General features: G+C 46.8%; 43 protein-coding genes (2 of these 43 running past the window's edge). 12 read left to right on the top strand and 31 right to left on the bottom strand.

The genetic code is table 11. The features are described from left to right. The 13 genes in view from BLR32_RS26930 to BLR32_RS26875 are tightly spaced (at most 52 nt apart) and all read right to left on the bottom strand, a layout consistent with a single transcriptional unit that may run on beyond the window. Positions 1–1,156 carry the 5' end (the start) of a hypothetical protein gene (locus tag BLR32_RS26930; RefSeq protein ID WP_089836484.1) on the bottom strand. 1,601 nt of this gene lie to the left of the window's left edge, so only the first 1,156 of its 2,757 coding nucleotides appear in the window; its start codon is at positions 1,154–1,156; its stop codon lies off the left edge, out of view. Positions 1,157–1,165: 9 nt separating this feature from the next. Further along, complete coding sequence (locus BLR32_RS26925; protein ID WP_089836482.1) at positions 1,166–1,951, bottom strand: hypothetical protein; 786 nt, start codon at positions 1,949–1,951, stop codon at positions 1,166–1,168. Between the two features lie 6 nt (positions 1,952–1,957). Further along, complete coding sequence (locus BLR32_RS26920; RefSeq protein WP_089836480.1) at positions 1,958–5,719, bottom strand: hypothetical protein; 3,762 nt, start codon at positions 5,717–5,719, stop codon at positions 1,958–1,960. Positions 5,720–5,731: 12 nt separating this feature from the next. Next, complete coding sequence (locus tag BLR32_RS26915; protein ID WP_089836478.1) at positions 5,732–6,160, bottom strand: GPW/gp25 family protein; 429 nt, start codon at positions 6,158–6,160, stop codon at positions 5,732–5,734. A gap of 11 nt (positions 6,161–6,171) precedes the next feature. Continuing rightward, entirely contained in the window at positions 6,172–6,474 is a 303-nt protein-coding gene (locus BLR32_RS26910) for a PAAR domain-containing protein (protein ID WP_089836476.1), read from the bottom strand. 12 nt (positions 6,475–6,486) lie between these two features. After that, on the bottom strand, positions 6,487–8,301 hold the full coding sequence (gene vgrG / locus BLR32_RS26905) for a type VI secretion system tip protein VgrG (protein WP_089836474.1): 1,815 nt from the start codon (positions 8,299–8,301) through the stop codon (positions 6,487–6,489). After that, complete coding sequence (locus tag BLR32_RS26900; RefSeq protein ID WP_089836472.1) at positions 8,301–8,969, bottom strand: CIS tube protein; 669 nt, start codon at positions 8,967–8,969, stop codon at positions 8,301–8,303. Before BLR32_RS26900 ends, vgrG begins: the two co-directional genes overlap by 1 nt. 2 nt (positions 8,970–8,971) lie before the next feature. Continuing rightward, positions 8,972–9,142, bottom strand: a complete 171-nt coding sequence (locus BLR32_RS34145) for a DUF5908 family protein (RefSeq protein WP_176842445.1) — start codon at positions 9,140–9,142, stop codon at positions 8,972–8,974. A gap of 3 nt (positions 9,143–9,145) precedes the next feature. Then, the gene (locus BLR32_RS26895) at positions 9,146–9,589 is read right to left on the bottom strand and encodes a phage tail protein (RefSeq protein WP_089836470.1); all 444 of its coding nucleotides are present in this window, start codon (positions 9,587–9,589) and stop codon (positions 9,146–9,148) included. A 5-nt stretch (positions 9,590–9,594) separates the two neighbouring features. Continuing rightward, on the bottom strand, positions 9,595–10,050 hold the full coding sequence (locus BLR32_RS26890; protein WP_089836468.1) for a phage tail protein: 456 nt from the start codon (positions 10,048–10,050) through the stop codon (positions 9,595–9,597). 52 nt (positions 10,051–10,102) lie between these two features. Further along, entirely contained in the window at positions 10,103–11,605 is a 1,503-nt protein-coding gene (locus tag BLR32_RS26885) for a phage tail sheath family protein (RefSeq protein ID WP_089836466.1), read from the bottom strand. 18 nt (positions 11,606–11,623) lie between these two features. Continuing rightward, positions 11,624–12,433, bottom strand: coding sequence for a hypothetical protein (locus BLR32_RS26880; RefSeq protein ID WP_089836465.1), 810 nt, complete (start codon positions 12,431–12,433; stop codon positions 11,624–11,626). Positions 12,434–12,447: 14 nt separating this feature from the next. Next, positions 12,448–13,020: a Pvc16 family protein gene (locus BLR32_RS26875; protein ID WP_089836463.1), complete on the bottom strand. Its 573-nt coding sequence runs from the start codon at positions 13,018–13,020 to the stop codon at positions 12,448–12,450. A gap of 338 nt (positions 13,021–13,358) precedes the next feature. Here BLR32_RS26875 and BLR32_RS26870 point away from each other — a divergent pair, with 338 nt between their 5' ends. Continuing rightward, positions 13,359–15,473: a glycosyl hydrolase family 18 protein gene (locus tag BLR32_RS26870; protein WP_089836461.1), complete on the top strand. Its 2,115-nt coding sequence runs from the start codon at positions 13,359–13,361 to the stop codon at positions 15,471–15,473. A 113-nt stretch (positions 15,474–15,586) separates the two neighbouring features. Here the strand turns inward: BLR32_RS26870 and BLR32_RS26865 are convergent, their stop codons facing one another. Next, positions 15,587–15,886, bottom strand: a complete 300-nt coding sequence (locus tag BLR32_RS26865) for a hypothetical protein (protein WP_089836459.1) — start codon at positions 15,884–15,886, stop codon at positions 15,587–15,589. A 172-nt stretch (positions 15,887–16,058) separates the two neighbouring features. Between BLR32_RS26865 and BLR32_RS26860 the strand changes: the two genes are divergently transcribed. After that, positions 16,059–16,514: a PepSY-like domain-containing protein gene (locus tag BLR32_RS26860; RefSeq protein ID WP_176842444.1), complete on the top strand. Its 456-nt coding sequence runs from the start codon at positions 16,059–16,061 to the stop codon at positions 16,512–16,514. A 297-nt stretch (positions 16,515–16,811) separates the two neighbouring features. Here the strand turns inward: BLR32_RS26860 and BLR32_RS26855 are convergent, their stop codons facing one another. Both BLR32_RS26855 and BLR32_RS26850 read right to left on the bottom strand, forming a co-directional pair. After that, positions 16,812–17,537: a LytR/AlgR family response regulator transcription factor gene (locus BLR32_RS26855; protein ID WP_089836455.1), complete on the bottom strand. Its 726-nt coding sequence runs from the start codon at positions 17,535–17,537 to the stop codon at positions 16,812–16,814. After that, entirely contained in the window at positions 17,534–18,595 is a 1,062-nt protein-coding gene (locus tag BLR32_RS26850) for a sensor histidine kinase (RefSeq protein ID WP_089836661.1), read from the bottom strand. Before BLR32_RS26850 ends, BLR32_RS26855 begins: the two co-directional genes overlap by 4 nt. A 301-nt stretch (positions 18,596–18,896) precedes the next feature. Between BLR32_RS26850 and BLR32_RS26845 the strand changes: the two genes are divergently transcribed. Further along, a complete protein-coding gene (locus tag BLR32_RS26845) occupies positions 18,897–19,895 on the top strand; it encodes a hypothetical protein (RefSeq protein ID WP_089836453.1) in 999 nt (332 codons plus the stop codon). A gap of 24 nt (positions 19,896–19,919) precedes the next feature. Beyond that, positions 19,920–20,150, top strand: a complete 231-nt coding sequence (locus BLR32_RS26840; protein WP_143011605.1) for a hypothetical protein — start codon at positions 19,920–19,922, stop codon at positions 20,148–20,150. Here the strand turns inward: BLR32_RS26840 and BLR32_RS26835 are convergent. Genes BLR32_RS26835 through BLR32_RS26815 form a run of 5 tightly spaced genes read right to left on the bottom strand, consistent with a single transcriptional unit; the run spans position 20,125 to position 29,315 of the window. Continuing rightward, positions 20,125–21,147 carry an arabinan endo-1,5-alpha-L-arabinosidase gene (locus tag BLR32_RS26835; protein WP_245705530.1) on the bottom strand — a complete coding sequence of 341 codons (1,023 nt, stop codon included), beginning with the start codon at positions 21,145–21,147 and terminating at the stop codon, positions 20,125–20,127. The two genes, BLR32_RS26840 and BLR32_RS26835, sit on opposite strands and share 26 nt — an antisense overlap. A gap of 23 nt (positions 21,148–21,170) precedes the next feature. Then, positions 21,171–23,147: an alpha-L-arabinofuranosidase C-terminal domain-containing protein gene (locus BLR32_RS26830; protein ID WP_089836447.1), complete on the bottom strand. Its 1,977-nt coding sequence runs from the start codon at positions 23,145–23,147 to the stop codon at positions 21,171–21,173. A 27-nt stretch (positions 23,148–23,174) separates the two neighbouring features. Next, the gene (locus BLR32_RS26825; protein WP_218124258.1) at positions 23,175–24,680 is read right to left on the bottom strand and encodes an arabinan endo-1,5-alpha-L-arabinosidase; all 1,506 of its coding nucleotides are present in this window, start codon (positions 24,678–24,680) and stop codon (positions 23,175–23,177) included. Then, positions 24,680–26,242 (bottom strand): RagB/SusD family nutrient uptake outer membrane protein, encoded by a 1,563-nt coding sequence (locus tag BLR32_RS26820; protein WP_089836445.1) that lies wholly within the window; start codon positions 26,240–26,242, stop codon positions 24,680–24,682. The genes BLR32_RS26825 and BLR32_RS26820 overlap by 1 nt, the downstream gene beginning before the upstream one ends. Positions 26,243–26,261: 19 nt before the next feature. Next, the gene (locus BLR32_RS26815; RefSeq protein ID WP_089836443.1) at positions 26,262–29,315 is read right to left on the bottom strand and encodes a SusC/RagA family TonB-linked outer membrane protein; all 3,054 of its coding nucleotides are present in this window, start codon (positions 29,313–29,315) and stop codon (positions 26,262–26,264) included. A 242-nt stretch (positions 29,316–29,557) separates the two neighbouring features. On the opposite strand from BLR32_RS26815, the gene BLR32_RS26810 reads away from it, so the two are divergent. Together BLR32_RS26810 and BLR32_RS26805 are read left to right on the top strand one after the other, a co-directional pair. After that, positions 29,558–32,812, top strand: a complete 3,255-nt coding sequence (locus tag BLR32_RS26810; protein ID WP_089836441.1) for a ligand-binding sensor domain-containing protein — start codon at positions 29,558–29,560, stop codon at positions 32,810–32,812. Beyond that, positions 32,809–33,585 carry a response regulator transcription factor gene (locus BLR32_RS26805; RefSeq protein ID WP_089836439.1) on the top strand — a complete coding sequence of 259 codons (777 nt, stop codon included), beginning with the start codon at positions 32,809–32,811 and terminating at the stop codon, positions 33,583–33,585. The genes BLR32_RS26810 and BLR32_RS26805 overlap by 4 nt, the downstream gene beginning before the upstream one ends. Before the next feature lie 77 nt (positions 33,586–33,662). Here the strand turns inward: BLR32_RS26805 and BLR32_RS26800 are convergent, their stop codons facing one another. From BLR32_RS26800 to BLR32_RS26765, 8 genes are all read right to left on the bottom strand, one after another. After that, positions 33,663–35,147 (bottom strand): ComEC/Rec2 family competence protein, encoded by a 1,485-nt coding sequence (locus BLR32_RS26800; RefSeq protein ID WP_143011604.1) that lies wholly within the window; start codon positions 35,145–35,147, stop codon positions 33,663–33,665. Between the two features lie 8 nt (positions 35,148–35,155). Next, positions 35,156–37,195 (bottom strand): gluzincin family metallopeptidase, encoded by a 2,040-nt coding sequence (locus BLR32_RS26795; protein WP_089836435.1) that lies wholly within the window; start codon positions 37,193–37,195, stop codon positions 35,156–35,158. A gap of 746 nt (positions 37,196–37,941) precedes the next feature. Beyond that, a complete protein-coding gene (locus BLR32_RS26790) occupies positions 37,942–39,234 on the bottom strand; it encodes a TolC family protein (protein WP_089836433.1) in 1,293 nt (430 codons plus the stop codon). 44 nt (positions 39,235–39,278) lie between these two features. Next, complete coding sequence (locus BLR32_RS26785) at positions 39,279–42,413, bottom strand: efflux RND transporter permease subunit (protein WP_176842443.1); 3,135 nt, start codon at positions 42,411–42,413, stop codon at positions 39,279–39,281. 37 nt (positions 42,414–42,450) lie between these two features. Further along, complete coding sequence (locus BLR32_RS26780; protein ID WP_089836431.1) at positions 42,451–43,479, bottom strand: efflux RND transporter periplasmic adaptor subunit; 1,029 nt, start codon at positions 43,477–43,479, stop codon at positions 42,451–42,453. 137 nt (positions 43,480–43,616) lie between these two features. Next, positions 43,617–44,528 carry a helix-turn-helix domain-containing protein gene (locus tag BLR32_RS26775; RefSeq protein WP_089836429.1) on the bottom strand — a complete coding sequence of 304 codons (912 nt, stop codon included), beginning with the start codon at positions 44,526–44,528 and terminating at the stop codon, positions 43,617–43,619. Positions 44,529–44,705: 177 nt separating this feature from the next. Continuing rightward, a complete protein-coding gene (locus BLR32_RS26770) occupies positions 44,706–45,629 on the bottom strand; it encodes a helix-turn-helix domain-containing protein (RefSeq protein WP_089836427.1) in 924 nt (307 codons plus the stop codon). 398 nt (positions 45,630–46,027) lie between these two features. Beyond that, positions 46,028–46,846: an SDR family oxidoreductase gene (locus BLR32_RS26765; RefSeq protein ID WP_089836425.1), complete on the bottom strand. Its 819-nt coding sequence runs from the start codon at positions 46,844–46,846 to the stop codon at positions 46,028–46,030. Between the two features lie 186 nt (positions 46,847–47,032). Between BLR32_RS26765 and BLR32_RS26760 the strand changes: the two genes are divergently transcribed. Together BLR32_RS26760 and BLR32_RS26755 are read left to right on the top strand one after the other, a co-directional pair. Then, positions 47,033–48,265: an acetyltransferase domain-containing protein gene (locus BLR32_RS26760; RefSeq protein WP_089836423.1), complete on the top strand. Its 1,233-nt coding sequence runs from the start codon at positions 47,033–47,035 to the stop codon at positions 48,263–48,265. Between the two features lie 354 nt (positions 48,266–48,619). Next, on the top strand, positions 48,620–49,504 hold the full coding sequence (locus BLR32_RS26755; RefSeq protein ID WP_089836420.1) for a helix-turn-helix domain-containing protein: 885 nt from the start codon (positions 48,620–48,622) through the stop codon (positions 49,502–49,504). A gap of 2 nt (positions 49,505–49,506) precedes the next feature. Here BLR32_RS26755 and BLR32_RS26750 read toward each other — a convergent pair whose 3' ends face one another. Both BLR32_RS26750 and BLR32_RS26745 read right to left on the bottom strand, forming a co-directional pair. Beyond that, positions 49,507–51,423, bottom strand: a complete 1,917-nt coding sequence (locus tag BLR32_RS26750; protein WP_089836418.1) for a sigma 54-interacting response regulator — start codon at positions 51,421–51,423, stop codon at positions 49,507–49,509. A gap of 14 nt (positions 51,424–51,437) precedes the next feature. Next, the gene (locus BLR32_RS26745) at positions 51,438–53,666 is read right to left on the bottom strand and encodes a tetratricopeptide repeat-containing sensor histidine kinase (RefSeq protein WP_089836416.1); all 2,229 of its coding nucleotides are present in this window, start codon (positions 53,664–53,666) and stop codon (positions 51,438–51,440) included. Positions 53,667–53,841: 175 nt separating this feature from the next. Here BLR32_RS26745 and BLR32_RS26740 point away from each other — a divergent pair, with 175 nt between their 5' ends. The 4 genes from BLR32_RS26740 to BLR32_RS26725 all read left to right on the top strand — a co-directional run. Next, positions 53,842–54,627: an alpha/beta hydrolase gene (locus BLR32_RS26740; protein ID WP_089836414.1), complete on the top strand. Its 786-nt coding sequence runs from the start codon at positions 53,842–53,844 to the stop codon at positions 54,625–54,627. 34 nt (positions 54,628–54,661) lie between these two features. After that, entirely contained in the window at positions 54,662–55,642 is a 981-nt protein-coding gene (locus BLR32_RS26735) for an alpha/beta fold hydrolase (protein ID WP_245705529.1), read from the top strand. A gap of 84 nt (positions 55,643–55,726) precedes the next feature. After that, positions 55,727–57,427, top strand: coding sequence for an RluA family pseudouridine synthase (locus BLR32_RS26730; protein ID WP_089836653.1), 1,701 nt, complete (start codon positions 55,727–55,729; stop codon positions 57,425–57,427). Between the two features lie 191 nt (positions 57,428–57,618). Then, positions 57,619–57,671: the start of an FG-GAP-like repeat-containing protein gene (locus tag BLR32_RS26725; RefSeq protein ID WP_089836413.1), read on the top strand. It continues 4,213 nt past the right edge of the window; the window shows 53 of its 4,266 coding nt (coding positions 1–53); it begins with the start codon at positions 57,619–57,621; its stop codon lies off the right edge, out of view.

The following is a 57,671-nucleotide window of genomic DNA, read 5'->3' as shown; positions in this document are numbered from 1 at the left end:
TTCCCACGCCATAGATGGCAGGGAAAAAATGTTGCAGGGAATAATACTGTTTAGCATCGCGATAAGGCGCTTCCAGTGAATGATCTGCCAGACCTTTCTCCTGTCCTGTATAGTGACGCTTCTTCACTTCTCTGATCTTCTGGTATACATTCCAGAACACAGCATCACGGGAATGCTGTTCAAACTGATCGCTATAAATGCCAATATCGTTGCGGGTATCGGCAATGTCCACATAAGGGTAGTAGCCGGGTTGTACCACTACCGGGCGACTGCTAAAATTCGTTCCATCTGCTGATACATGCAGGTACTTCACCTGCAATACGCCGGTCACCAGTGAAACGGCTTTCACCATCTCCGAAGGATCGATCTGCTGTTTTCTTTCCAGCAGGTCTTCATCCGGCACAAAGCCCCTGGTAAGCTGCGGACCAAGGTAAATGTCTTCAGTAGCATATCCAGCCTCCAGCAGTTCCGCTTCTGACAGGAAACGCACTGATGGATGTACCACCTGCTCGATCGCGTTGCAGATGTATGCCAGTGTCTCCCTCACAGGATAGCGGGGATCCACCATGATAGTGGCCTTGATGGAAATATGCTGCGCCTTCAGTACCGTGATCTCTTCAAAGTTCTCACCCACACTTCTGTACCGCATCAGGCAGTTCCTGACATCTGATATGATCTTTTCGGTGGCCGACTGGCGCACCTCAATCTCGCGTGTCAGCTTATCATTGGGTTGTATAAAGACCCTGTAAGTACCTTTGGAGGCCCCCGGTGTATATTTTGATAAAACAGGTTCTATCCAGATATTCTCCACTTCTTCCAGCTGGTCCAGTATCAGCTTACGATAGTCTGCTACTGTAACCGGCCCGGAGCTGAGTATATCCGCTTTGCTGTAGAACGCATTGTCATTGGCATTGATACGCCCGCTCCTGTCAGCCAGCAACTCATTGACAGGAAAGTCTGTTTTATAGGCCAGATCTGTCAACGCAAAACATAACTGCTCCAGCATGGTAACCCCGGGGTCATGCAGGTTGTAGTCTGTCCAGATATGACCGGACAACTCCTGTACCAGGGTCAGTGCTTCTGCTCTTAGCCTGGAATATTCCAGGGAGGTATCCCGCTCCTTATCCCGGCTGATCTGTAAAGGAATCTTTGCCATAAACAATGCTTAGTGATAATATTCCTCCGGCATGAATGAAGTATCATCCCATAAACGCATGATGCGGTAATAGATGTCTACATCCGGTCCGTAATTACTGTTGGTACGCAATTGCAGGTCATAGTTATGGGCACTGCCTTTCCACCTCAACCGCAGCCGGTTCCAGAAGAAACCATAATGCGCAGTAGTACGGCGTATGCTGCCGCGGGAATTCCCGAATGCAGCCACCGCAATGGCATGGATAATGGCAAAACGGCCTGAATTACGTTTGCCGGTCCTCGCCATGATTTCATATGCGTGACAGTTATCCAGGCCGCTGATGATGGGATGCCACCTGCCATCTGCCGGCACCTTCCCCATCATATAAGTACCCACACGTCCTTCCATGGCGATGAAACCAGCCACCTCCATTTTATAGCAGGGATTGCATTTTTTGCCAACGCCCATATTACCATTCAGGTGGAAATAGAAGTTCTTTTCATCCGTTGGTACCTCCTGGTTGGCAGGAGGCGTAGGCCCCATGCGGAAACCCGGATTCTCCCTTTCATCTTTTTCCATGAGGAAAAAAGGCTCCAGGTCATCATTGGTACGGTAGAAGGAAACGAACCTCTTCGAGGCGCCCAACGCTGCTACCAGCATACCATTCTCCTCGTCTTTCGAGAAACCGTCCTCCTGCTTGTTGATGGTGGAGTCTATCAGATGGGCAAAGTGATGTTCCGTAGGCAGCTTTCCATTCCGGAAATGCTCCTTCAGTTCCTCTCTGCCGTAGATCTTCGTGTTGTTTTTCGTAGCCATAGTCCGTTATTTGGGTTGTATGGTGAGTGAGATAATTTCTCCTTCTGCGTAATGGGAGTCGTCTTCCTCCCGGTAACTGGTCCTTTCATGCTGCCCGATGATCATCTCTTCGCCGGTGATGACATCACTGATGCCTATTGGCTCAGGATCTCGGTACTCCCAGTCGTCCAGCACCCTGATAGAGTGATGTAAGGCCGGTATCAGGATCGCTTCGGATGTGGAAGCCCTCACATAGTCATTGTTGCTGACAGCCGTATCCAGCATACAATGAATAGGATTGCCATCTGCATCTCTTTCTGCAAAGAAATGCACAATAGAAAACCCGGTCACATACGCGATATAAGGCAGCTTCTTGATATAATTCAGGATATCTGCTGTATACAGTATGCCACCCATCTTGACGTCTGTATGGCTGTCGTACAGCCATGGCGTCATATAGTGGCGGATGTCTTCCTGTAGTTTTATCAGGTAATAATTCCTGTCGATACTGCTGGTGCCCTTTACAAAACCCACATCACAGATGATCTTGAGCCTTTCGTACTCAGGATGGTGCATGGTGACCTTTACATAAGGAGGCAGCAGGGCTGTCACAAACTGGTTAATACGATACATGGTCGCAATATCCATCAGTGGTTCTTCACTGTCGTACGTCCCGCCTTCAGGAGGTTTAGGCACGATCACCAGCTGTACATCTGAAGAAGTAATTCCCTTTACGCATTTTACGATCAGTACCTCGGGGAATGCTTCCAGCACCAGCTGTATGAGATCAATACTGGATGTTGGCCGCTTCTTATGACGTAAGCGTTCGCTCACACGCAGGTAATATTCTTCAGTTGTTTCTGCCGGACGGCCACCAAAGGACGGGAACAGCTGCCATACACGCTGAATGCCTCTGACTTCCTGCTGCAATGACTTGATGGACATAGGCGCCAGTGTGGTACCCGCAGCGGTATCTGTCTGATCGCGCACGGCAAGACCGGCGTTTACAAATACCCCTTTTACCATTGGTGTTATCTGCATTTCTTCAGTGGCAGATAATCTTATCCATTGTAGTTGTTTATCCAGCCTGGTATTGCCATAGCAATCCATAGCGGGCGTCCGCATACTGATGATACCACTGCTGATGAATAACTGGGTGGTATCTGTCTGTATCTGATCACTGTTGAACGGCACCCAGCGGTCGTTATAGAGATAGCTCCAGTGTAACTTCGGCGACGATGTCACCGTCGTATACTTATAAAACTTTTCCTCCATCTGGAACAGCAGGGAAATATCCTCCTGAGGCGACATCTGGTCGAAACCCAGGTACAGACTGGCCTTATCGTCAAACGTCGGCAGGAGCGAAAAATCGCCCTGAAAAGCGGAAGGATATGACTGTCTGTGTCCGTAAGGATATAAATGGAATAATTGCAATGCCTGTTCCGTATCGTTGGCCTTCTCCGGTTTCATGATCTCTGCCTGCTCCAACGTATAGTCCACCATGATAGATTTCACCAGTGGCGTGTAGGGGATATTAGGGATAGGCCGTTTCTTACTCCATCTGTTAGCGTTATTGGTTGCCACCTCCGGGAACAGGCGCAGGTAGAGTTTATGGCCAAACGCTTCCTGCGGGGCTGCCAGTTCCAGGCGTACAGCGCCATCGGTATAAAAACCATCTGTTACAAATGGTTCTTTATCCAGTAAAGGTTTATTATGGAAACGGATCTTCTTAATATCAATGTCTTTCAATGTTACAGTGTCGGAAAGGATCAGGCGACCTTCATCGTCACGGTAGGTTTCGAATAAATTCAATAGCTGCTGCTTATTCCTTTCCGGCTGGAATTGACCATCCTCATAAGTACTGATACCTGCTTTGAATGAATCGTTCAGCATACCGGCATCATATGCATCGTAATAGGCATTAAAGCCATTGTCCATATGCGGCAGTTCCAGCCATTCTATTTTGAAGCGGAAATCCTTCGTATAGGTGTTGAATATGTTACTGTCTTTTATATCGAGGAAAGAGCCGACAGCAGGCTGTGCCCCGAATAGCTGAAATGGATTCGCAGGACTGAGCGGTCCTGCGTTATTAAACAACCTTACTGAGCGGTAGCCCTTCACATTGGCGCGAATGGCGATCCTTTCCAGCCATAATAGCGGCAGATATGAGTAAGGATGATGAAAGCTGTTATTGTTCAGCAACAGTTTTACCAGTGGAAGACTGGTCTGGTACTCGCCCTTATGTACCACCGGATTATACAGCGCTGCTGCAGGGGCATTGGCATCGTAGGTCATACTGATCACGATACAATCAGGCCCGCATTCCGGCGGTGCGGCACGGATACTGTGTTTGGCCAGTGTATACCAGCCTTCTGCTGTTGTGTAGGAGATGATCAGGGCCGATGACAAGAGTTCGTTCATCACCAGCTCCTCTTTTTTACCTGTTACTGCAGCAAAGTTCCTGACATAGGCCCGGAGCTTTTCAAAAGAGGAAGCTTCAAAGTATAGTGTAATATCAACGGTACGTCGGCCTTCTGTAAGATAGAACAGCGGGGAAGCTACGATCAGCCCCATATCTGTTTCCTGCATCGTGCGCTGGTCGAGCGGCAGTTCCTGCTGTGCTTCTCCGAGCAAAGGCCAGGGTGCTACAGGTAATGCACCCGGCAAATGATCTGCCGGCGCAGTGACCTTATGAATCGCCGTATATACTTGTTGTTCTATGATGTCTGACTGCTGCGGACTATTAGCCGAGATCTGTTTGTAACTGTTTACATACACCGACTGCAATGCGCGCAATCTTGTCTGACTTCCATTCAGGTCATTTGCGAGTCTGTAAGTAACTGGCGGCGCGCCGTTCTGCTCCACCACCATGGGCGTGCCCTGTCTTATCACAACAGGCATGCTTTGCGGCAGGGTGTCCACGAATATATGCACCTTGTCTGGCACCGCAGGCCGTTGCTGTATTCCCAGCACGTTCCTGTAATAGTAAGACAGGTGCTGGCCGGTAAGACCGTTTATCTTGTCCTGTAAATGACTGTATAATTGCGTGAACGCCATCAGCAATCCAATATGCGGATGATGCTGCATGACGTCTGGTTTCCTTCTCAGGTAAGCCTGTGCGGCGGTTGTAACCTGGTAGTATTTTGAGCGGAGGTTATTATAAATTTCGTTGAGCGACTGATATCCCAGGAAGAGTGGCGCCTCTTCATTTTGTCTGTTGATCAGCCGCGGGAAGAGTATCTGCAACTCTTTTGTAATAGCAGCCGAACGGAAATAACGTACGTTTCTGAAAAGGCCCGCCGCCTCTCTTTCAAACTGCAGCGCATGAAGTACGTCGAGCTCCAGGCTGTCCTGCAACTGCTCTGTATAGATCCAGGTAAGGCCTTGCAGATCGGCCTTATTCAGCTGTTGTAAATGACTGGCCAGTTGTATGGCAATACCGTAAATGAGGTTAAAAAAGTCTGTTAATGGTGGTTGTAATTGTGTATCGTTATCCGCAGCATCGAGTACCTGCGCAATCACTTGCTGCTGTTCCTGCCAGGGGGTAAAGTCCAGGCGTGAAATAGCAATGATCATGATGAGGACATCCGCCTGGATAAAATCTTTCCAGTCGCCCTCAATCTCATGTTGAAAGTTAAAATAGTTGAACTGCGAAGACAGGTTCGACAGGAACAATAACAGGTCCTCCTTGCTGCGTTCATCAATCTTCACATAGGATGGCAACAGCGCTTCCAGTTTACGCTCCGTCTGACTGACGCCATCCCTCATATAATCGAATAATTTATTCATAGCACGTCCACGCTAAGGCAAAAGGTTGGGAGACACGATATTGGTGCCTTCCAGGAAATAGAAGGGGTAAACCATGTTATGCCTTGTGTTGGTTGATATAATCGTATAGTGTATTTGTAAATGAAGGGTACCCTGTACATCGTCACGCAGCAGTACATCGAGATGCTCGAAATTGACTCTCGGCTCGAAATCCAGCAATGCATGTTCAATAAGATCGCTGATCTCTGTGATCATCTCACTGTCTACTTTCTCAAAAACCAGCCTGTGAAGATTGCATCCGAAAGTAGGTTGCATCATTCTCTCTCCGGGTACAGTACCCAGTATGATGCGGATGCTCTCTTCTATGTCAGTAACGGTGTGGCTCATCACCGCACTGCCGCCTGCTTTGTCGAATGCCGGGGGAAATGCCCATCCGGTACCCAGAAAAGAATTAATTGCCATTTATATTGATTTTAACCGCCTATTAATACCGTCGGACATCCAAGCACAATACTGCCACCATGAGCGGTACTGTCGCCCATACGGGCTGCAGGCTTGCCGCCTATCATTACGGTAGCAGAGCCTTTAATGATTGAATCCGGCGGACCTACACATACACACATATCGCCCAGTACTGCTGCCGGCATCTTGCCGATCAGCACTGTCGGCACACCAGGCCCTACAACAGGGCCGCCTACATGTGGTATAGGTGGTATTCCCGGCGTCTGCATAGGACAGGTATGCATATCTGTTAATCTTGCTGCGGGTGCTCCCATTTCGTTGGTGTTTTAATTGATCATTACCATGGCTCCCTTGATCACTGTCTGACCAGAAGCAGATACTTCCGCTGTAGCTGTTCCCTTCGCGGTAAAGCCCATCTGTGCGGTCTGGTTGATGTTCATGCCTTTCAGCTCCATATCCTGCGTAGCCTGCATCGATACTTTACCGGTCGCCTGCAGGTTGATATTGCCTGTTGCTTTCAGCGTGATATCCTTCGGGCTGTTCAGCGTAATACCGCTGTCATCCAGTTTGACGCTGTTGTTGTTCTGATCTTTTATTTCGATGGATTTTCCATCGTCGCTCAGTGTGATCATATTGTTGCCGGGCGTCGTGATCTTGATGATCTTCTTATCATCATCGAAGTTCAGCTGCAGTTTGCTGCGGGTGTACAATGCTTTGATATTGTTCTTCTCGTCAGCCTGCGTGAGCGGTGGCACATTACTTTTGCTGAATAAAGAGCCCAGTACAACAGGAAAACGCGGATCGCTTTCCAGGAATCCTACTACCACTTCATCGCCTACTTCAGGACAAAATACCGAACCGGCAGAAGACGTAGCATAATAGCTGGCCAGTCGTGCCCAGATCCCTTTCTGATCGGCAGCATTTGAAGCAGGCTTTACCTGTATACGGTACTGGGAGGCCGGATCTTCAGAGATCTTCACCACCTTGGCCAGTTGCAGACCATGGATAGCTGGCATCAGGCCATTGGCAGGTGTATAGGAGAACTGCTCCTTTTCAAAAATAGGTTTGTCAGGTGCGCCAAAGCGTACAGTAGTAGTCCACAAGCCTTCCTCCATGGAATGCCGTACCGCTACTATAAAGGCGGTACCATCGAAACGTTGTCCAACGCCTGATAATTCCATCATTTTCCCTGGTTTGGCAAGCGCGCTGCCAATGAAGGAAACAGTGCCTTTCATGGCATTCATACGCAGGCGCAGCAAGGTGCTGTCTGCCCACGACTTCAGGTCTGCCTGTGCCAGCGGAGCACTGGAGATGAGCTTCTGCTGCGTTTGCGACAGCTTTTCTGAGAGTGATTTTGCCGTGAGATTACCGTGTGAATTCAGACCTGGCTCAGTTGCACTTGATGTGATCAGTGCCAGTGTTTGCGGGTCCCAGGCAGCCGCTTCCAGTGTAGGCGGCTGTTTTTCTGCATTCAACTCTGCGTCGAAAGAGATCATGCCATCACCATATCCTACCGCTAGCACTGCTGCTTCAGTGAATTTAGGTTTACCGATGGTGATCGAATCATCATCCAGCACCGTGATATAACCATTATAGGCGGCCCTGGCCAGGACAAAATCCCAGTCAGTAGCAGACTTCTGGAATAACACTTCCAGTTGGGCGCTGGTACTGTCTACCGTAGCAGAAAGACCATAGGTACCCACGATCTTCTGTATGGTATCGCTGTCTGTGGCATCGGAAAACTCCGCCTCTTTCTGGTTCAGCGTCATCTTCACCGCTTCATGTTTACAGGTTACCACCACCTGGAAGAGTTTCGCACCGCTGATGCGCACTGCCTGTTTAACGATCACGCCTTTGAAGACCGATTGTTCGGTATCCTCTCCATAACCAGCTGTGATCGAGATGGTATTACCGGGTACGAGGTCGGCACCTTCACTTGTGGGGAAAGTGCCACCGTCACCACCTTCTCCGATATCCCCGCTGCCTTCTACAAATACGATCTCCGCATAAGAGATCTTATTGATCTCATGCGAAATATTGATGGATACTACACCGAATTTCTCCTGTACGGCATTGCCGTTCGCAGTCACGGTGAACCGGAGCGTAGGATCTGCTATATTAGTAACACTGGGAGCCGACATTACGCTTTCTTTAATGGTGGAAAATACAGTTCATCACCCGGCCTGATCGCATGTATGCTACTCAGTCCGTTGATCCTGGCTACTTCCATGTAATAGGAAGGGTCGCCATAAATGCGGTAAGCCATCATCGGTAACGTATCTCCGGCTTTCACAGTCCGGATATGTGTCATATCGGGCGACTGTGTCTTTGCTTTCTGCTTCTTCGTCTTGAAGTCGAGCGATTTCGCAATCACCAGTTTTAACTCTGCCCTTAAAGTACTCCCATCCGGATTGAACAGTTTGTAATTGGTGGTAATGCTTGTACACACGCCTCTGTACACAAAATCACCCCAGGAGATCTTCAGGAAATTAGGCCTGTGTTTGTCTCCCTGATAGAAAAATATCACGTCGCGCAACTTCTTTATATAACCGTCTACCGTCTGGTTATCTGGTATCGGAATGATACCGGTACCATCTACCAGCAGGTCGAGGTTCAGGTCGGAGTTACCCATTCCTGTAAAGATCATGGTCTGGTCAGCCTTGTTCATTTCCTCCGACGGCTCGTATTCGGCTTTGTAGGTCAGGGAATAAGTACTCGGATTGATCACTGCGCTGATCTTGCTCAGGAGCGTGGCAACGCAGGCTGCATCCGTATAAGCTGCTATCTGTAATTTCTTGATCTCTCCCATAGCTATCTGTCAGCTTCGTTTTTTATCCTGCTCAGGATCTTATCCATACATTCCCTGATAATACTTTCCTTCCACTGCCGCAGTGATTTCTCATCCGGCAGCGCAGTGTTGGATTTGCCCGTATCTGTAGAGACGGTCACTTTGATCACGAGTTCTCTTACTTCCAGTGGCATCGCTTATGAATGAAACTTTTCAAAATACTTGTAGGCCAGCTCCAGGGTCTCTATCGCAATTTCCCCTTCTTTCGCCTTGAGGCCTGACACTTCCATCTTTACGGGATAGGCGCCATAGAACTTCCAGACGTAGAGGGGTTGATGGAGCTCATCCAGCAGCATCACCACAATGGTCGTAGGCTTAAATTTAAAGGTAGACAAGGTAGTTCTTACCCAGTCGGTCACAACAGATCCTGTCAGCAGGCCACGCTTCAATACCAGGTTGCTATATTGAGGAGGGGAAGGCAGTTTGTAAACAAACTGGTTCTCTCCCCCCTCCTTAACTGGTTCTGTGGCTATGTTAACGGAAATGCCGCTCACCTCCTGGAAATTCCCTTCTTCCTTACCAAGGTAATTGATAAAGTTCACCTTGTAATGAAAGCCTGTCATTGGATATCCGGGATCCATACGCCTTATTCGCTGATTGTTAAACCTTCGTGCGCTACTTCCATAGTCTCAACGGCTATTTCGTTAGCGTCCGATTTCATATCCGTTACAGTGATCTTGCTTGGGAAGGCATTCTTCAGCGTCCAGCTCATAGCGATATCCTGTTTTTCGTCCAGGAGGCTCACTACGATGTTGACACGCTTGTAGGTATTCATGGTGATACCTTTGTATTTATCCCACAGTGCTTTATCGCCCTTGAAAATGCCTTTTTTCAGGGTTACGTTGGAGAACTTCTGGATACCGGGCATTTTTACTGTAGAATAAACAGGGCTGCTGCCGCCGCGGTATTCGATAATCTGCGTCTCTGAAGATAATCCGGTTACTTCCTGGAATATCAGTTCAGCGCCGTCCCACATGACCTTGAAGGAAAATTTGACCAAAGGCCATGTGGTCTGGGCTTGGGTAGATCCGTCATCTGGCATAATTGTAAGCTTTTAATGAGTGAGGTAATAAGGTGGATAAGTTTGTTGTCTTTTAAGATTGTTGCATCATCTGCTGGAATGTGATCACGATAAACTCCGCAGGTCTTACGATCGCTACTCTTACAGTGATCAGCATTTTACCGTCCAGGATATCCTGAGGCGTCATGGTGGAGCCAAGGCCCAGCTGTACATCGAATGCCTGTTCAGGAGCCGCTCCTGCCAGTGCGCCCTGTTTCCAGAGGTTGGTCAGGAAGTTGTCGATCATGGATTTCACGGTTACCCAGGTGGTAGCGTCGTTTGGTTCGAATACGTAGGTACGTGCCGCCAGCTTGATGGACTGTTCGATCATGATGAGGGTACGGCGTACGTTTACATAACGCCAGTCCTGGCTGTTACCATCCAGTGTACGGCCACCCCATACCAGTGTTCCGATGCCAGGGAAAGGACGGATCACGTTGATGGATTTACCAGCCATTACATCCACGTTCAGTTGTTTCTGTTCGTCGTGGGAGACGTTCACAGAAGGAGCATTCACCATGCTAACAGATACGTTGGCCGGCGCTTTCCATACACCGCGGCTGCTGTCAACCATTGTGTAGATACCCGCCATCGCGCCGCTTGGAGGCAGTTCATTCAGGTTAGACCTGATCTCTTCCAGGATGCTGTTGTAAACAGGGCTGGAAGCTTTGAGTGACTGGTGGAAGTTCTTCTTTGCGTTAGCGTCAGGAGTGGCGATTGCCTTGTAGGCGGTCACTACCTGCTGTGCCAGTGTTTCAGGCAGAATAGTTGCCAGGTCAACAGCCGGATCGATGTTTTCGAAGTCGATCTCGCTGCTCTGTACGATGGCAGTTTTCAGCCATGGATAGTAGGCAGCGCCATAGTTCAGGGCATTGATACCGATCTTGTCGCGGAAGGCACCCACGATAGCGTCTGTCGTATCAGTAGCACCTTGTTTTGCCAGATCGAAGATCGCGAAGCGGCTCATCGTCTTGGCGCAATGTTCCAGCACTTTTGTGTACATGGTGTTGTAGGCGCCTTCACCGAGAGCGATGATGTCGGGGATCACTACCAGGGTAGGTTCAAACTCTTTCTCCAGGCCGAGCAGGATATCGGGTTTGGTGGCCGAACCGGTAAAGTCTTCCAGGGCGATTTCCAGACCTTCGGTCTTGCCGCCATAGGTACCTACGGATACGATGTAACAATTAGCGCCGCCATTGGCGTAGAACAGGCGGATGCTGTTGTAAAGGTAGAAAGTGTTCTTAGGCATGATCTGCACTACCTTGGGTGCGCCGTTCACGATGAATGTTTCTCCTTTGTAATCTGCTGCCGGATCAGCGATTGTGAACTTTGAGTTGAAACCTACACCGAAGAGCTCTACGAACTCCGCGAAAGAGGTAACACGGGTTGGTTTAGTCAATAGTGATTTACCAAACCGCTCGGCTTTCTCAGTGTAGCCGATAAAGACAGGGACTGCTGTTTCGACGGCAACGGCAGAACTGGGGAAGGCGTTCTTTTCTTCAATATAAACGCCCGGTGTCATGAGTGTTGAAGCCATAGCTGTACGGGTTTGAGATTAGTATAAAAAGATTTCGGAATATGCTTGCGTGCGGTCATATCCAGGTATGCCCGCCGCTGAAATAGTTTGGATGTCAGGCGATGGAAGCGCCGAAATGACGGTCCTGTGCAGGCCGCCGATTCCAACAGTGTCCACCAGTTGAAATGTATGTAAAGGTCTTTGCGCCAGTGCGATCGTTTCTTCCGAAACAAACACACTGGCGCGTGCGCCATCAGGGAGCGTTACCGACTGAGGGCCTGTAAAATGAATGTTGTTGCTGGTATCAACAATTGCAGGTTCTGAGAGCGCAGCAAGATTAGCGCTCATCAGGTAATAACACCAGCGGGTAGTCCTCGCGGCAAAACTGATCTCGTAGCTGTCGGACAAGTCAGGCGTCAGCTGCAATGCGATCCGTCCAAAAGGTTTGACGGATATAGCGCCCTGATGTTTAAATGCCTCCACCTCAGTGGCAGCGATTACATCCTGCTTATGCAACTTTCCGGGTGCATGCCCATCAGCATTACTGAACAACAGTATACTACCGGGAATGTCTGTCTGGGGCAGTCCCGTATAGTTATAAAAGAAAGGGTCCAACAGTTGCAGGTCAAACGTTAACGTTAGCCGTTCACGCAGTAACTGCGCGCGCTGATCCGCATTGCTGTTGTTAAAAAGCAGCACGAACCGGTCCGGCATTCTGCGGAAGAGTATCTCATAACGTCGCATGTCTATTGCGGTATCCTGTGGTATCAGCACACGGATATCCCTTAAACAATTGTCAGCAAAGAACCCGTGGCGGAAATAAATTTCCGTCAGCAAATCAAATCCCATTACTGTAATTCTGTTTACAGAAGTTTATCGTTTGTAGTAATACCTGATACGGAAGGTCTGTATTCCCTGATGATACTGTCGTCAAATGATAGCATACGCATTTTGTATACAACGGAAGGCATATACTTGGCGCCAAGTGTAGCCCATACATTGTTTAAACGCTCCGTGCCCATACTCTCCATCTCAAATACCAGCTTGTCTATCCGCCGGTCAAGCGATGGCGTATCAGCAGGAGTGAATACATTGTGCGACTGAAAAAAAGCCATGACGAAGGATATGAAACGCAATGCTTCCGCATAATTGTTTCCATTAAAGTATGCCGAAAATAACACGTACAGGTTAATGCAAACCGGCGGCATAGTTCTCGCCTGCATCAGCCCTGAATTACTACCGGACACACCTTTCCCCATCGCTTCTTTCTCAATGTTGATCAGCGTTACAAGTACTTTATTCTCTCCCTGTATAGCAATACTACCGTCCTGATTTACGATTCCGGATAGCACTACTTTCTCCTCGTTGACATGCAATTGCCTGCCAAAGTGTTGATTAATCACTTCAGTGATGCATGATAGGGTTTCGTAAATCATATGGCTACTATTTTATCAGGAAGTACTCTGCAGTTATGTTGTCTCAGGAAGTACTCGGTAAAACTGGCTCTGCACAATGCGCTGCAGTGGCCGTTTCTACGATGTTATGTTGTATCTGAATACTTATCCGGCTTTTTTGTCCTCTTTAATTGTGTTGTGTTTATCCTAACGAAAATCAAGGTATTAGGCGACTCTAAAGAACTAAGATTTTCATATTCAGCACAAGATAGTAGTTAAATGAAAACAATAAAATTTTTATTTAAATGAATATTTACCTATTTTTTATTAATTATTATTATTACTCTTGCCTCAAACTTGTTCCGTAAATCTTAGCGTTTATGTATTCCCTAATCAGGACCGTTACCGGTTTCTTTTCTATCCTTATTATCTTTTTGTTTCTCAAAAATGACGTTCACGCCAACAGAGTATATTCATCTCCGTATGATACCGGCAACGTAATAAAGACCATTAACCTACCCACTTTTCAGAAAGATACAACCGGAAAAGTTAAGCTTTTGCAAAAGATCATTGCGGCTTTAAAGTTCACTAAAAATGCAAGGGCAAGGGAACAACAGCGCGTGATCACTATCATCAGGACTGTCATGGCAGACTCTATGGTGGCCACTGCTGCAGATATCAGGAAGCTGAACGCAGAGTTGTCACTACAGCAGAACCAGCACTTCGACTCCCTGCGTGCACTTATCAATAGTATTATTGCCAGTCAGGCAAAAGATACCACCCTGCCACCAGAGGAGGAACCTGTAGCGCCCCCGGCACCGGTACCGGAAACAGATGTAGCCTCTCTCATCAGCAAGATCATTCCCATCTTACAGCAAAAGGAAAAAGAGGAACGGAACAGTGAAGCGCAGCAGAAACAGTTGCAGGCAGTCCGTGCACTATACGGGCGACCTGCCGGTAAGATAGACACCTTACGGTTAAGTGATACACTCGGCACCACTTACACCATCACCCTGGGACATAAGGCAGATGTTATAGGTATTCACCCCTATTGGATGACCGACAAATATCTCCAGTATAATTTCACTGCCCTGAGTGCAATCAGCTTTTATGGGTATACTACTGAAAAAGATATTAAGGCAAGAGACATCCCTCCTGCTCCGTTGAACATGTTCAACCTGGCAGCAACGGCAGGTAAGAACCGGATGTTCACTTATTATGAAAATGATCCTACGCATATCGACGAGCTGCTGAAAGACGAAGATGCCCAGTTCCGTTGTATTGATTCGTTGTTACCTTTATTACAACAGTACCAGGCAGAAGGTATAAATATCTGGTTTAGTCAACTAAGTGCTAAAAGAAGGGATGCCTTCTCCCGCTTTGTGACTTTGCTCTCCAATTATTTCCAGCATAACAATCAGCAGAAATATGATATCTCCGTTACCATACCATCTTACGACGATCAGTCAGCATATGACCTGAGAACGCTTGACCCGCTGACAGATCACTTCCTCATAGACTTCACTAAGGCAAGCGGTACGCGTGCCGGCGGACTATCTCCCATGAAAGGAGATGCCCGCAGAGCAATAGAACCTGTGATGTCACGTTTCCTGAACCTGCAGATTGCACCATCCAAGTTCATGCTCCTCCTATCCTATTACGGCACACAATGGAAAAAAAGTCCTAATGGTGGTAAGGACGTTTTCACCCGCTATGTTCCTTTCAGCGAGATCAAAAGCAAGTATCCTGCAGATAGTTCCATCATCTATGATGAAGACGCTGTAGCTGCCTATGTGGAAGAGAAAGATGCCAATGGTGAGGTAACGTCAGAAATATGGTTTGATGACGAGAATACCCTGGACGTTAAATATGACTATGTACTGAACAATGGTTTGGGCGGTGTGGCTATCTGGCCGCTGGGTGCAGATGATGGTTATGGAGAACTGTGGGATGAACTGGGTTATAAATTCATCAGCATAGATACTACCTTCACGGATACCATCAGACTAATCCCACCTGTGAGCGTGACTGAATCCTGGTGGACGAGGATGGTCAAAAAGATCAGCCATGAAATGCTGACGCTGAAGCTGCTGTTCACCGATCCCTGCCAGTTGGAAGCAGAAAAGGACAGGGATGACAGTTTCTTTGCCTGGGTTACCCTGTTCTTCTTTATCTGTGCCTTGCTGATCGGTTTCTTTTATGCATATAATGTACGTATGGTGGGTACAGAGTGGCGCTGGCGACAAATAGTATTACGTGTACTGATAGTCTGGGTACTGGTTACCGCCTTCTTTGGTATTGTTACACTTTTCCTGAACCGGGATGTACCTTTTGGTATTACCCATGCTTCTGTGGGTGGCGCAGATGCTAAATCAAAATGTGTGACCATCCCTATGCTGGACCTCCTGCTGATCTTTGGCATAGGCTTGCTGCTGGGCATGCTGATCATGCGCATACTGATACGCCCTATGCTGTCAAAGAATGACAAGCCTTAAATCGCATTCCCCCGGGGTTTTCAAGCCCGCGCTACAAACACCGCGGCTCCTAAAGGAGCCGATGGAAGCGGATGAATCCATTATACGGTCGGGGGAATTCCGCAAGAAGTTTATCAGGGGAACATCTCTTTAGTTCTGCTGATGATGTCCTTGATGCGCTTCGCAAAAGTATCACAGCATGGTTTGCTGTAGTTATAGAGCACCAACTCTCCCTCTTCCGATCTGGATTCAATATTCATTTCTACCAGGTGATCAGGATGATGACTGCAGGATTCGTTACTGAACTGATGGGTAAGGTAGGCAGCGATCCTTTCAGCTTTTGAATTATTGTACCTGTTGGGCAGATTGTGAATGTAGTCGGCCATAGTATTGTCCGGAACGAGCGATCTCTTTATTGCACGGAACTGGATCATAACAGTGAATTATTGTGGGGAAACGATATGTTAAAGGTACGGATAAGCCGGCAATCCAGACTGTAGATAAATATTGTGTACGGTAGCAGGTATTTTATTGCTGATATCCCCGATTTTTTCCGGGATGCAGATTCTTTCCGTAAATTTATGGCCTCATTTAAAAAGCAAGTTCATGAAACAGCTTATTTTATTTCTTTTAATGGGAACTGCCGTTAGTGCTTACGCACAGAAAGCTGATCAGCCGGTAAACGTACCTGCCCCGGTCACCAAAAGTTTCCAGCAACAGTATCCCAAGGCTACAGGTGTTAAGTGGAAAATGAAAGACAACCAGTACAAGGCTGAGTTTGAAAAACACGATGTCTGGTACGATGCTACCGGCAAAGTGGTAAAACAGAAGGAAGATATCAAAGACGCAGATCTGCCTGCTGCAGTAAAACAGGCGGTGCAACAGCAGTTTGCCGGCTATAAAATACATGACGCAGACAAGCATACTGAGGGAACAACCGTTACCTACAAGCTGGAGCTGAAGAAAGACACGGAGAAAAGAGATGTGACTTTCGGTGCAGATGGCAAGGTGCTGAAAAATGAGCTGGATAAGGATAAAAAAGACGGTAAGAAGAAGCAATAACCATTCAGCGGATAAATGAAAAAGCAGTCGTTCCGGAATGCCGGGCGACTGCTTTTTTTATTGATACAGCCGCAGACCTCCTGGCGTCCATCTTCTGCAGTATTTACTATTCTCCCGATCCGTTGCTCCCAAAAAAGACAGCCGGGATAAACATCCCGGCCTTGTTAAACCTACAACTTTTAACTGTTATTCCTTAAACTTTACTACACTATACTGCTAAGATCTTTTGTTTTGGTATAACCAGTAGCTAAGATCCGGATGAAACGGACAAAAAGCCGCTTGAAGTGTACAGGCCTTCTACTCCTCCGGACTAAGCGACCCTCCTGAATACATCTTAAAGAAGTCTCTCTTATATACCTCTCCAAGCGGAATTTCAGATTCACCAACATAGACAGTATGATGGTCAAATGATTCTATATAGTTTACATTCACAACATACGACTTACTGACCCGTATGAAAAGATGTTGCGGCATCTTCTGATGAATGGTCTTTAAATTCATGGCCGTGATCAGCTTCTGATTACCTGCATATATCACTACATAGTCTTTCAGTCCTTCAATAAACCTGACATCACTGAAGTTGAGCCGGTGAAACCTCCGATCTGATTTAATGATCAGAAAGTCACTTGTATTCGACTGCACAATATTCTTTTCCGTCTCATCTGAGAGTAGTCTTTTGTATGCTTCAGCTTTGCTGATCGCTTTCTCCAGGCGGGATTTCTCAATAGGCTTTAACAGATAATCTATGGCATCCAGCTCATAGCTTTTGAAGGCATATTGCGAATAAGCCGTAGTGAAAATAGTCAGCACATGCTTCGGCAATTGCGCAGCAAAGTCCAGTCCTGTCACCATCGGCATCTCAATATCCAGGAAAATGAGATCCACCTGATTGGTCTTCAGGAACTCCATGGTAGTAAACGCATTGGAAAATACCCCCACTACTTCCAGCTGGGACACCTCTTTGATCAGTTCCTGCAGTTCTTCCCTGGCCAGTGGTTCATCGTCTACAATAACGCATCTCATATGGGTATAGTTAGTTTGATATTATATTCTTTTTCCGTAGACGAAGTCTCAAGGTTATAGCTGTCGCCATACAACAATTCAAGTCGTCTTTTGATATTAGCCAGTCCGAGTCCACTATTCCTTTTGTCTGAAGGTTTAAATTCAGGATCTTTTGAATTGGTACAACTGAAGTAGAGCTTATCTTCTTTTACCTCTATGCCAACATTGATGTACGATTCCGCTCCGCTGATATCTACACTGTGCTTTACCGCGTTTTCCAGGAAGGTGGTGAACAGGTTGGGCGGTAAAGACACCCAGTTGATTATACGGGGAGGCGTCTCGCTACTGATGTTTATGGATAGATGATCTCTTCTGAGCTTTTCAAGGGCCAGAAAGTTGGATAAGAAATTGATCTCAGATCTCAGTAATGTTCTTTCATTATTGTTCTCATAAAGCTGGTAACGGAGGAACTCAGACAACTTCATGATCACAAGATTAGCTTTCTCCGGATCCTTACGTATCAGGGCTTTTATACCATTAAGCATATTAAAGAGAAAGTGCGGATTGATCTGGTTCCGCAGTTCATTCAGCTCCATCGTCAATGTCAGATTTCTTAACTCGGCCATTCGTTCATTGTCTCTCATCCATCGTTGAAATAGCTTTACCATGGTGGTAACAAGTACTACTGCAATCAATATGATCGTTCCTTCATATATGCCTAATTTATCCTTGCTGTTTTGCATGGTATCCAAATGGGCTGCAACGTCGAACCTTCTCAATACCCTTGACATCACCATACGCCCAGCCACAACCAGTATCAGTAAAAGCGCCAGATAAAGTATATAGCTGCCCTTGAAAAAGAAGCGTGGGACCAGCACGTTCATATTGACATAGCACATGAGTATTAAGAAGACAGACACACATAATAATCTGAAGTACCTGTCTTCCCTTGATCCCTGGATTTCATTGGTAAAGGAGATCATCGTCAGGATGCCCAGCACTACCATAGCATGACGCAATAGTCTGTAGCGGTCGTCAATAATCAGGCGTATGATCGTGTCATCATGCTTATGCTTCATAATACTTATACAGGAATTAAATCCGGTGCAAAGATAAAGCGATTCTACCCCGTGGCGGCGGAAAATATACGAAATCCCTTCTTTCGTATACCAAATATTTCCCCTGAAAACTTTAGTATAAAATGTAAACCATTTGGTATAAAAACGAGAAAGCGGCTTTGTATTATCCCTTCCTTTGTGCTGCATTATTCAATAATCTGATCTGTGCCACTCATTTAATTGTCATGAACAGACCTTATGAGATGAATGATTGCAGCCAACTTTTTCCCCGTCTATCAACTGGACCTTTAAATATAGAATAATGGACATTACACAGAAATTAGTTGTATCAGTATCGGGCATACTGATCTTTTCGGCAGAATGTTTTTCGCAGAACAGGGATAGTCTGAATATGCCTAAGCGTGTAGAAACCTACGCCGCCGACAAGTTTGCCGTTACCCGCCCACTGAATATCGAGTTTGTTTATTCAACTCCGTACAATTTCACTTCGGAACAGCAGGGTAAGTCTTTACCGGAGAGTAAAGTGACCGGTTTTACGCAATTGAAGATGAGTGCGAATTACAACTTCATAAAGAGAAAGACCTGGATGCTGGGGGCTTCTGCAGGCTACAGAAGAACATCTATAGAGGCAGATATTACTCAATCCGCAGGAAGTATTAAGAACGTCAACGACGAGTTCCATTATCTGTATTCGTCACTCAACGTCACTTATTTTTCTACACTATTCAATAAGCGGACCATCTATACTTCCAGCCTTATAGTGGATGGCAGTGAGCGATACTTTGAAAGAGTAAAAGGACTGGTGACCGCCTCCATGATACTGAAGGCCAATCAACGCACCAAATTAATCGTTGGGATGCTCGTGAATATCGACCCGAGCGCACAGGCGCCTTTTATGCCGACTGTTGCCTATGAGCATAAATTCATTAATGGCTTTAGCGCAGATGTCACCTTCCCGAGATACTTATACCTCAGAAAACTGGTGGGAGCTAATGGAAGGCTGTCCTTTGGTTCGGAGATCGACAGGACCTCTTTTTATCTGTATAATTTAGACAGTACATCTCAAAAGTATGAGTACAGGCAATTAGACCTTAATTCAGGGCTGGTGTATGAACATATTCTGACAAAGTATCTTTTGCTTACTGTAAAAACCGGCGCGAAAATGACTCCATCAGGAAGGATATTCAGGAAGGAAGATTCATTTGGTGACCCGGTATATAAAACCACTCCTGACCCGACTTTTTATTTCAACATAGGCGTGTCGTTCAACCCCTTTACGCTGCTGGGAGCGAAAAAATAGGATGCAATCAATCTTGTTATGATTATGGTGAAAGTTTTTAAGACAGATGTGCTATATGCAGAGAAAGTGAAGGCTATTATAACTGATATCATGGGAAACCTTCCTGGTCTGAAGGTCACTTTCGACCTGGAAGATGAAGATAAGATCATGCGGATAGAAGGAGATTTTTTTAAGGCAGAAGATATTCTTTTCTGCCTTAAAAAGCAAGGGCATTCCTGTATTGAGTTACCTATTGATCTGAACCTAATTGGATAGGCAGGGGCCATCCATCAGTGTCCCAGCTTATTTCTTTGAGCAACAGTTTAGAACGTCCCCGGTCATGTGCATCATATCCATGCAGGAGCAGGTAGTCTTTGCCGGATTCGCTGAATACTGCGTTATGCCCGGCTCCATACCAGTTAACACCATCACCCTGTATAACTAAAGTACCCCCATCCAATTGTAAGGGAACGCCCTGCCTGTCCAGGTAGGGCCCCTGTACTTTTTCGCTTCGTCCGACCACCACTTTGTAGGTACTTTTCTCTGCCCGGCAGCAGTAGTCGCGGGATACGAACAGGTAGTAATATTTCCCTTTTCTGAAAATGAAAGGCGCTTCTATAGCACCATTGCCTGCGGATGTATCCGGAGTATTGAAGTCTCTTGGCCTTCTGGCAATGGTATACCATTCCTCGGGCTCACTCACTGTTTGCAGATCCCGGGCCATTTTCACCAGTTTGATACCTTCCCAGAAGGAGCCGAATGACAACCAGGGCGTACCGCCTTCATCAAGCACCAGGTTAGGATCAATGGCATTCCACATATCGCGGCCAGGAACAGACTGTATCACCTTCCCCTTGTCTTCCCACTTATAATCCGGAGATGATGGATCCAGCGTCTTATTTACAGCCAATCCTATACAGGAGGTATTCTTGCCAAAAGCAGACACCGCGTAATACAGATAGTACCGGCCATTATAATAGCTGATATCAGGCGCCCAGATATGCCCTTTAAAGCCAGGAACAGCCTTTACCGCCCACTCGGGAGCACTGCTGAATACAGAAGCCTCCTTATGCCAATGCTGCATATCCCGGGAGGAAAACACGCTAATGCCATTCCCGGTACAGAACAGGTAATAAGTGCCCTTTTCCGTTATCATCACAGGATCGTGTACCGGCGTGTTGCGGGTCGTAAATTCCGTTCCTGCGGGCACAGATTGTGCCCACAGGTGGAATGTCCCCATTATCATCAACCAAAGAAAGAATATACGTTTCACTATCAGCTATTTTTGTGTGGCCGCTATAAACGGATGCGCAATACATTCAATGAACGGGATGCAACCTTTACCAGGAATCGCTTACCGGGAATCTTCATCTCCGTGTCTTTGGGCGATATCCGGCCTGGCTGCTCAAAGCTGTTTACACTACTCACATCATCGTTTTGCAGCACTGTCAGCTTCGCCTGTCCGGCAGGTTTGGCGTCCAGTTCCACGGTATAGGTTTGTTCCTTATCTGATACGTTCACCAGTTTGATGATCAGCTCATGCTTTTTTTCATCTAACGCGGCAGCAGCATACAAACTATCCTGTCCTGCTACCACGTCGTTGTTCATGTGTACCGCTACGGTAGCTGTTCCCTTGTTCAGGGAGAACAGTTGCTGTACGTAGTAATTCGGCGTGCCATAAGAACGCAGGTTGTCTACCCATATCAGGTCAGGCGTCCATTGCCAGCCGTCTGTATGGGCAAATAAAGGTGCATAGGAAGCCATATTTACCACGGCTGCATTCCTTTCCAGGCCGGTCATGAAGGCGGCTTCAGATAAAGCTGTCAGCCAGTTATTCCTGTTATGAATACTCACTGTCTTGTCGCTTTGTGCAGCGTACTCACCTGCAAATACTTTGGAACCATTGCGGGGGTAATTATCATAGCGGCGTGCGTTCTGCATAAACCATTGCGGCGGGCGATAATAGTGTTCATCAATAATATCGGCATGCATGCCACGCAGTTCCTTATTCAGGTAGTCAAAGCGTTCTCCCTCAGGATCAGTGCCTGAACTGTTTACCAGTTTTATCTCAGGATACTTTTCTTTGATGGCTTTAGTGAAGAGCTTCAGGCGCTCTACATATTGAGGCCCCCAGTTTTCATTACCTACGCCCAGCATTTTCAGGTGAAAAGGAGCAGGATGTCCCATATTGGCACGTACTTTACCCCAGGTGGTGTTGGTATCGCCATTGGCAAATTCAATGAGGTCAAGGGCATCCTGTATATAAGGATCCAGTTCATCCAGTGGCACCAGCTCTGCGGAGTTAAACTGGCAGGCCATACCGCAGTTGAGGATAGGCAGCGGCTCTGCGCCGATATCTTCCGCCAGCTGGAAGTATTCGAAAAAGCCCAATCCAAATGTCTGGAAATAATCCGGCGTTGGACGATGTGCAAATTCAAAATTCCAGCGGTTAATGATCAACTGCCTTTCTTCTATAGGTCCGATTGTTTTCTTCCATTGATAACGCTGCGACAAGTCAAATCCTTCTACAATACAGCCGCCGGGGAAACGTATAAAGCCGGGCTTCATATCAGCGAGCAATTGTATCATATCAGCCCGCATACCTCCCGGGCGTCTTTTCCAGGTATCCTCCGGAAAGAGGGAGATCATGTCCAGGTCAATTGTTCCATTGCCTTCCAGCCATAGCTGCATAGATGCCTTCTGTTCCGTTGCTGTAGCGTGGAAACTTACAGCCTCTTTATGCCATGCGGTGTCCTGCTGTGAAGGCGTCAATACTGTGTCACCAATCACCTTGCCGCCACTGTTCAATAGTAGTACGTGCAACCGGACGCCCGGCTGTTGCTGCCTGTATAGTACCGAAAAATCATACCGCAGTCCCTGTTTAATGCCCATGCCGCGGAAGCCTTCATTCTTCAGTCCTGCATCGCCCTGTGCAGTATTCCTGACAGTAGCCCGCAGGAAACGCGGATTGGCAGTATGAACAGGCGTTCTGTTCAAGATCAGCAGATCACCTTCTTTTACCTTTGCACCACTCACCGTCCATCCCATCAGGGGTCTGAAGAATTCAAAGGAACGGTTTTTCACCAGCTCTGCATAGATGCCACCGTCGGCACCCATATTGATGTCTTCAAAGAAGACGCCCCACATGGTTGGTTCTATTTTACCGGTGATGGTTCTGGTCTCAACCTTAATAACGTTGTTATTTTGTGCTTCTGCAATACCCGGCGACAACAACAAGCCAAGTGCGAGTACCTGTAATACCTTATTTTTCATCACATCCTTTATCTTTTGTTGAGATCATTACTTACTTTTTTTGCCCCATATGGCCACACCGTCATTATTCAGACCAGTGAATATCAGCGTTGACGTTTTCTTCTCCCAGTCCCTGCCCCGCTGTACCAATACCTTGTCTGTATAACCATTGCTCCAGTGCATTTCCAGCCACGGAGCATTGTACACCCATTTGCTGGCAGCATCATTGTTGAGTGTACCGTTGGCGGATATGGTCAACGGAACAGCTACCTGGAAGTCCGGCGACACCTGCTCATTTGCATAACCCGGCACTACACGATACCCCAGTATGATCTGCTCCCAGCTGCCGGTAATACTGTCAACCGGCACAGTAGCATTATCCTCCCAGGCATACCTTTCCGGCGATACCACCGGCCATCCATCTGTTGTCCAGAACACCTTACGTACATGCAGATCCATGAAGTACTTGTTGATACCCGGCCGGCCCTGATGCGCCATATAATATTGCCCACTGCCATCGTCAAACACGGTACAATGCGAGACGCCCTGCCATCCGCCATGACCACTGAACTGGTAAGGGGCTGTGATCATCGGGCCATGATCGATACCTGTGTTGGCATCGGCACCTTTGAAATCATAGAACGGACCCTCTGGCTTGTCGCCGCGCATGACACGCGTGTTATACTTCGTTTCCAGCCAATCGTACGCGATGAACAGGAAGTATTTGTTCTGCGCAGCATTATACACCACTTCTGGTCCTTCAATATTGCCGTTATACTTTCCACTGGTAAATCCGCGGTTGGCAATACGTTTACCTTTGTCATTGCTCGTCTGCGCTAATCCAGTAGCAGGATTCAACTTCAGCACATAAATACCATCCCATGCAGAACCATAATACATCCAATGCTCTCCGGAAGGCGTCACCAGCACACTCGGATCAATAGCATTCGTCTGAACACTGTTGTCATTCTGTGAAGTCACTACCAGTCCTTTTTCTGTCCAGGGGCCTTCAGGTGAAGAAGCGGTTGCGAGGCCGATCACACTCAGGCGTCCTACATCGGAAGCCAGTGAATAGTATAGGCGGTATTCACTGCCTACTTTTACCACACTTGGCGCCCAGAGACTGTTATTCGGTGTACCACTCCGCTGCTGTATAAAGCTTGCACCCAGGCCAGGAAGCTTGTCAAATACCCATCCTACAAAAGTCCACTGCACGAGGTCTTTGGATTTGCGTATCTGCAAACCTGCCCTCACCGAGATACCGAAACCGGCATCTGTACTGTAGCAGTAATAAGTGTCACCGAATTTCCGGATGATAGGATCATGCACGTTATACGGGCCCCATTTGGGATAATAGACAAAAGGAGCTATGTCTTCATAGGTATCGTTAATGCTGTTGATATCGAAGGTGACTACCGGCGGTTCCACAACAGTCGTATCTCTGGTGGCCGGAGCCGGCGCATCCTTTTTACTGCAGGACATGATACCTGTGATCAGTAAAAGCAGGACGGCCGCACTCCGTAAAGGAAAATGGGTCATATACTGCGTTGACATTAGTAAGAAGAATTCTGCTTGAAGCCCGGATTATTATCTATCTCTCCCTGCGGGATCGGATACAGTTCTTTACCGGCTTTGTAGTTGTTGAACTCCGGATCACGGGATTTCAGCAAGGCGAGTTTAGTCTCGTCTTCCAGCCAGCCCCAGCGACGGATATCATCAAAACGGTGGCCTTCAAGGCAGAACTCCAGTAAGCGTTCATGGGATAGCTGATCGCGCATCTTTGCCTGCGTCATCGCCGCCAATGTAGCTGTGATATCAGGCAGTTTTGCACGGGTCCTCACCTGCTGGATATAAGGAGCTGCCTGCGCCGTCTGTTGCAATTCATTCAGACACTCAGCATACATCAGCAGAATGTCTGAATAGCGCATCAGCCGCTCGTTGATACCAGACTTCCAGTCGTATTCATTCGGCTTATTGCCATCTCCATTTTCGTATTTCCGGCAGAAGATATCATTGAGGTAGGAACTGTTGGCATATACCTGTGAAAATAGCTGTCCGTAGATGGTTTCACCCGGCTTGTTATAGAAGATGGTAGCATCCAGTCGCGGGTCTGTTGCACCGTCCACCGTTTTCTCCTGCATAAATTCATTGAATACAAACACTGTTGGCTGTACATCCGTCCATCCGAAATTAGGCGCACCATACGTAATGGCCCTTGCGGAAGTTTTCGCCCAGGTAGAAGTAGGAATCCCCTGCCATCCGAGGTCAGTTCCCCCAACTGTGGTGGAGAACTGTACCTCAAAGATGGACTCTGCATTGTTCTCTTTGCTCTCGGTAAAATTGTCTTTATAGTCCGGCATCAGCGAATACACTCCCAGGTCTATCACTTTTTTAAACTGATCAGCAGCATCCTGGTATCTTTTATTAAACAGGTAAGCCTTACCCAGATAGCCCATTGCAGCACCTTTAGTAGCCCTTCCTACCTGGTTCGCGTCTGCACCTGTTACGCCGTTGTAGGATACAGGCAAGAGGTCTGCAGCTGCCTTAAAATCAGATATTACCTGTGCCCAGCCATCTGCTGCTGTCATCTGCTTGCCATAGAAATCTGCTTTTGACTGCGGAGATCTTGTAGGCAGTGCTACATTACCAAACAGGTCTACCAAGTGAAAGAAATACAATCCTCTCAGGAAATAAGCCTGCCCTAACACACGGTTTTTCAGATCTTCCGCCATAGTGATATTAGGTACATTGTCGAGCACCTGGTTACAGCGGAATATGCCTTCATAATATTCGTCGAATGCCCATCCATATCCATCGGCATTGCCTGTACCCAGCGCGAACTTACCGACACCTGAAATAGCTGTCCACGGACTGTTACTTCTGATATCATCTCCTCTCACATCCAGCAGTATTGGTGTGAAGCGCATATAGGCGCCATCGAGCAATAAAGGTGCATACGCTGCATTGATACCCTGCACAGCGTCATTACCTGTTGCCCAGAAGGTTTCAGAAGTCTGCGCATTCGGATTAACCTGGTCCAGTCTTTTATCACAACCAGTAGCCAATACGCTGGCGGTGGCAATTGTTAAAATATAGTGAGATATAGTACGTTTCATTTGTAATGCTGTTTAAAGATTAAAGGCCTAACTGTACACCAAACATCACGGTTCTCGGGTTCGGGAAGGAGCCATAGTCAAAGCCCCTGTTAAACAAACCGTCGCTGATAAAATCAGGATCGTAGCCTTTGTATTTGGTGATCGTTACCAGGTTCAGACCAGAGAGATACACACGCAGGCTTCTGAATACATGCGTCTTGCTCAAAGTAGATTCAGGAATGGTATACCCGATCTGCGCATTCTGCAGTTTTACATAAGAGCCGCTCTGTACAAAACGATCGGAGAACCGGCTGTTATTGATATCGTTGATCAGCGGCCTTGGCACATCGGTATTGGTGTGGGTAGGTGTCCAGTAATTCAGTTCGTCGGTATGTGCATTACCATACTGGCCAGCCATCAACGCTGAATAAACACCATTGTTCACTTTACTGCCCATATTACCCTGCCAGAAGAAAGACACATCAAAGTTTTTGTAAGAAGCAGATACATTCAGGCCGTAGTAGAATTTAGGGATCGCTGAGCCCAGGTAGGTCCTGTCGGCATCAGTAATCGCACCATCATTGTTCATGTCCTTGTATTTGATATCGCCTGGTTTGATACCGCCTGACTGGTCTTGCGTAGCATGTTTGCTGATCTCATCCTGGCTCTGGAAGATGCCGTCTGTCTTGTATCCGAACAGTTCACCCACTTCGCGGCCCACCTCTGTTTTGCTGCCGGAACCATACACTGGGTTGTTCTTTCCACCCAGCTTTTCGACCTTGTTCTTCAGGGTATAAGCATTGGCATTGATAGAGTAGTTCAACGCACCGATGTTGTCCTTGTAAGTCAGGGTGAACTCGAAGCCACTGTTCTTCAGCGATGCTGCGTTGGTAGTGAGTGTCTGCGGGAAGGAACCTACAGAATAAGGTATAGGGATAGCGGTAATGATATCTTTTGAAAGGCGGTTATAATATTCCGCCGTAAAGGATAATTTCTCATTAAAGAGGCCCAGATCCAGCGCTACGTTGGTAGTAGTGGTAGACTCCCATTTCAGGGTAGGGTCTGTCACTGATACGGTAGTGGAACCTGTGGCCAGTTGATCGCCGAACAGGTAGTTAGTGGTATTGTTGATATACGACTGGTAGTCATACCAACCCAGGGAAGTCTGGTTACCCAATACACCATAACCACCTCTTAGTTTCATACTGCTGATGAAGGAAGGCAAATGCAGGAATTTCTCATTGCTGATATTCCAGGCAGCCGCGAAACCAGCGAAATTACCATAGCGGTTTGCTGGTGCGAACTTTGATGAACCATCCCGTCTGAAGTTGGCTGTCAGCAGGTAACGATCGTCATAATTGTAGTTGATCCTGCCGAGCGTGGAGTAAAGCGCTGCCATGCCTTTCCAGCTGGTCACGCCTTTAGCGCTTGCCCTGGCTACAGCGGCAAATGTCCGGAAGTTCAGGTCTGAGGTATCCTGCGCGGTGGCAGCCATCCATTCGTTCTTATCCTCCTGGTAAGTCAGACCAGCCAGGAAGTCAATTTTATGTTTGCCTTTCTGTAACTGGTAGGTCAGTGTATGCTCCAGCAGGCTGGTGTTTGAATGACCATTCTGCAGGTACATGTAGTATTGTGTATTGAGATAGTAGTATCCCATGTCGAAGCGTGGCTCGAAGTGAGAGTTCTCGTAATCGGTCCTGTCGTAGCTGGCGTTGATCCTGTACTTCAGGTTTTTCACTATTTCCAGTTCGCCCCATGCATTTCCCAGGAAGCGGTTACGGTCGCTGTAATCATTCACCAGGTTATTAATCCCTACTACGTTGGCAGAGATAGCCCTGTTCTTTACCTGGTCGCTGCCACCATATCCGCCCAGGCGGGAAGCATCGTATACAGGCATGGTAGGAATAGCGGTCAGCATACTGGTCACTACTCCTCCGAACACCGCGTGGCCATTGGTAGCGGCATAGTTCCCCTTGTGCGATTGTGTATAAGCCACTTTTACACCGTAGCTGAAACGGCCTTTTTTACCCTGCAGGTTGCTGTTCAGGGTATAGCGGTCGTATTTCTGCGGCCCTACCTGTGTACCTGTCTGGTTGAAATAACCCAGGGAAGCATTGTAGGAGATATTTTCCGTACCGCCTGAAAGTCCGACGTTATGGTCCTGTATCAGTCCTCTTTTCAGGCCTTCTTTCTGCCAGTCTGTATTGATATTGGATACATATGAAGGATTAGTCGGATCATTGGCTGGCGCCAGGGTTAATCCGGCGTTTGTTTCTGCCGCAGATACGATCTGCTGGTATTGTGCTCTGTCCGTGAGTGATATCTTCCTCGCCACTTCCTGTACACCGGCATAACTGTTGAAGGTCACCCTCACTGGTCCCTGTTTTCCTTTCCTGGTGGTGATGATGATCACACCGGTAGCGGCCCTGGAACCATATATCGCAGCGGCGGAGGCATCTTTCAGTACCTGGATACTCTCGATATCATTAGGTGAAAAATCGTAAGGCGCATCTACGGGTACTCCGTCTATTACAAACAGGGGACTGTTATTACCGAAGGTTGTTGTACCACGGATCTTGATCTGCACATAGCCACCTGGTTCGCCGGAGCCATGCACGCTGATACCGGCTGCCTGTCCCTGTAACATTTTAGCTACATCGTAAGACACGTTCTTTTTCGCTTCGCCCACATTCACCAGTGCCACGGAGCCTGTCAGGTCCTTTTTCTTTACGGAGCCATAACCTACTACGACCACATCCTCCAGGTTCCGGTATGACTTTTCCAGTCTTACTGAAACAGGTTCCTCTCCTTTCAGCACCACTTCCTTACTTTCAAACCCCATGCTGGTGATGATAACAGAAGCGCCTTCTTCTGCCTCGATAGTGAATTTTCCTGAAATATCTGTCACTGTTCCGGCGCCGCCTTTCACACTTACAGAAGCGCCGATAACTGGTTCATTTTCCCGGGTGATGACCGTTCCCCGGAACTTCTTTTTGGTGATTTGCCGGGCGGATGCCGGCTCGATGAGCAGAAACAGTGCGCAGGCGAGTATAGGGAATACGCTGCTGTTTAGCAAGATGCGGATCAGTTTCATAAACGTGTAATTATTATTAATTCAAATAAAACTCTTTTATATGTCCGGAATTTCTTGTCCGGGATGTATATAATAGTTAATTTTATTAGTGTGACAGTAACAATTAAAAGTGCTATCACCTTTTTCCGGACTACGATCCGGTTAGTGGTATGAAGTTGCGATTAATAGTTTTCTTAGGCTCTACAATCTGTATCAAAACTTCAGCAAATCATCTCATTTTAGATTTTACGTTATGAAACGCTATGTTTAGAACGCGTTATAGTGAACAGGGACAATGGAGCGCCACACCACGTTTGAATATTCCGATGAGCATATTGCTGCTGATCTGTTTTTTTGTTGGTGGAACCGGGCTTGTATCCGGACAATCCTATTATTTCCGGCATTACCAGGTGGAGAACGGCCTCTCGAACAATGCTGTCATCTGCAGCCTGCAGGACAGCAGAGGTTTTATGTGGTTCGGCACCAAAGACGGATTGAACCGCTTTGACGGGTATACCTTCAAAGTGTTCCGCCACAATCCGCAGGACACCGGCAGCATTGGCAGCAACTTTATCCATGTGCTCTACGAGGGCGCTGATGGCACCCTTTGGGTAGGCACCGAAGATGGCCTTTACCGCTACGATAATTCCACCGAAAGCTTTCGGCTACTGGAGGTAGCACCCAAGGGACAGGTAAGGGCCATACAGGGCGACAGTACCGGGAATATCTGGTTCGTGTCCGGCTTTTCCCTATTCCGTTATCACCAGGCCTCCCGCCAGTTGCAGTATTTCAGTATTGACAGCTTCTTTGAAGCCAGTTCCCTCTGTCTTTCGCCCGATGGTAGCATCTGGGTAGCTACTACCGATGGTTACCTCCAAAAGCATCATGCCGGCACTTTTACTGCCTACGACATGTTCAGTCATTCGACACGGCCGGTGTCCCGCTGGATAGAGCGGATAGCCAGTACCAGGGATGGGCACATACTGGTGGGCACCTCCAACCAGGGCGCCAAATTATTTGATATTGCTTCCGATACCTATACAGATATTCTCGCCTATAACGATGACCATACCGAGATCTTCGTACGTAACTTCCTCCAGACGGCTGATCATGAATACTGGATCGCTACCGAGACAGGTATTTTCATTTATAACACGCTTACCGGGAAGGCCAGGAACCTCCGGAAGATGTATAATGATCCTTACTCCATCTCCGACAACGCGGTATATACCTTCTGCCGTGACAAGGAAGGCGGTATCTGGGCAGGCACCTATTTTGGCGGCGTTAACTACTATCCGACGCAATACACCCCGTTCAGAAAGTATTTCCCTAAAACAGGGGAAAACTCGCTCAGCGGGAATGTGGTGCGCGAGATCCATGGCGACAGCTACAACAATCTCTGGATCGGGACAGAAGATGCCGGCCTGAATAAACTGGATCCGGCTACACAAACGTTCACACATTTTCAGCCTGGTGCCGCAGGCAGTATCTCTTATACGAACATCCACGGCTTGCTGCTGGATGGCGACGAACTATGGATCGGCACTTTCGAACACGGCCTGGATGTATTGAACACCCGAACCGGTAAAGTGACGCGGCGCTTCAACATGCAATCCGGCCTCTCCGCCTTACAGAGCAATTTTATCTATTGTATCTATCGTCCCCGGGGAGGCTCCATTATGCTGGGCACTACCAGGGGCGCCTACCAATATGACAGAATCAGGAACGATTTTGTTCTGTTTCCCGGTCTGCCGCTCGTTAACTGGTACTCCTGCCTCCTGCAGGACAAGTCCGGCGTGTTCTGGGCGGGTACCTATGGCAGCGGTGTTCATTTTTATGATCCATCTACAGGTAAAAAGGGGAATTTCCGCTATGCGGAAAACGATATACAGAGCCTTAGCAGCGATCGTGTCAACAGTGTTTTCGAAGATTCCGGTGGCCACCTATGGTTCGCTACTGAAGGAGGTCTTTGCAGGTATAACAAGGCTCAACAGCGTTTTACGAGATATACCACGCAGGACGGGTTCCCCAGCAATTTTATGCTCAGTATATTGGAAGACAAACAGGCGAATCTCTGGATCAGCACTTCCCGTGGTTTGTGCTGCTTTAATCCAAGGAATGGCAATGTAAAGACATATACCCGGGCGAACGGTCTGCTGAGCGACCAGTTCAACTTTAATTCGGCTTATAAGGATGCGGAGGGGCGTATGTATTTCGGCAGTGGAAAGGGTTTTATCAGTTTCAATCCGGAGGAATTTATACAGAATACGTTTGCTGGTCCGGTGTATATCACCGGGTTCCAGGTGCATAACCGCGAGCTCCCTATTGCAGCAAAAGGCTCACCTTTACAACACTCAGTTACCTCTACCGATAAGATCTCATTAAGCTATCACCAGTCTACCTTTAGTATTGACTTCGCCTTACTTAGCTATACGGCGCCGGAAATCGCGGAATATGCCTATAAGATGGAGAACCTGGATAAGAACTGGACTTACCTGAAAACGAACCGTAAGGCTTATTTCACAGAACTGGCGCCGGGTACTTATACCTTCAGGGTAAAGGCCCGCAATAGCGGTAGTGTATGGCCTGCAACAGAAACCACCCTGGTCATCGAAATCATGCCGCCCTGGTGGCGTAGCTGGTGGGCAGTGGTACTGTATGCGGTATTGGCGACATGTATCATCTGGTATATCATCCGGAACTATCACAAACGGATTGAAGCTAAGAACCGGCGCAGGATAGAGCTGTTTGAAGCAGCTAAGGAGAAAGAAGTATTCAAGGCCAAGATCGAGTTCTTTACCAATGTAGCGCATGAGATCAAGACGCCGTTAACACTGATTAAAGCGCCATTGGAGAAAGTGATCCGGAAAGCCGGCCACCTGCCGGAGATTAAGGATAGTCTTTCCATTATGGAGCGCAATACCAACCGGCTGGTAGGACTTACCGGCCAGCTGCTTGACTTCCGCCAGACAGAGCTAAACGGCTACTCCCTCAACTTCGTCAAGGCTAATATTCCGGACCTCCTGGAAGAGATGTACACCGGGTTTAAGACACTGGCGGAGCAAAAGCAGTTGGAGCTCTCTCTTGAACGGCCGGCGGAATTGTATGCCTATGTTGATATTGAGGCTTTCAATAAAATTCTTAGTAACCTTATTGGGAATGCTGTAAAATATGCAGCTACTGTTGCCAGCATACGCCTGCTGGTTTCTCCCGGTGAGGAGAATTATTTTACCATAGAGATCAGCAATGATGGTCATCTCATCCCGGAGGATATGAAGGAAAAGATATTCGAACCATTCTTCCGGCTGAAGGAAACGGAGATGCAGAAAGGTACAGGAATAGGCCTGGCGCTTTCACGCTCTTTAGCCACATTGCATAAAGGAACACTCACATTACAAGCAGGCCATCACAATCTGAATGTGTTTGTGCTGCGTATGCCGGTACACCAGGAAATAGAGTTCAATCTGCAACCAGGCAGGACCAACAAATCAATTACCACCACAAACCAGACATCATGAAACCACTGTTGCTGCTCGTAGACGATAATGAAGAAATTCTGGCCTTCCTTGGGGAGGAATTAAGTGAAAAGTATACCATGCTGACAGCGCAGAATGGCAAAGAGGCTTTATCATTGCTGGGGACTGAACCCGTACAGCTGGTCATCAGTGATGTAATGATGCCGGTGATGGATGGTTTTGAACTATGTCGTCTGATCAAGTCGACGTTTGACTATTGCCATATCCCTGTTATCCTGCTGACTGCTAAAAACACCTTACAGGCTAAAATAGCGGGATTGGAATTAGGTGCGGATGCCTATGTAGACAAACCTTTCTCTACTGAATTCCTGATGGCACAGATTGCTTCACTACTAGCCAATCGTTCTAAACTGAAAGACTACTTTGCACATTCACCGCTTGTGAATATCAATACCATTGCTTCCACCCGTCCGGATGAATTGTTCCTGGAGCAACTGACGGCTATTATTCATGAGAACATCGATGATCCGGATCTTGATATAGAAAAACTTGCGCGGTTGATGAATATGAGCCGGCCTACGTTGTATAGAAAGATCAAATCTATTTCTGACCTTACGCCTAATGAGCTGGTAAATGTTACCCGTTTGAAGAAGGCGGCGGAGTTATTGGGACAAGGTTCTTTCAAGATATATGAAGTGTCTGACATGGTAGGGTATCATTCCCAGACGAATTTCGGCAGGAATTTTCTCAAGCAGTTTGGAATGACGCCTACGGAGTATCAGTCATCGAAACAGGGGGAGAAACAAGCGAGATGAGGTTTATCCGCCTGATTGCATTCCTGGAGGAGAAAATGTACTTCATCCATCGATGATGCATTCCAGGAAGAAAGCAATTACGATGGATTTTTCCCGTCTATAACGCACTCCAGGAAGATCTCATCCTCAAAACCCTCGTGTAATTTCCGCATGATGCGCTCATGGGTTTTCTTAATAGTCACCCGGTCTGTCTTCATGTTGGAAAGTATCTTATCACAGTTGCCATTGACGAATAGCTTACCATTGCATTTGCGGATCAGTTCCGCGCCAAGCAGGTCGTTAGGCATGGTGTTCAACCAGCCATCGTTTATTTTAGCGAAATCAAGGGTGGCCATGGCTGTCAATTCATCACTGGTCATCAGGTCAAGACCCATTGTTGTTGCTGTTCCGTTATGACTCAAGTGGTGACCCACTTTGTAAAAGACAGTATTGGCAAGGAAATAGGAAATATCCTTCTTCACTGTTTTTCCATCAATTTTAACCGGCCAATGTAGATCCATATGCCAGCTTTTCCAGCTGCCGAATTCAGCATCGGCAGGGAATAACAACACACGTTCGCTGTCTTCAAATTGTATAGCGAGGGCGAGGCTGGTATTATTAATGCTTCTTTCGTAGCGCATAGCTATACTACCTGCGGAGTATAACCAATCATGATCGATCTTTCGCCACTCATCTCCCACTTTGTTATATAATTGCCTTATCTCATGTTGTGTGTCCTTGAGTTCATGTTCCGCCTCAAATGGAAATTTGGATGCCTCACTGCCAGTAATCGCTCCGTCTACGGCAGATAAGAAAGCAAAGTCCTTCCGGCTCTTTGTTTCACGTTTATCAAAATTATTATCGCCACCTTCTGTTTCGTCCAGCAGGTTAAAATCTCTCGGAGGCGCCAGTACGTAAAAGCGGATACCGGTGGCTCCTGCCAGCTTTGAACGGACATCTCCCGGCTTGAGTAGCTCTACTATTGTATCCTCTTTAATGATATTAAACTCTTTAAACTTCTCCACCATTGTAGGCAGCGGTTTCCCCTTGGCCGCCTTCAGCATATTCAGATCATTTAACGATGTAATGGAATTGATGAATTTTCTCTTTCCATCAACCATCAGCTGCCCTCTCACATCGTCCATGAACAGCTTTTCATAATAATTATCTGTCAGCAGCATATTCAGCTTAGCAACTGCAGCGTCCAATGCAAGGCCCAGTTCACTACGGTTTTGGCGATAATCATTCGCTACCGGATCTTCATCATCTTCGGTCCAGGCAAACCAGACCTTTTTAAAGGTAAATTCATCAAAGAGTTCTTTAGCTTTTTCAAAGCCATTAATGTGGTCGGCATGTTCATGTGTGACGATAAGCAAGTCTATTATACCTCCTGTTTCTGCTTTAATATTTTTAGCGATTGCTTCAAACTGCGGTGCTCCACCTTTTATACTGCCACAATCGATCATCATGTTAAAGGATGGCTCAGTGCCCTTCATAAATTGAAGCAGAAAGCAGTCGCCCGTCCCTCCTTTATACATTCTGACTTTAACTTTATCGACCCTGGTGTTTGTTGACTTTGCCATAACAAAAGTTAATGTGTATGAAGAAAACAGAAAGGTTCATTCTTTGAATTTGCCGGCCCCATACTGAAGTATGCTTCAAAGCGGCTTTGCCCGATCCTCATATCCTGGTGATGTTGAAAGAGCGCGCTACAACGGCCCTTATTCAGTTTACGTACTCCCTCATTCAATTTTTCAAGGTCCAGTAAGGGCTTCGATATAGCATACCGGAGTTGCAGACTGTCCAGGTCAAATATCAGCGTGCATCCCCCCAGTACTCTTACGTTGCCATTAGCTTTTCCCGGAACAATCACCGGTTCACGATTGCCGTCACGGGAAATGGTCATATACGCTCTCTGGATCATGGTTACTATGATCTGATTTACCTGGTTACCATCCGGACCCACACGTGAGGCCAGGTGAAGCGACTGAATTGACACACTGGGCCAGTTGCCTTCATCATTCCCATACGCATGAGAAGTGCTTATTCCAAGCCCGCGAGCGCCTTCGCTAAATAAAAGTCCGGTCAGCTTTTCAAATTGAATGGAATTGTCGAACTTCTGCAGCAGGCGGCGATGCAGGCCGTAGATCTTAGGAGCATTGTCGTCATATTGCCCCGCTATGTATTTTTTGTTAATCTTAAAGATTTCACTTCTCCTTTTCTCATTCAGTATTTCACTTCTGTACTCCCTTAAAAAATTAACGATAACATTGATCTGCCCCTGTATGCCAGATGTATCTGGAATGGAGTAAGTAAGGCTTTCAATCGAAAGATGTTTAATACCACTCGGATAAATGCCCCGTTTACGGAAAGCATCAATGAACGCTAGCCGGTAATCGCGGCTATCGTCTTCCACCAGGTCTGTATCAGCCGTAATGATTCCCCGCAGATAATCACCAAAAGTAATATCTACGGGTGGACAATAGTCCAATGCCCGTATACACATATTCAATACATGCTGTGCGGTTTTTCCGGCTTCAGCGGCCATGCGGTTTACCAGATCGGGGCTTAGCTGCCCCTGTGGCAGTATACCCGATCCATTACTGGCAATACGCAAAAGATCACTGATCCTGTTTTTATAGATAGAGAGAAAAGCCTCAAATATAGCAGAGACAAGTATCGCGCCGCGCTGGTGTGGCTCCATGAATTTCCTGTACTCATCTCCATTGGGTTCATTTGGTTTCCATGTTTTCGTTTTTTTGTCAAAGGTGCCAATAGCGTCACGAAGAGAGCCATAACTGCCAATGGCAATACCAAATTCCTGTGCCAACTTACCCAACAGGTTTTGCGCGGCCAGGTCTCCTCTTGTTGCCGCAATCTGGTTTTTCAAGACATCAGAAAAAGTGAAATGTTGGAACAATGCAACAATGTCTGCAAAGGCTTCATGAAACGCCAATACATCGGGATTACTGCTTTCCGTATAGCTTTGATGCAAGCCATCCAGGATAGCATGCGTGGTTTCATGTGCAATAATATCGTGGCTAAGACAGGTAAAGGTGAGCGCATCAGGCATCTGCAAAGTAACATCAGCAGGTTGTGCAGAAAAGTAACCGAATAAGAGTGCCTTTTTCTGAGGAGAATAATAGGCATTCGCCTCTCTCATTGCATGCGGATAAATACGTAAGGTGGGCACATATACAGAAGTTGCCTTCTTCTCCGGCGGATTCCCGTTTACCTGTTCGTCCATCATTACCTGGCGTGAACTCCATAGCACGGGCCGGCCCAATCCTGCTTCAAAGTTTTTAATGGTGGTCATGGCTACGGCATACACCATTTGCTGATGAAACTGCGGATTGCTGCCGGAAGGATTTAATCCGTCCTGTGCCAGAATATAAGGATGATCAAGATCTACCGGGGCATAGAATTTATCGACCGTAGGATCATAGTCAACCACTTCGAGGTACTCCCCTCTCGGACCAGATTTAAGCCGCCTTTCCGGGTCGGGGTCATCTTTATCTTCCCAGCGAACTTTATAGGTGATATTGTTAATGACGGCAGTGTCGAGATTAAGGGATAAAGAAGGGTCAAACGCGTACCCTCTCAGCTTGCGGAATGGAGGTTTCTTGATCATATATTACGAGATTGGTGGGGTAGTAAAGCAAAAGCGGAGTGTCGCCGAAATTTGTAGTATAAAATTACCGAGAATATGAAACTATGGCAATACCAACTGGTTTGTATTTTTCAATGGGGGGCGGTGTGGTTTGGGTTGAAACCTGCGGGCGTAGACACCCGGGGGTGAACTCCCGCGCTACAAACACGTAACCCCGGGGTTATCACCCCGCGCTACAAACACGTAACCCGGGGTTATCACCCCGCGCTACAAACACTGAGACTCCTAACGGAGTCTATTATGTTTTGTTAATGACGTTTGTTGTAAACACGGATTCCCGGGATTATATATCGGTTATACAAACACGTAACCCCGGGGTTATCACCCCGCGCTACAAACACGTAACCCGGGGTTATCACCCCGCGCTACAAACACTGAGACTCCTAACGGAGTCTATTATGTTTTGTTAATGACGTTTGTTGTAAACACGGATTCCCGGGATTATATATCGGTTATACAAACACATGGCCCCCGGGTTGAAACCCAGGGCGACAAACAATTGGCCCCGCCGTAGTGGCTATTGTGTTTTGTCATTTCGTATTGTTTCCCGGCAATAGCAATACGCAATCCTTTATACACATAAACAAAAACACCAGTGCAGGACTGCACCGGTGTATTGCTTAAACCTACAACTGTTTATACCCTGGTTTTGATAATCCGGGGAAGTATACGAACCCGGATCCGCCTATCAAAACACAAAGCCTATACTAAAACCGTGTCATACCTAATATCTTATACAGATTCGCTTCACTGATGCGATAAGCTGTTTTGGCATCAATGATATTACTGTTTGCCTGCTGCCAGATAGTTTGAGCCTCCAGCACATCCTGGCCAGTGATAGTGCCAGCCTTTAAACGGTCATTGCTCAGTCTTAGATTCTCTTCCGCCTGTTCCAGTGACGCGCCGGATAGCTCAATACGTTTAGCCGATTCATTCAGCTGCAGATATGCCTGCTGTACTTCCAGTGATATCTTCTCTTTTGTTTCCTGCAGCTGGTATTGTTGTGCAGTGATGTTATGTTGCTGCTGTTTAATCTTCTGTTTACGCTGCCCCCAATCCAGTATCGGCATACTTATCTGCAACATGCCATAGTAAGCGGCAAAGGCATTGCTGGAAGGATTCCCCAGGTTGATGCCCTGCTTTCCGAAGCCCGCCAGACCGCCTGCACTTAATCCCACAGAGGGTCTGAAGTCAGCTTTCAGGATCTTCTCCTGGATCTTTTCAGATTCAAGAGATTTCTGCAGGATCTTTATCTCAGGCCTGTTTGCCGCTATTTCCTCCATTGAACGGTGCAAGGTGCCGTTGTTGAATTCGCCCAGTACCGAATCCGGAAGAACAAAGTCAGTGCTGTCTCCCAGACCGGTAATCTGAGCCAGGTTTAACCGGGCTAATACCCAGGCATCATTGGTACGGATAAGATTGAGTTGATTGTCGTTCTGTTGTACCTTTACCTGCAGAAGATCATTCTTATAAGTCAGACCAGCCGTATAAGCGTTATTGAGCTCGCGATACAAGCCGTCCAGCTGCTTTGCATACTGATCTGCCAGTTTGATCTTTTCCTTTGCGGCAACTACCTGCCAGTAAGCGCTTTCCGTTGCCAGTATCACCTCGGCTGTTGTCAGTGCCTTTTGCTCTTCAGCTATTTCTAGACCTTTGTCGGCAGCTGCTTTACCCAGCTTTATTTTACCGCCAGAATAAAGCGGTTGTGAAGCAGTGACCATCGGACTAACCCCATACTCCGGCAAGAGCTTATTCAGCGGAGAGCTGAAGTAAAAACCTGTCACCGAGCCATCCAGCGTAGGCTTATCCTTTGCGCCAGCTATCGCCTTTTGCGCCTTTGCAGCGCCAATCTTTTCCTCCGCAGCGCGCAGGTTGTTATTCCTCGTCACCGCCAGCTTCCTTGCTTCTTCAAGTGTCAGCACCCGCTGGGCTGTCGTGTACTGCGATGCTAACAATGCAGTACTTACAAGGAGTGGCGTTATATATCGAACTATACTCATTTGCTTAATTAAAATTGAACGGTTTGAAAAGATGCCGTTTCTCTTTATGCATGTACGGGTTTATACTGTACAGGAGCATCGGCATCCGCCTGAGGCAACTCCGGCGTGGCCGGTTGCGGTTTAATGAACTGGGCGTAGAGCACAGGCACTACAAAAAGCGTCAGGGCCATGGATACAATCAGACCGAAAGCCAGTACGCTACCCAGCGGCGCCCACATAGGCGACTTACTGATGATCATTGGCACTACCCCAACAGCAGCGGCAGATGAAGTCAGGAATATCGGGCGCATCCTGCGCTTTGCTGCTGCCAGCGCCGCTGCTTTCAGTTTGTAACCATGATCGTGTACCAGTTCATCCGCATAATCCACCAGGATGATCCCATTTCGCACCACGATTCCGATCAGGCTGATAATGCCCATAAAGGCGGTCATACCGAGCGGATTGCCTGTGAGGTATAGCCCAGAGAAGGCGCCCAGGAGACTAAGCGGGAAAGTGGCTAATATGATCAGCGTTTTACCCAGGTTCTTGAACTGGAATAATAAAGTCAGGAAGATGAGGATCAGGCTTACTCCCAGCGATACCATCATAGAAGGCTGGTTATCTGCGGATGATTCTGCATCACCTCCATATGCTATGCGAATACCGGGCGGCAGCTTTAACTGGTCAATCTGTGGCTGTACGGCTTTCAGGATGCGCGAAGGTTTTTGTCCCAGCTGGGCTTCGGATAATACAGATAATGTTCTCAGTCCATTCCTGTGCGCGATCATGCCTGTATGCCAGGCAGCAGTAAGCGATGCTACTTCTTTCAAAGGGATCTTATCACCGTAACGGGTGGTTACATGCAGGTTTTCGAGTGCCTGCGCATCCCTGCGACTGGCAGAATCGTAGCGCAGGAAGATGTCCACCGGCTTATCGCCTTCCCACATTGTAGACAGCGCATATCCTTTCAATCCCGCGCCCAGGGTCTGTGTAATAGCCTGGTTTGAGATCCCCAGGCGGTTCGCCTTATCTTCATTGATCTGTAAGCGGATACCAAAATAGTCTTCCTCGCAATCCAGTCTTACCCAGTTGGTACCTTTGGCGTTCTCCAGGATCTTTTTGACCTGGGCGGCTACTTTCTTCTGATCGCTGCTATTATCGCCGATTACGCGGACAGCAATGGGAGCGCCTTCCTGGAAGCTCAGTTGTTTCAGTTTGATATTACCATCAGGCAGGAAGCCTTTTAAGGATTGCAGATACTCATGTACCATCTCTTCACTGGCTTCACTGCTGGTAGTCGTGATAAATACCTGCGCGTAGTTCCTGCGAGGCGTTTCCGGCGCATAGGAAGTATGGAAACGTGGTGAACTCATACCCATAAAACTGGTGATCTGCACCACGCGTTTATCTTTTTTCAGCACCGCTTCCAGTCGCTTTACAGTTTCTTCTGTCTGTTGCAGGGAAGAACCGGAAGGCAACCATACCTCCATGTTGAACTGATTGCGTTCGCTGATCGGGAAGAATTCCGGATCTACTTTACCGGCGATGACAAGTGCCAGCAATACTGCTGCTACTCCTGTCAGCATCGTTGCTTTCGGCCAACGGAAACAGAACTCAACACCCTTATCAAATGCAGTTTGCAATCTGTCGAGCAGGTTCTTTTTCATAGGCCGGTCGCTGATCTTGTGTTTCAGTCCTTTTTTGATGAACACATAGCACATATAAGGTGTTAAGAGCAGCGCCACCAGCATGGAAGCGATCAAGGCAATGGCAATGGTGATGGGCAATGATGCCATGAAGTCTTTCGCAATACCGTCCATGAACAACGCCAATGGAGCAAAGGCAAAGATGATAGCCAGTGTGGCGGTGAATATAGGCAGCGTGAGTTGTTTAGCAGCCTGCCATGCCGCCTGCCAGGGAGTAATCCCTTCATCCAGTTTCTCGATGTAATTGTCTACTACCACAATGGCATTGTCGACCACCATTCCCAGCACAATGATCAGCGCTGCCAGTGTTACCTGGTGCAATTCCAGTCCCACGATATTCATGATACCAAAAGTGATCAGGATAGAGATCGGCGCTGCTACAGATGCTACAGCAGCTACTCTGAAAGGCAGCAACAACATCACCACGATGATCACAGAACCAATAGCCAGTCCAAATTCCACCATGAAATGGCTGATACTTTCTGCCACTACTTCCGGCTGATTCACGATAGTTGTGATCTTCACATCCTCGGGGAACGTACTTTCTATATCTTTGATCTTCGCTTCTACTTCCTTTCCAAACTGTACAATGTTTCGTCCCGGTTGCATATCGATAGACAATACCATGGCTTTATTCTCTCCCATGCGTACATAAGACGACTGCTCTTCAAAGCGGCGCTCAATCGCAGCCACGTCTTTCAGGCGTACAATGGTGCCATCGGGTTTGTTGAAGATGATCTGGTTGGCCACATCATTCTCCGTTTTATAGCGACTGTTGGTGTAGATAGGGATGATATAATTGGAAGCCATGTTCAGCTCTCCGGTATAGTTCGTTACGTTCTGCTGTTGCAGCACGCCTATCAGGCTGGAAACGTCAAAACCATACTGCCGGATCTTCTCATCGTTTACGTTGATATACAGCTGACGCTTCTGCACCCCTGAGCGGTTGATCTTCGATACCACCGGAATAGTCTTCAGGCCATCTTCCAGTTTATCGAGATAAGATTCAATTTCAGCATAACTACGGATGGGAGATGATACTCCAATGATCATCGCAGTCACATTACTGAAGTTGCTGTTCACGAATGGTCCGATTACACCTACCGGCAACTGCGGCTTCAACCTGGCGTCCATATCAAGTTGCAATGTGTGCCAGAACTTCTTCCTGTCTTTTACTTCGGTGAATATCTCCGTGGTCACAAAGGTTTGTCCTTCCCGGGTTTCGGACTTGGTACTACGTTTCTTTACTTCTTCAAAGGAGAAGAGATATTGTTCTATTTTTTTTGTTACTTCCTGTTCTACCTGTTTCTCATCAGCACCCGGATAAATGGCGTAGACAAGCGCGGTAGGCATATCTATCCTGGGATTCTCACTACGGGGCATATTCAGGAGTGCAAAGGTGCCTATGATCAGCAGCAGGAACGTTACGACAATAACGACCTGTTTATGCTTCATGGCGGCCTCCAGGAAATGCATTTTTCTCGGCTTATTCATCTTGTTTCGAATGATTTTAGTAATGACAGAAAATGGCTCAGAACTGGATGCTGCTACCGTCTTCGAGACGTGTCTGGCCTTCAGTTATGAGCTTGTCGCCTGCCTGCAATCCCTCCTGCACGATCACTTCATTATTGCCAGTAACACCAGCGGCTGTAATACGCCTGCGGATGGCTTTATGCTGATCATTGGCTACGAATACATAAGTAATGTCATCGGCATCACGTACAATGGAAGCAGCAGGTATCACAATCTTTTCCTGCGCTCTGCCTGTATATACCAGCATTTCAGTCAGCATACCGGGTAGTAACTTTTCTGCTTTGTTGGTGAGTCTTACTTTTACTGCATAAGTCCTGGAGCTGTTATCTGCCTGCGGGTTAATGATCGTAACAGCGCCTTTTAAACTGTCGTTCAATACAGGAATGATCACCAATACTTCTTTCCCCACAGCGAGTTTGCTGATGTCGCTTTCTGTAACAGGCGCTTTGGCATATACCTGGTCCGTCTTCAATATGGTGAAAGCAGGTACTCCGGGGGAAGCGGTAGCGCCTTTGTCGATCAGCTTAGCGGAGATGATACCTGTGTAAGGTGCATAGAGTTTTGTATCCGCCAGCCTTTTAGCGGCCACGCGCACATTCGCTTCTGCCTGTGATAGGGCTGATCTGGCGGCGATATAGTCCCTTTCAGGCAAACTACCCTTATCATGCAGTTCCTTTAAGCGTTTAAAATTATCTGCAGCCTGGTCTTCCGCTGCTTTAGCACTTTGTAAGGCGCTGACATATTCTTCGGTTTCAATGGTGGCCAGCAATTGTCCTTCGCGTACCTGCTGTCCTTCCTGTATGCTGACCGTCGTTACCCTTCCTGCAACAGAAAAGCCAAGTGTTACGGTGTTGTCGGCTTCAATAGCCCCGGGATAGTGTAGTACTTCCGGTCTTGCGTCGGATGTTATCTTTTGTACCATTACTTTTACGGCATCCTGTCTGATGCTTCCGGGCTGCTTATGGCCGCAGGAAGCCAGTACCGGCAAAGCCAGTACGAATGGAGCTCTTCCAAGAAAAAACTTCATGAGTCTGTATATTTAGAAATTGCTACTCTCCTTTGCCAGGAGTTAAAATGCTGGGGCAAAGTTGCGGATAAGTCGGTGTCCGGGGAATGTCTGAAAGTAGAGAGTATATGTCTAAAACGACATATGACATTTAGGGGTCAGGACAGTTTCCTGTATTCGGAGGGGGTAATACCCGTATTGCGCTTAAAGAATTTGCTGAAGAAGAACTGATCGCTGAAATACAGCTGTTCGGCTATCTGCGCAAGGGAAACGGAAATGTCATTCAGTAATAGCTTGGCCTCCATGATCACCATTTCGTCTATGAGTTCTCCGGCCGATCTGCCGGTCACCTCTTTCACCGTCTGGGTCAGGTAACGGGGTGTCACGTTCATTTGTGCAGCGTAAAATAACACACTTCGCTCCTCTCTGCAGAAATCATTCAACAGCTTGATAAAGCGCATGGTGATATCTTCCTTCCTGGTGAGCTGTATCTTTTTGTCGCTGTTGTTACGCATATAAACTGACCGCAGTTCGTATAAGAAAGCCAGGAATAGGTAAAAGATAACCTGCTGATCTGCAGGCAGCCCATCGGTGGAAGTGTACTTTTCCCGCAGCAGCATCAACATGCTCAATAACCGGTCAAATTCGGCTGGTTTCAGGTCGAAGCCCGGGAGGCTGGCAGAAAAGAAGTCCAGCATTTCGGCATCTTTCTTACTGATACCACTCCTGGCTACGAAGCCGGCAGTGAATACCAGCCCTGCAAAGCGGTTGCCGGGTTCCACTTCCTGGAACTGGCGCACGGCAGTAGGTGGAATTAACAATACCTGTTTTTCATGGATATGAAAGTCTGTCGTGTTGATCCTTACCTGGGAGCTTCCTTCCACCTGCATGATGATAATAAAATGATCCGAACGGAAGGGGTATTGCACCAGGTTCCTCATGCGGATGTCGTCCTCCTCCGTTACAATGAACAGGCCTTCGGTATGCTGGAGCCCTTCCAGCATGGAAAGCAGTTCAGCAAAAGTATGGTAGGGAATACCGGCGCCGGTGGCCACAGTTGTATTTTTCATTGTTTTACTTTAAGGAGGGTGCGTGCTCCTGAGCAAAAGTAAAATAATTTTTTACAGATTGGTTTTAAATCCGCGTTATCAGCGCGTCCAGATAAATACACATTTCCTTAGTAAGGCAAGCGTTAGTGCTCACCGCATTAGGGTAAAGGAAAGCTCTTTGACATATGGAATTAACACTTAACCGATACCATCCGGTTCCTGTTTGTTGTTGCGGAATTCTCCCGGCGTCAGTCCGGTTTTGGTTTTGAATAATCTGCTGAAATGAGATGCGTGCTCAAAGCCCAGATCATAGGAAATCTCACTGATAGACCTGTTAGTGCTCCAGAGCAGGTTTTTCGCCTCCCGGACAAGTCGGAGATGAATATGTTCCTGGGTCGATTTTCCGGTGAATTTATGCAGCAGATCAGCAAGATACTTGGCAGACAGGTTCAACCTGGATGAAAAGTATTTCACGTCTGGCAGACCATCCTGCTGCTGAACTTCACGGGTAAAATAATCGTTCAACAACAACTCGAACTGTTGTACGATATCGTTGCTCACCTTCTCCCTTGTCAGGAACTGCCTGTCGTAGAAGCGTTCACAATAACTGAGCAGGAGTTCAATGTTCGAGACGATGAGGTGTTGTGTATGTTTATCGATGCGACTTGTGCACTCGCGTTCGATCTTACTGACACAATCGTACAGGATGGCTTTTTCTTCTTCAGAAACGTGCAGCGCCTCATTGATGTCGTAGAGGAAGAAAGAGTATTGATGTATCATCCGGCCCAATGCGGAGCTGTTTATCAGGTCAGGATGAAAAAAGAGCGCCCAGCCCTCTTCCATCTCTACCTCCGGACCAGCAACAAGTACCTGTCCGGGGGCAGTGAACATGACAGAACCTTCTTCAAAATCATATTGCGACCTGCCATACCTGATAGCGCCTTTAAACCGTTTGCAGGCAACCAGGTAAAAATCCATCTGATAACCGACATTGGGGTCCAGCGCATCATGACGAACAGACATCAGGTCTACTACACTTACCAATGGATGCTTCGGAGCAGAATGCTCGTATAGCCGGTGCAGTTCGCTGATTGTTTTGATATTGATCACTTTTTCTTCCATGTTGCAATTTACCATTTTTTGTGCGACGTACCGGGGGGTACGCCTAACACGTCGTTTTCCGGGTTGTCATCCCGCGTTTTTGCGGGGTTATCACCCCACCCGGGGTTTCACCCCGCGCTACAAACAATAGGACCCCTACCGGGGCCTTATTATGTTTTGTTAATGGCGCGTTGTTTTCCGGTTGTACCCCACGGTTCCCCGGGGTTATCAACCCGCGCTACAAACAATAGGACCCCTACCGGGGCCTTATTATGTTTTGTTAATGACACGTTGTTTTCCGGTTGTACCCCACGGTTCCCCGGGGTTATCAACCCACCCAGGGGTTCCCCCGCGCAACAAACAATAGGACCCCTACCGGGGCCTTATTGTGTTTTGTTGATGAGGCGTTGTTGGGCGTCCTATTTACCAAAGAATAGCTGGTCAAACTGTTCTCTGAAAGCATCTGCGCCCAACCTGTTCCGGCTGGCATAGAATTGTTTACCATCTTCACCGGCGATATAACGCAACTGGTCTTTCCCATCGGTAGCTGCTTCGTATACAGTTTCAGCGATGATCTCGGGAGGTGTCAGTTGTTCTGGCTTCATCACTTCGCTGAATGCCTGGTTGGCTTTGTCAAGGATCGCCTGGTATGGTGCTGTATTCAATGTGCCGTAAGCCATAGATCGGCCGACGAAGTCTGTACGGATACCGCCGGGAAGGATGTTTTTGATACCGATACCAAACTTTGACAGCTCAAAATGCATACTTTCTGCCAGACCTTCCAGTCCCCATTTTGCTGCATGGTAAAGCGCATTGAGCGGGAAGGTGATCATGCCGCCAATAGAGGAGGTATTGATAAACAATCCGGCTCCTTTCTCACGGAAGTGAGGCATAAAAGCTTTTGTTACCCTGATCACGCCCAACAGATCTGTGTTGAGTAAATTGGTGATCTGTTCATCGGAAAGGGTTTCCAGTGGCCCGACAAGCCCATAGCCAGCATTGTTAAATACCACGTCGATATTGAACTGACTGGTGGCGGTGCGCACACACTCTTCTATGCTCGAAAGACTGGTCACATCCAATTGTAACAGGGTAACGTTATCCAGCAATGACAGTTCTTTTTCTTCCTGTGGTTTACGCATGGTGGCAATTACATGCCAGCCTTTGCTGTGAAAAAGTTTTGCAGTTGCTTTGCCAAGTCCTGATGATGCGCCGGTAATGAAAATTGTTTTAGACATTGTGTTCTTATTTTTTTACAAATTTCGGGCGGATGACGGGGAAGGAATTATACTTTTGGCGGGACGTCTTAACGATTTGGCAGATCGGGTAAAGTCCCTCACTGGATAAGTTAAAAGGCATGTACCGATCGTTTGATATTCTCATTACAAAAGATCCTTGAAATTTGCTGATATTTGGGCTTCCTTATGAACCGAGATAATACCATTGCACCAACCGGCAAACCAAAGACGGTTGCCAAAAGTCGCCGTATAGAGTCTATTGATCTACTCAGAGGCACTATTATGATCATTATGGCACTTGATCACGTTCGCGACTATTTTCACGCGTATTCTTATATCAACGATCCGACGGACCTGCAACACACCAGTGTTCCTATCTTCTTCACACGATGGATCACGCATTTCTGTGCTCCCACTTTTATGCTCCTTGCCGGTGTATCAGCCTGCCTCTATGGAGCAAAGAATGGCCGTAAAGCGCTCTCCGGTTTCCTCTTTACAAGAGGCATCTGGCTGGTGTTTGTAGAACTATTCCTAATTACGCTGTTCTGGACCTTTAATCCTCATTACCCGGCATTCATTCTCCAGGTGATCTGGGCATTCGGTATCAGCATGATGGTACTCGCCCTGCTGATCCATTTACCGCGGAAAGTGTTGCTCCCCCTGGGGATTCTCCTGGTAGCAGGACACAACGCCCTGGATAACGTGCATGTTGCAGGTGATAGTCCATTTGCATTTCTGTGGTCGGTATTGCACCAGCCTAATTTTGCCGGATTCACTGCTGGTCCCTTCCGTTTTATTGTAGGGTACCCTGTGATTCCGTACATAGGCATTATCAGCCTGGGCTATTGCCTGGGCAGCCTTTATACACCGGATACAGCTCCTGAAACCCGTAAAAAGCTATTACGCAACATAGGTATCGGGGCTATTCTCCTTTTTGTCATCCTTCGCTGGATAAATATCTATGGCGATGCAGCGCATTGGTCAGGCCAGCAAAATTTCATGTTCACGCTCCTTTCTTTTGTCAATGTTACAAAGTATCCGCCTTCATTACTGTATATACTGATGACGCTGGGACCTGCATTATTGTTCCTCGCATATGCTGAGCGACCACTGAACAGGTTCACTTCTAAGGTGCTTGTCTTTGGTAAGGTGCCCATGTTCTTTTACCTGCTGCACATCCCATTGATACATGGCCTGGGTGTTCTTGCAGCCGGTTTGTCCGGACACCCTCCGGCAGACATGGTTAACCTGACAACATGGGTGACGGCTAATACTCAGTTGCAGGGATACGGATTCTCTCTCCCTGTTGTCTACCTGGTATGGATCGCTGTAATGCTGCTGCTTTACCCGCTAAGCCGTTTGTTCAGCCAGTATAAACAGGCGAATCAGGGCCAGAAAAAGTGGTTAAGCTACTTCTGATACTGATTAAATAAATTCAGGCTACAATAAAAGGGGAAAGGCTGGTTCAGTGATGAATCAGCCTTTCCCCTTTTTACTCAGTCTAAATTTTAACTCTTGGACAATTTTATAAAATATAATATTAGACTTGTTCTATAATTAATTTAGTCTTGTCTAAATAATGAAAATAAATCTACCTAAAAATGGATGGTGGCAGCTGTTACCGGTATAACTGGCAGCGGGATATTTTAGAAAATCCTCCTGCGAAGCTGGCGGGGTATCAGTTTGGGATATCGACCTATTTTTAGGAGGTGTGTGGTAAAAGTTGTACTTTATCGATATTTAAACGATACATTTATTACAACCACCTTGTAAATGAACAGAGAGCGAAAATATCCGGATTTCATTTTACTGAATGTTGGACATGCAGTTCACCATGCCGACTGGAACTGGAAAAATATTTGCAGCCCTTTTACAAGGATACACCTGGTAGAAAACGGGACCGCCAGCATCATCCGGGATGGGAAAAAGTATGCACTGAAAAAAGATCACTTATATCTTACTCCCTCCTATACTAATCATGGATATGAATGTGAGGGTCATCTATCACTGTACTATATTCATCTTTATGAAGAGACAGATCATCTGCCCAGTATTTTTGACATGGTTGATTTCCCTGTAGAAATTGAAGCAGACCCGCTGGCCATTCAGCTGATCAAGCGCCTTGCGGGCATTCATCCGGACCGGCAGCTGAAATACTATGATCCCGTATCTTACGATAATCCGGCTATGCTCATTAAAAATATCGCGCTCCAGAAGACGACTCCGCTGGCTTTTGAAATGGAAGCGGAGGGCATCCTTAAACAGGTGTTTTCGCGCTTTCTGGTGCACGCATCTGACAAGGGGCTGGATATCGACGAACGGATAATAAAAACGCTGCATCATATCCATGCGAACATCGATAAACCTGTTAATGTAGAAGAACTAACAGCGATGAGTTTCCTATCAAAAGATCATTTCATCCGCCTGTTTAAAAAGAGCATGGGGTGTACACCCGGACGATATATCAGTCAGAAGAAAATAGAGAAGGCCCAGCGGATCATGCTGTTAAAGGATGTATCGATCAAGGACCTTGCCTATAGTTTAGGATTTGAGAATATCTCCTACTTCAACCGCTTTTTTAAGAAGATGACAGGAGAAAATCCGGGAAGTTACAGAAAGAAAATGCGTCTGTTGGGTAGAAATAGCCAGGAGAGATAATACTATTTAATATACTCCTTTTTTATCCCGAGCTTTTTCATTTTTGACTTTAAGGTAGAAGGATTAATATTCAGTATGTCGGCAGCAGCTCCCTCCCCCCATATTCTTCCATTACATTTCCGCAGCACCGAGATGATATAATCTCTTTCATTTTCAACGATCGTTTTCATAGCCGCCTCCTGCCCTTCAGCTATTATGTTCTTACTATCAACTGTCGGCAGTAGTATATCTTCAATGACGGTTCCTTTGGTAAGCAACACACTTCTTTCTATCAAATGTTCGAGTTCACGGATATTACCTGGCCAGTTGTAAGCCATCATTTTTCTGAGTACATTTTCAGCTATGCTACTGATCTTCTTTCCTGCCTTATGGCTATAATGATTCATAAAATGATAAGCCAATGCTGGAATATCCTCCTTACGCTCGCGCAGAGCGGGCAGGGCAATCGGGAAAACATTCAAACGGTAATACAGGTCCAGTCGAAAACGCCCCTCAGCCACCTCCTTCTCCAGGTTTTTATTCGTAGCCGCAACAATGCGAACATCTACTTTTATGGTATCTCTTCCACCTATTCTTTCAATTTCCTTCTCCTGCAGGACCCTCAATAATTTCACCTGCAATTCAACCGGCATTTCACCCACTTCATCAAGGAAGAGGGTTCCTTTGTCTGCTCTTTCAAATTTTCCGATCCTTTTCTCATGCGCACCGGTAAAAGCCCCTTTTTCGTGACCGAACAACTCGGCTTCAATCAGGGTGGCAGGCAATGTGGCACAGTTCAATTTAACAAATGGCTTTCCCTTCCGGGGCGATAAATGATGTATGCAATCGGCAATTTTTTCTTTGCCTGTTCCACTTTCTCCCAATATAAGAACAGAAGTGTCTGAAGGCGCCACCTGCGAAATGTGATCAAATACATTCAACAGGAGGTGACTTTTACCAACGATACCATTAAACTGCTTTTGGGTTTCCCGTTGCTGCAATTTTGCCTCTTCACTAATTTCATCCTGCAGTAAGCTTTCAATGGTTTGAATCAATGAAAACTGGATTCTTTCAAAAAGCTCCAGCTGTTCTGCAGTATAGGCATCCGGTCTTCTGTTATATAAACAAAAACTGAAAGGCGTTCGGTCCATCAAACGCATGGGCATTTCCAAATGCGATCTTAACTGGAATGTGTCGGCAAATAATTTCCTTAAAGATGGCTGCCGGCAAATATGATAAAAGGCGATATCATCATAAAATGCGGCTATTTCATCCCCCGGAACCTGTGACTGCAGCGCAATCAATTCTTTCGTTGGCTTTCCCGTAATGGTGGACAATTCGTGCAGGCCAATCATCTGGTATTCATCAAAACCAATTCTTAAAAAGCACATGCCTTTAAAGAAAGGGTCTTTAATATTATCGAACCCGGCTGCGAGGAAGTCAAAAGGAATATACGACTGCAGGGCCGTCGCTATTCTCAGCAATTTTTCCGACCAGGTACCGGCGCTCTTTATAATTGTTTTTAAGTGTTTGCGCAACTCAGTTTCCTTATGGTACCGCGCTTCAATACTATGTGCATGACGGTATCTGGCAATTTCAAGTGCTACCAGCAGGTCTTTCTCCCTGAATGGTTTCACCAGAAAACCGTAGGGCTGCGTTTGCTTGGCTGCATTCAGCAGATCTTCACCTGAATTGGCTGACAAGTATACAAAAGGAATATTATCAGCAGCCAGCAGCTTTGCAAGATCGATCCCGGTTTGTTTCCCTTTTAGAAAAATATCTAAAAGAACGAAATCAGGCTTTTTGTCCTTTATCATTTCCCGGGCCTGCGGAACCGAGCGGGCAATACCTGTAATGCCGTAACCGGCCTGCTCCAGCAACAGGCGTAGATAATCCGCCTCGACAAACTGGTCTTCTACTATGAGGATCTGTTCTTTCATATTCAGTGGTTTTATTACGCTTCACTTGCAAAGTCAAGCAGTATTTCTGTGCCTCCATTATTGTTTACCTGGAATGTTGCATCAAGATCACCACTAAGCCCCCGCATCAATTTCATACCCATGGAGGTCTGTCTGGCACTGTCGAATGTTGCAGGCAGGCCAGTTCCATTGTCTTTTATAGAAAGCAGAAAATGATTGTGCGATATGCTTTTTAATGAAATATGAATAACACCTTCCTTCTTACCTGGGAAAGCGTGCTTAATAGCGTTGGTGACAGCTTCGTTCAATATAAGTCCAAGTGGAACACAATGCGAGACATCCAATTTTACCGGCTCAATTTGCAGGTTGAAACGGATTGTATATCCTGTATGAAAGCTATCTTTCAGACAATCTATCAATTCATGGATGTAATCGGCCATGTTGATGGCTGATAGATTATCTGATTGATACAGTTTCTGATGCACCAATGACATGGCCTGAATCCGTTGCTGGCTTTCTGTAACTGCCTGTATGGCTTCGGATCCCTGCAAATATGCTGCCTGTGTACGCAATAGCGCCATTACTATCTGAAAATTGTTTTTTACCCGGTGATGGATTTCCTTTACTAACCATTCCTTCTCCTCTACCAAATGTTGCAAAGAATCGTTTTTCTTTTCAATTTGTCGTTGCTGGATCCGCAATTTCCTATTCGTCCGTTGTTTTAAACGTGAATAGTTTACAAGTAACCCAGTTATAACGACAAGTAACAGGGTCACTCCAACGATCCAGCGTTTTGTATTTTGCTCTTTTATTAATTCGTTTTGCTGTAACCGTCTTTCCTTTTCCAGCAGCCGGATGTTTTGTTCTTTCTTTTGCGTTTCATATTGTATAGTCAATTCTTCAATCTGCCTGCTTTTCCTTTCATTGTAAATTGAATCGTTGATAAACTGGCATCGCTGCAGGTATTTAATGGCGGTGGAATAATTCCCGAGCGCAGAGTCTGCGGTGAACAACATTTGCAACAACGCTCTTTGATCTAACAGCCGGGCATCCCTGCTATATGCCAGCGCAGTATCCAAATAAACATGCGCTTTCTTAAACTGACCGCGCTGCAAATAGAACCTTCCCGCATCCATGTTACCAATGGAAATCAGTTCCTGATCCCAGGGGGCATCCCTGAGAGACGCCGTCATTGCAAGAAAGTATCTTTCTGCTTCCGCATATTGCTTCAGTGCATCAAAGCAACAGGCAAAGTTCTGCGCAACAATTGCCTTTTCAAACTGCCCCTGGGGAGGAGTTGCAGTGGCCAGGCTATCCATCAAAGCAAGGGCATTTCTGCTTTTCTTTAATTTTATCAATTGGCGGATAAGAAACCCTGCGGTCCTGAATACAATCACTCTGTCGTCTTTTTGTGCCAATCTTTCGTTGAGCGTTTTCCGGTACCATTGGCAACTCTCTTCAGCACGACCCAATTCATCATACACCAGGGCCAGTTCTCCATAAGGTATGTCAATAGGCGCAAGGTCCTGGTAGCGTTCCGCATTTTCAACACATTCCGTTGCGTATAGCAATGATTTTTCATAAGACCCACGGTACCTGTTGACAACGGAAAGAAGATAGTAGACCCTGCTAACGTTGGTAGCTCTTACCTGGTGAAGCAGGTCCAATGCAAGCAGCAATTCATTTTCCGCCTTTGAGGGCATATTTGATTGAAATAGATAATCAGCCAGATATGCCCGGACCTCTGCCTCCCCTTTGATGTTATGAGCCTGTTTGTATAATGTGATAGCCTTATCAAAAAAAGCCTCAATATCAGGCTGATTTTCCCTTTCATGGTTCATTCTCAGGGCTAACAAGCACCAGGCTCGGGCTTCCCTGCCAATGTCACCCTTTAAATGATAAATGGCTGCCAGTTCAAAAAAACGTTTTTTCCCTTCTACTGAATTGCCTCTGGTAAGGTAGGCTTGTCCTTCCAGCTCCATGCTTTCATATCGAAGGTGCTTTAATTGAAGTGTATCACTCAGTCTGACTGCATGATTAAAAATCTCAATGGCAGTATCCATTGAATGCTGCTTTTTGTTACTGTATACCTGATCAAGGTATGTTCTACCCAAAGCATGCAGTATCAGGATCCGGTTACTATCCAGTTTACTTTCCTGCAACAGTTGCCGCAATTCGCCGGGTGACCTTGTTGACAATTGCTGTGCCAAAGCCGGGGCAGCCATCATCATAATGAAAAAAGCATATATAACAGGTCTAGTCATGCGGGAAACACTCTTAATTGAATTTTAAATCATAACCGCGACATTTCACGGTGGCTGTTAACCAATCCGTGAAATATCACGGTCGGCCTCTATACTCCTTCAATGAAACAATTGAACTTCATGTACTTACGAATAGGGCATTGCAATTGGCATGGGGTAACCATAATTGTTACTTATGGGAAAAACGCATCCAAAAACAGTCGTTTTTATTACCGGCGCATTTGTTCATCACAGTTGCTGGGATGAATGGAAGGCATATTTTGAAAATAAGGGATACCGAACCATCGCGCCTCCCTGGCCGCACAAAAATGCTTCAGCCGAAGTATTGCGTAACAGCCATCCCAACAAAGATATTGCATCCAACCGACTTGCGGTATTGACGGATCACTATGATAATATTATAAGGCAGCTTCCTGAAAAGCCCATATTGATCGGCCATTCTATCGGCGGGCTTATAGTTCAGCTTCTGCTGCAGAGAGGATTGGGGTTTTCGGGAGTTGCCATTCACTCGGTACCACCACAGGGGATTATCACATTCAAACTGTCTTTTTTAAAAGCCGGCTTGGGCCCGCTTGGATTTTTTACTTCTGTAAGGCAATCCTTTCTGATGTCGTTCAACCAATGGAAATACGCTTTTACCAATGGAATGGACTGTGATGCACAGAAAGAGGCCTATTATCAGTTTGCCATTCCGGAATCGAAGCTGATAGTAAGAGATACCATCACCCATGCGGCCAGGATAAACTTTGAAAATCCGCATGCTCCCTTGCTATTGACTTCCGGCAGTGATGACAACACCATACCTGCTTCGTTGAATTATAAGAATTATCAAAAATACAAACACAGTAATTCCATCACGAATTATAAGGAGTTCAAGAGCAGAAATCATTTCGTGCTGGGTCAACCTACCTGGAAAGAGGATGCTGACTACATTCTGGACTGGCTTAATAAACTACCATAATCATACATTTTACCCAACATTCAAAGCAATTATTATGATGAAAAAATTGATACCTGCGCTTCTTACTGCCACCTGTTTACTGGCAGCCTGCAACAATGCACCCCAGGAAACAAAAACAGCGGCCTTCACTACGACAGAACGCACCAAAGATAGTTCAACTATTCAGCCGGCTGCTCCACCAGCCAATTTCAAACATGCTTATGCGAAAGTAAACGGCATTGATATTCACTATGTGATCGGCGGATCGGGTGAACCGCTTGTTCTATTGCATGGCTTTGGACAGAACTGGTATATGTGGAACCGGCTGTTGCCCGAGTTCTCCAAACATTTTACCGTAATAGCACCTGATCTTCCGGGCCTGGGTGAATCGGGCAAACCTGACAGTGGTTACGATAAAAAAACGATGGCGGCCTACATCCACGGGGTGGTAAAGCAGCTGGGTTACGACCACATTAACCTGGCCGGACACGACATTGGGCTGATGGTGGCCTACGCTTATGCAGCGCAGTTTTCAAACGAAGTAAACAAACTGGCATTGATGGATGCATTGCTTCCCGGCGTTGAGCCTGTCTGGAGTCAGGTGAAAGGTGCTGCCTGGTGGTTTGGTTTCTTTTCCTTTCCGGCTTCCGGCGAATTAGTGGCGGGAAGAGAGCGTTTATTTCTTACCAACTTCTGGCCGGTAGTCGGTCACGTAAAAGATGCGTTCACGACTGAGGAAACCAATGAATTTGTAAGGGCGTATGCAGTAAAAGGTGGAACAACGGGTGCCTTTCATTGGTTCGGCGCCTTTGACCAGGACGCAAAGGACAATAAGGTATTTATGAAGACCAAACTGAAAATGCCATTGCTGGCTATGGGTGGCGAATATTTCGGCGCTGGCTTCCTGGTAGATCATTGCAAATTGGTTGCAGAGCATGTACAAGGTTCCAATATCAAAGGCTCCGGGCATTGGGTGGTACAGGAAAACACCGCCCAGGTTCAAAAAGATCTGATGGATTTCTTCCTGTCAAAATAGAAATTTTACTCATTGGAAAAGGGGAAAAGGAGCCTATTTTCTTACATCTTTTCCAGCGGAAATGGTAACTTTGCGCCCGAAATAATGCCAACGCCCTTGGGAGACAATAGTGGAAGTAAGGTGTCTTATTTTTTGGAGGAATCGATACAGCAGATAGCATTACCTGAGCGGTTTACTTTTCCATTTTATTACGAGCCACATCCTTTAACAAGAATGGCAGCTGCTGAGCTGCAACAATACCTGGAAACTCAAACTGACCTTGAGCACAATTTTGGCCTGGATGCCGACCAGGGCGGGATGGCCATTGGGAAAATGTTTGGCGTGCTGGTAGTACGTTGTGCTCAAGGAAAACTGGGTTATCTCTCCGCCTTTTCGGGAAAACTGGCAGGCTCAAATGATCATCCGAAATTCGTGCCGCCTGTCTTCGATATGCTGGTTGAAAATAGTTTCTTTCTTAAAGAGGTAGAGATCATCAACAGCATCAATGCTCAGGTGAGTGAGATCTCCTCCAATGAAAGCTATCAATGTCTGAGTCAGGACATTGAGCAGCTTTCCGCTGAATCCCGGCAGGAAATTGCAGCATTCAGACAACAATTGAAGCGCAATAAAGACCACAGGAAGCGGCTTCGCGAACAACTGAAGAGCAGCCTGAATGAGCAGGAATATGCTGTTGCGGAAGCAGAACTTGTTAAACAGAGCTTGTATGATAAGCATCAGCTTAAAACGCTTACTAATAAGTGGGAACGGCTGCTGGTAGAAAAGCAGACAAGCCTGGCTCAGTTTGAGGCCCGTATTGAAGCCTTAAAAAATGAGCGTAAGGAAAGATCAGCTGCCTTGCAGCAACAGCTTTTCGATCAATATGTGTTTTTGAACAAAGACGGTAAAAGTAAGAGCTTATACGAAATTTTCAGGCAGACTCCTTTTGGCAAACCACCCTCCGCCGCGGGTGAATGTGCTATTCCCAAACTGTTACAATTTGCATTTGCCCATGGCTATCAACCTATTGCCATGGGCGAATTCTGGTGGGGTGCTGCACCTAAATCCGAGATCAGGCAACATAAGCATTTCTATCCGGCGTGTACGGGTAAATGCAAGCCTATCCTGGAGCATATGCTTGAAGGAATGGCGGTGGATGAAAATCCGCTTTTATATGCCCCGAAACAAGACAGCGGGCTTGAAATAGTGTACGAAGATGACTGTCTGGTGGTAGTCAACAAACCATCCGGATTACGTTCTGTTCCGGGCGTGAATGTCCGGGATTCAGTCTATACCAGGTTAAAAGACGTATTGGGCGGTACTGAGCCGCTTATTGTTCACCGGCTGGATATGGACACTTCAGGATTGCTGGTGGTTGCCAAAACGCCGGAGGCGCACAGGTATATTCAACAGCAATTTTTGAAGCGTACCGTCAGCAAACGTTATACAGCTCTGTTATCAAAAGTAATTGATCAGTCGGAAGGCGAGATCAATCTTCCACTCAGCGCTGATGTGTTTAACCGGCCAAGGCAGCTGGTTTGCTTTACAACGGGGAAGAAAAGCATTACGAAGTGGAAAGTAGTGAAGAGATATGAATCGATGACCAGGGTTGATTTCTGGCCGCTGACAGGGAGAACGCATCAGTTGCGTATGCACTCAGCGCATGAACTTGGGCTGAATGCACCAATTGTTGGGGATGATCTGTATGGAACGGCGGCAGAGAGGATGTATCTGCATGCTGCTGATATCGAGTTTCTACATCCCGAGAAAAAAGAGAAGGTTAGCTTTCAGGCGGAAGTAGGGTTTTAGATGGAAATACGCCCCCGTTGATGATAGCTATTCGGAGACACTATGCTTTAGCCACCATTGTACGGTGCATATAGATACCCTACAGCTTTTGCAAAAAGCGAAAGTAAAAGAAATACATAGGTTTGCTAATTAATTTCTGAGCCAAGCTTCTAAGGAAAATTGTATATTCCGCTAAAATCCCAACCCGCCCTATGACTTTTTACAACGCGGTAAGTAGCATTGTTAAACATTGCATTACTCTCAT

The sequence above is a fragment of the Chitinophaga filiformis genome, from assembly GCF_900102545.1.
In the GTDB taxonomy this organism is placed as follows: domain Bacteria; phylum Bacteroidota; class Bacteroidia; order Chitinophagales; family Chitinophagaceae; genus Chitinophaga; species Chitinophaga filiformis.
This window is presented reverse-complemented; position numbering and strand designations above follow the sequence as displayed.

Excerpts from the sequence above, each read along its gene's own strand:
- BLR32_RS26925 (WP_089836482.1), bottom strand. The coding sequence starts at position 1,951 with ATGGCTACGAAAAACAACACGAAGATCTACGGCAGAGAGGAACTGAAG.
- BLR32_RS26920 (WP_089836480.1), bottom strand. The coding sequence starts at position 5,719 with ATGAATAAATTATTCGATTATATGAGGGATGGCGTCAGTCAGACGGAG.
- BLR32_RS26915 (WP_089836478.1), bottom strand. The coding sequence starts at position 6,160 with ATGGCAATTAATTCTTTTCTGGGTACCGGATGGGCATTTCCCCCGGCA.
- BLR32_RS26910 (WP_089836476.1), bottom strand. The coding sequence starts at position 6,474 with ATGGGAGCACCCGCAGCAAGATTAACAGATATGCATACCTGTCCTATG.
- vgrG (WP_089836474.1), bottom strand. The coding sequence starts at position 8,301 with ATGTCGGCTCCCAGTGTTACTAATATAGCAGATCCTACGCTCCGGTTC.
- BLR32_RS26900 (WP_089836472.1), bottom strand. The coding sequence starts at position 8,969 with ATGGGAGAGATCAAGAAATTACAGATAGCAGCTTATACGGATGCAGCC.
- BLR32_RS34145 (WP_176842445.1), bottom strand. The coding sequence starts at position 9,142 with ATGCCACTGGAAGTAAGAGAACTCGTGATCAAAGTGACCGTCTCTACA.
- BLR32_RS26895 (WP_089836470.1), bottom strand. The coding sequence starts at position 9,589 with ATGGATCCCGGATATCCAATGACAGGCTTTCATTACAAGGTGAACTTT.
- BLR32_RS26890 (WP_089836468.1), bottom strand. The coding sequence starts at position 10,050 with ATGCCAGATGACGGATCTACCCAAGCCCAGACCACATGGCCTTTGGTC.
- BLR32_RS26885 (WP_089836466.1), bottom strand. The coding sequence starts at position 11,605 with ATGGCTTCAACACTCATGACACCGGGCGTTTATATTGAAGAAAAGAAC.
- BLR32_RS26880 (WP_089836465.1), bottom strand. The coding sequence starts at position 12,433 with ATGGGATTTGATTTGCTGACGGAAATTTATTTCCGCCACGGGTTCTTT.
- BLR32_RS26875 (WP_089836463.1), bottom strand. The coding sequence starts at position 13,020 with ATGATTTACGAAACCCTATCATGCATCACTGAAGTGATTAATCAACAC.
- BLR32_RS26870 (WP_089836461.1), top strand. The coding sequence starts at position 13,359 with ATGTATTCCCTAATCAGGACCGTTACCGGTTTCTTTTCTATCCTTATT.
- BLR32_RS26865 (WP_089836459.1), bottom strand. The coding sequence starts at position 15,886 with ATGATCCAGTTCCGTGCAATAAAGAGATCGCTCGTTCCGGACAATACT.
- BLR32_RS26860 (WP_176842444.1), top strand. The coding sequence starts at position 16,059 with ATGAAACAGCTTATTTTATTTCTTTTAATGGGAACTGCCGTTAGTGCT.
- BLR32_RS26855 (WP_089836455.1), bottom strand. The coding sequence starts at position 17,537 with ATGAGATGCGTTATTGTAGACGATGAACCACTGGCCAGGGAAGAACTG.
- BLR32_RS26850 (WP_089836661.1), bottom strand. The coding sequence starts at position 18,595 with ATGAAGCATAAGCATGATGACACGATCATACGCCTGATTATTGACGAC.
- BLR32_RS26845 (WP_089836453.1), top strand. The coding sequence starts at position 18,897 with ATGGACATTACACAGAAATTAGTTGTATCAGTATCGGGCATACTGATC.
- BLR32_RS26840 (WP_143011605.1), top strand. The coding sequence starts at position 19,920 with ATGGTGAAAGTTTTTAAGACAGATGTGCTATATGCAGAGAAAGTGAAG.
- BLR32_RS26830 (WP_089836447.1), bottom strand. The coding sequence starts at position 23,147 with ATGAAAAATAAGGTATTACAGGTACTCGCACTTGGCTTGTTGTTGTCG.
- BLR32_RS26825 (WP_218124258.1), bottom strand. The coding sequence starts at position 24,680 with ATGTCAACGCAGTATATGACCCATTTTCCTTTACGGAGTGCGGCCGTC.
- BLR32_RS26820 (WP_089836445.1), bottom strand. The coding sequence starts at position 26,242 with ATGAAACGTACTATATCTCACTATATTTTAACAATTGCCACCGCCAGC.
- BLR32_RS26815 (WP_089836443.1), bottom strand. The coding sequence starts at position 29,315 with ATGAAACTGATCCGCATCTTGCTAAACAGCAGCGTATTCCCTATACTC.
- BLR32_RS26810 (WP_089836441.1), top strand. The coding sequence starts at position 29,558 with ATGTTTAGAACGCGTTATAGTGAACAGGGACAATGGAGCGCCACACCA.
- BLR32_RS26805 (WP_089836439.1), top strand. The coding sequence starts at position 32,809 with ATGAAACCACTGTTGCTGCTCGTAGACGATAATGAAGAAATTCTGGCC.
- BLR32_RS26800 (WP_143011604.1), bottom strand. The coding sequence starts at position 35,147 with ATGGCAAAGTCAACAAACACCAGGGTCGATAAAGTTAAAGTCAGAATG.
- BLR32_RS26795 (WP_089836435.1), bottom strand. The coding sequence starts at position 37,195 with ATGATCAAGAAACCTCCATTCCGCAAGCTGAGAGGGTACGCGTTTGAC.
- BLR32_RS26790 (WP_089836433.1), bottom strand. The coding sequence starts at position 39,234 with ATGAGTATAGTTCGATATATAACGCCACTCCTTGTAAGTACTGCATTG.
- BLR32_RS26785 (WP_176842443.1), bottom strand. The coding sequence starts at position 42,413 with ATGAATAAGCCGAGAAAAATGCATTTCCTGGAGGCCGCCATGAAGCAT.
- BLR32_RS26780 (WP_089836431.1), bottom strand. The coding sequence starts at position 43,479 with ATGAAGTTTTTTCTTGGAAGAGCTCCATTCGTACTGGCTTTGCCGGTA.
- BLR32_RS26775 (WP_089836429.1), bottom strand. The coding sequence starts at position 44,528 with ATGAAAAATACAACTGTGGCCACCGGCGCCGGTATTCCCTACCATACT.
- BLR32_RS26770 (WP_089836427.1), bottom strand. The coding sequence starts at position 45,629 with ATGGAAGAAAAAGTGATCAATATCAAAACAATCAGCGAACTGCACCGG.
- BLR32_RS26765 (WP_089836425.1), bottom strand. The coding sequence starts at position 46,846 with ATGTCTAAAACAATTTTCATTACCGGCGCATCATCAGGACTTGGCAAA.
- BLR32_RS26760 (WP_089836423.1), top strand. The coding sequence starts at position 47,033 with ATGAACCGAGATAATACCATTGCACCAACCGGCAAACCAAAGACGGTT.
- BLR32_RS26755 (WP_089836420.1), top strand. The coding sequence starts at position 48,620 with ATGAACAGAGAGCGAAAATATCCGGATTTCATTTTACTGAATGTTGGA.
- BLR32_RS26750 (WP_089836418.1), bottom strand. The coding sequence starts at position 51,423 with ATGAAAGAACAGATCCTCATAGTAGAAGACCAGTTTGTCGAGGCGGAT.
- BLR32_RS26745 (WP_089836416.1), bottom strand. The coding sequence starts at position 53,666 with ATGACTAGACCTGTTATATATGCTTTTTTCATTATGATGATGGCTGCC.
- BLR32_RS26740 (WP_089836414.1), top strand. The coding sequence starts at position 53,842 with ATGGGAAAAACGCATCCAAAAACAGTCGTTTTTATTACCGGCGCATTT.
- BLR32_RS26735 (WP_245705529.1), top strand. The coding sequence starts at position 54,662 with ATGATGAAAAAATTGATACCTGCGCTTCTTACTGCCACCTGTTTACTG.
- BLR32_RS26730 (WP_089836653.1), top strand. The coding sequence starts at position 55,727 with ATGCCAACGCCCTTGGGAGACAATAGTGGAAGTAAGGTGTCTTATTTT.